General features: G+C 70.7%; 51 protein-coding genes (1 of these 51 cut by a window edge). 27 read left to right on the forward strand and 24 right to left on the reverse strand.

Annotation, left to right across the window (positions count from 1 at the left end; genetic code table 11):
• The first annotated feature begins 170 nt into the window (after positions 1-170).
• Together lspA and ACWGIC_RS28065 are read left to right on the forward strand one after the other, a co-directional pair.
• Complete coding sequence (lspA, locus tag ACWGIC_RS28060; protein ID WP_452078916.1) at positions 171-788, forward strand: signal peptidase II; 618 nt, start codon at positions 171-173, stop codon at positions 786-788.
• Positions 785-1711, forward strand: a complete 927-nt coding sequence (locus tag ACWGIC_RS28065; protein ID WP_452078917.1) for an RluA family pseudouridine synthase — start codon at positions 785-787, stop codon at positions 1709-1711. Before lspA ends, ACWGIC_RS28065 begins: the two co-directional genes overlap by 4 nt.
• A gap of 14 nt (positions 1712-1725) precedes the next feature.
• On the opposite strand, the gene ACWGIC_RS28070 is transcribed toward ACWGIC_RS28065, so the two are convergent.
• Positions 1726-2673, reverse strand: a complete 948-nt coding sequence (locus ACWGIC_RS28070) for an AsnC family protein (RefSeq protein WP_452078971.1) — start codon at positions 2671-2673, stop codon at positions 1726-1728.
• Between the two features lie 972 nt (positions 2674-3645).
• Here ACWGIC_RS28070 and ACWGIC_RS28075 point away from each other — a divergent pair.
• From ACWGIC_RS28075 to ACWGIC_RS28100, 6 genes are all read left to right on the forward strand, one after another.
• Entirely contained in the window at positions 3646-6960 is a 3315-nt protein-coding gene (locus tag ACWGIC_RS28075; RefSeq protein ID WP_452078918.1) for a DUF885 domain-containing protein, read from the forward strand.
• Positions 6957-8162, forward strand: a complete 1206-nt coding sequence (gene fahA, locus ACWGIC_RS28080; protein WP_452078919.1) for a fumarylacetoacetase — start codon at positions 6957-6959, stop codon at positions 8160-8162. Before ACWGIC_RS28075 ends, fahA begins: the two co-directional genes overlap by 4 nt.
• Before the next feature lie 84 nt (positions 8163-8246).
• Positions 8247-9287 (forward strand): LLM class F420-dependent oxidoreductase, encoded by a 1041-nt coding sequence (locus ACWGIC_RS28085; RefSeq protein WP_452078920.1) that lies wholly within the window; start codon positions 8247-8249, stop codon positions 9285-9287.
• Positions 9288-9446: 159 nt separating this feature from the next.
• Positions 9447-10409, forward strand: coding sequence for a Ppx/GppA phosphatase family protein (locus ACWGIC_RS28090; protein WP_452078921.1), 963 nt, complete (start codon positions 9447-9449; stop codon positions 10407-10409).
• Between the two features lie 41 nt (positions 10410-10450).
• A complete protein-coding gene (locus ACWGIC_RS28095; RefSeq protein ID WP_452078922.1) occupies positions 10451-10654 on the forward strand; it encodes a hypothetical protein in 204 nt (67 codons plus the stop codon).
• 74 nt (positions 10655-10728) lie between these two features.
• Positions 10729-11295: a dihydrofolate reductase family protein gene (locus tag ACWGIC_RS28100; protein WP_452078923.1), complete on the forward strand. Its 567-nt coding sequence runs from the start codon at positions 10729-10731 to the stop codon at positions 11293-11295.
• A 39-nt stretch (positions 11296-11334) separates the two neighbouring features.
• Here the strand turns inward: ACWGIC_RS28100 and ACWGIC_RS28105 are convergent, their stop codons facing one another.
• The 6 genes from ACWGIC_RS28105 to ACWGIC_RS28130 all read right to left on the reverse strand — a co-directional run bounded on the left by ACWGIC_RS28105 (position 11335) and on the right by ACWGIC_RS28130 (position 18855).
• Positions 11335-12327, reverse strand: a complete 993-nt coding sequence (locus tag ACWGIC_RS28105) for an RNA polymerase subunit sigma-70 (protein ID WP_452078924.1) — start codon at positions 12325-12327, stop codon at positions 11335-11337.
• Positions 12328-12441: 114 nt separating this feature from the next.
• A complete protein-coding gene (locus ACWGIC_RS28110) occupies positions 12442-14811 on the reverse strand; it encodes a glycoside hydrolase family 65 protein (RefSeq protein WP_452078925.1) in 2370 nt (789 codons plus the stop codon).
• Positions 14808-15539 carry an HAD family hydrolase gene (locus tag ACWGIC_RS28115; RefSeq protein ID WP_452078926.1) on the reverse strand — a complete coding sequence of 244 codons (732 nt, stop codon included), beginning with the start codon at positions 15537-15539 and terminating at the stop codon, positions 14808-14810. The genes ACWGIC_RS28110 and ACWGIC_RS28115 overlap by 4 nt, the downstream gene beginning before the upstream one ends.
• A gap of 60 nt (positions 15540-15599) precedes the next feature.
• A complete protein-coding gene (locus ACWGIC_RS28120) occupies positions 15600-16757 on the reverse strand; it encodes an ROK family protein (protein WP_452078972.1) in 1158 nt (385 codons plus the stop codon).
• Between the two features lie 228 nt (positions 16758-16985).
• Entirely contained in the window at positions 16986-18290 is a 1305-nt protein-coding gene (locus ACWGIC_RS28125) for a carotenoid oxygenase family protein (protein ID WP_452078927.1), read from the reverse strand.
• Between the two features lie 4 nt (positions 18291-18294).
• Positions 18295-18855 carry a hypothetical protein gene (locus tag ACWGIC_RS28130; RefSeq protein WP_452078928.1) on the reverse strand — a complete coding sequence of 187 codons (561 nt, stop codon included), beginning with the start codon at positions 18853-18855 and terminating at the stop codon, positions 18295-18297.
• An 85-nt stretch (positions 18856-18940) separates the two neighbouring features.
• Between ACWGIC_RS28130 and ACWGIC_RS28135 the strand changes: the two genes are divergently transcribed.
• Both ACWGIC_RS28135 and ACWGIC_RS28140 read left to right on the forward strand, forming a co-directional pair.
• Positions 18941-19465 carry a PadR family transcriptional regulator gene (locus tag ACWGIC_RS28135; protein WP_452078929.1) on the forward strand — a complete coding sequence of 175 codons (525 nt, stop codon included), beginning with the start codon at positions 18941-18943 and terminating at the stop codon, positions 19463-19465.
• A complete protein-coding gene (locus ACWGIC_RS28140; protein WP_452078973.1) occupies positions 19429-20025 on the forward strand; it encodes an NUDIX domain-containing protein in 597 nt (198 codons plus the stop codon). Before ACWGIC_RS28135 ends, ACWGIC_RS28140 begins: the two co-directional genes overlap by 37 nt.
• A 23-nt stretch (positions 20026-20048) precedes the next feature.
• Here ACWGIC_RS28140 and mgrA read toward each other — a convergent pair whose 3' ends face one another.
• Entirely contained in the window at positions 20049-21077 is a 1029-nt protein-coding gene (gene mgrA, locus ACWGIC_RS28145) for an L-glyceraldehyde 3-phosphate reductase (protein ID WP_452078930.1), read from the reverse strand.
• 197 nt (positions 21078-21274) lie between these two features.
• Between mgrA and ACWGIC_RS28150 the strand changes: the two genes are divergently transcribed.
• Together ACWGIC_RS28150 and ACWGIC_RS28155 are read left to right on the forward strand one after the other, a co-directional pair.
• Complete coding sequence (locus ACWGIC_RS28150; RefSeq protein ID WP_452078931.1) at positions 21275-22156, forward strand: AAA family ATPase; 882 nt, start codon at positions 21275-21277, stop codon at positions 22154-22156.
• Positions 22153-23526: a vWA domain-containing protein gene (locus tag ACWGIC_RS28155; protein ID WP_452078932.1), complete on the forward strand. Its 1374-nt coding sequence runs from the start codon at positions 22153-22155 to the stop codon at positions 23524-23526. The genes ACWGIC_RS28150 and ACWGIC_RS28155 overlap by 4 nt, the downstream gene beginning before the upstream one ends.
• On the opposite strand, the gene add is transcribed toward ACWGIC_RS28155, so the two are convergent.
• A complete protein-coding gene (gene add / locus ACWGIC_RS28160; RefSeq protein WP_452078933.1) occupies positions 23504-24487 on the reverse strand; it encodes an adenosine deaminase in 984 nt (327 codons plus the stop codon). The genes ACWGIC_RS28155 and add overlap by 23 nt on opposite strands.
• A 123-nt stretch (positions 24488-24610) precedes the next feature.
• Between add and ACWGIC_RS28165 the strand changes: the two genes are divergently transcribed.
• Positions 24611-24814 carry an antitoxin gene (locus tag ACWGIC_RS28165; protein WP_452078934.1) on the forward strand — a complete coding sequence of 68 codons (204 nt, stop codon included), beginning with the start codon at positions 24611-24613 and terminating at the stop codon, positions 24812-24814.
• A gap of 849 nt (positions 24815-25663) precedes the next feature.
• On the opposite strand, the gene recQ is transcribed toward ACWGIC_RS28165, so the two are convergent.
• Positions 25664-27511, reverse strand: coding sequence for a DNA helicase RecQ (gene recQ / locus ACWGIC_RS28170; RefSeq protein WP_452078935.1), 1848 nt, complete (start codon positions 27509-27511; stop codon positions 25664-25666).
• Between the two features lie 233 nt (positions 27512-27744).
• Between recQ and ACWGIC_RS28175 the strand changes: the two genes are divergently transcribed.
• Positions 27745-28188, forward strand: coding sequence for a DUF6314 family protein (locus tag ACWGIC_RS28175; protein ID WP_452078936.1), 444 nt, complete (start codon positions 27745-27747; stop codon positions 28186-28188).
• Between the two features lie 74 nt (positions 28189-28262).
• On the opposite strand, the gene ACWGIC_RS28180 is transcribed toward ACWGIC_RS28175, so the two are convergent.
• Positions 28263-28412, reverse strand: a complete 150-nt coding sequence (locus tag ACWGIC_RS28180) for a hypothetical protein (RefSeq protein WP_158691473.1) — start codon at positions 28410-28412, stop codon at positions 28263-28265.
• A 250-nt stretch (positions 28413-28662) separates the two neighbouring features.
• Here ACWGIC_RS28180 and ACWGIC_RS28185 point away from each other — a divergent pair, with 250 nt between their 5' ends.
• Positions 28663-29169 (forward strand): mycothiol transferase, encoded by a 507-nt coding sequence (locus ACWGIC_RS28185; RefSeq protein WP_452078937.1) that lies wholly within the window; start codon positions 28663-28665, stop codon positions 29167-29169.
• Between the two features lie 897 nt (positions 29170-30066).
• Here the strand turns inward: ACWGIC_RS28185 and soxR are convergent.
• Positions 30067-30534, reverse strand: coding sequence for a redox-sensitive transcriptional activator SoxR (soxR, locus tag ACWGIC_RS28190; protein WP_452078938.1), 468 nt, complete (start codon positions 30532-30534; stop codon positions 30067-30069).
• A gap of 95 nt (positions 30535-30629) precedes the next feature.
• Between soxR and ACWGIC_RS28195 the strand changes: the two genes are divergently transcribed.
• A complete protein-coding gene (locus ACWGIC_RS28195) occupies positions 30630-31190 on the forward strand; it encodes an NADPH-dependent FMN reductase (RefSeq protein WP_452078939.1) in 561 nt (186 codons plus the stop codon).
• A 435-nt stretch (positions 31191-31625) separates the two neighbouring features.
• Here ACWGIC_RS28195 and ACWGIC_RS28200 read toward each other — a convergent pair whose 3' ends face one another.
• Positions 31626-32861, reverse strand: coding sequence for an FAD-dependent oxidoreductase (locus tag ACWGIC_RS28200; RefSeq protein ID WP_452078940.1), 1236 nt, complete (start codon positions 32859-32861; stop codon positions 31626-31628).
• 56 nt (positions 32862-32917) lie between these two features.
• On the opposite strand from ACWGIC_RS28200, the gene ACWGIC_RS28205 reads away from it, so the two are divergent.
• Complete coding sequence (locus ACWGIC_RS28205; protein WP_452078941.1) at positions 32918-33517, forward strand: TetR/AcrR family transcriptional regulator; 600 nt, start codon at positions 32918-32920, stop codon at positions 33515-33517.
• On the opposite strand, the gene ACWGIC_RS28210 is transcribed toward ACWGIC_RS28205, so the two are convergent.
• Genes ACWGIC_RS28210 through ACWGIC_RS28220 form a run of 3 tightly spaced genes read right to left on the reverse strand, consistent with a single transcriptional unit; the run spans position 33514 to position 36082 of the window.
• Complete coding sequence (locus ACWGIC_RS28210; protein ID WP_452078942.1) at positions 33514-33996, reverse strand: hypothetical protein; 483 nt, start codon at positions 33994-33996, stop codon at positions 33514-33516. The genes ACWGIC_RS28205 and ACWGIC_RS28210 overlap by 4 nt on opposite strands.
• A complete protein-coding gene (locus tag ACWGIC_RS28215; RefSeq protein ID WP_452078974.1) occupies positions 33993-35342 on the reverse strand; it encodes an ATP-binding protein in 1350 nt (449 codons plus the stop codon). Before ACWGIC_RS28215 ends, ACWGIC_RS28210 begins: the two co-directional genes overlap by 4 nt.
• Before the next feature lie 59 nt (positions 35343-35401).
• A complete protein-coding gene (locus ACWGIC_RS28220) occupies positions 35402-36082 on the reverse strand; it encodes a response regulator (RefSeq protein ID WP_452078943.1) in 681 nt (226 codons plus the stop codon).
• Between the two features lie 112 nt (positions 36083-36194).
• Here ACWGIC_RS28220 and ACWGIC_RS28225 point away from each other — a divergent pair, with 112 nt between their 5' ends.
• Positions 36195-37106 (forward strand): phosphatase PAP2 family protein, encoded by a 912-nt coding sequence (locus tag ACWGIC_RS28225; protein ID WP_452078944.1) that lies wholly within the window; start codon positions 36195-36197, stop codon positions 37104-37106.
• 23 nt (positions 37107-37129) lie between these two features.
• Here ACWGIC_RS28225 and ACWGIC_RS28230 read toward each other — a convergent pair whose 3' ends face one another.
• The 3 genes from ACWGIC_RS28230 to ACWGIC_RS28240 are packed head-to-tail and all read right to left on the reverse strand — an operon-like array spanning position 37130 to position 40011.
• The gene (locus ACWGIC_RS28230; protein WP_452078945.1) at positions 37130-38104 is read right to left on the reverse strand and encodes a pirin family protein; all 975 of its coding nucleotides are present in this window, start codon (positions 38102-38104) and stop codon (positions 37130-37132) included.
• Positions 38105-38123: 19 nt separating this feature from the next.
• On the reverse strand, positions 38124-38942 hold the full coding sequence (locus ACWGIC_RS28235; RefSeq protein WP_452078946.1) for an alpha/beta fold hydrolase: 819 nt from the start codon (positions 38940-38942) through the stop codon (positions 38124-38126).
• Between the two features lie 10 nt (positions 38943-38952).
• On the reverse strand, positions 38953-40011 hold the full coding sequence (locus ACWGIC_RS28240) for a peptidase dimerization domain-containing protein (RefSeq protein WP_452078947.1): 1059 nt from the start codon (positions 40009-40011) through the stop codon (positions 38953-38955).
• A 96-nt stretch (positions 40012-40107) separates the two neighbouring features.
• On the opposite strand from ACWGIC_RS28240, the gene ACWGIC_RS28245 reads away from it, so the two are divergent.
• A complete protein-coding gene (locus ACWGIC_RS28245) occupies positions 40108-41025 on the forward strand; it encodes a hypothetical protein (protein WP_452078948.1) in 918 nt (305 codons plus the stop codon).
• A gap of 5 nt (positions 41026-41030) precedes the next feature.
• Here ACWGIC_RS28245 and ACWGIC_RS28250 read toward each other — a convergent pair whose 3' ends face one another.
• On the reverse strand, positions 41031-41498 hold the full coding sequence (locus ACWGIC_RS28250) for a MarR family winged helix-turn-helix transcriptional regulator (RefSeq protein WP_452078949.1): 468 nt from the start codon (positions 41496-41498) through the stop codon (positions 41031-41033).
• A gap of 133 nt (positions 41499-41631) precedes the next feature.
• On the opposite strand from ACWGIC_RS28250, the gene ACWGIC_RS28255 reads away from it, so the two are divergent.
• The 5 genes from ACWGIC_RS28255 (at position 41632) to ACWGIC_RS28275 (ending at position 47349) form a co-directional block, all read left to right on the forward strand.
• A complete protein-coding gene (locus ACWGIC_RS28255) occupies positions 41632-42813 on the forward strand; it encodes an FAD-dependent monooxygenase (RefSeq protein ID WP_452078950.1) in 1182 nt (393 codons plus the stop codon).
• Between the two features lie 124 nt (positions 42814-42937).
• Positions 42938-44770, forward strand: a complete 1833-nt coding sequence (locus tag ACWGIC_RS28260; protein WP_452078951.1) for an FUSC family protein — start codon at positions 42938-42940, stop codon at positions 44768-44770.
• Positions 44771-44842: 72 nt separating this feature from the next.
• On the forward strand, positions 44843-45610 hold the full coding sequence (locus ACWGIC_RS28265) for an NPP1 family protein (RefSeq protein ID WP_452078952.1): 768 nt from the start codon (positions 44843-44845) through the stop codon (positions 45608-45610).
• An 80-nt stretch (positions 45611-45690) separates the two neighbouring features.
• A complete protein-coding gene (locus ACWGIC_RS28270) occupies positions 45691-46887 on the forward strand; it encodes a CaiB/BaiF CoA transferase family protein (RefSeq protein ID WP_452078953.1) in 1197 nt (398 codons plus the stop codon).
• A gap of 33 nt (positions 46888-46920) precedes the next feature.
• Positions 46921-47349 carry a MarR family winged helix-turn-helix transcriptional regulator gene (locus tag ACWGIC_RS28275; protein ID WP_452078954.1) on the forward strand — a complete coding sequence of 143 codons (429 nt, stop codon included), beginning with the start codon at positions 46921-46923 and terminating at the stop codon, positions 47347-47349.
• A gap of 97 nt (positions 47350-47446) precedes the next feature.
• Here ACWGIC_RS28275 and ACWGIC_RS28280 read toward each other — a convergent pair whose 3' ends face one another.
• The 4 genes from ACWGIC_RS28280 to ACWGIC_RS28295 form a co-directional block, all read right to left on the reverse strand.
• Positions 47447-48373: a LysR family transcriptional regulator gene (locus ACWGIC_RS28280; RefSeq protein ID WP_452078955.1), complete on the reverse strand. Its 927-nt coding sequence runs from the start codon at positions 48371-48373 to the stop codon at positions 47447-47449.
• 272 nt (positions 48374-48645) lie between these two features.
• Positions 48646-51021 (reverse strand): CoA transferase, encoded by a 2376-nt coding sequence (locus tag ACWGIC_RS28285; RefSeq protein WP_452078956.1) that lies wholly within the window; start codon positions 51019-51021, stop codon positions 48646-48648.
• 21 nt (positions 51022-51042) lie between these two features.
• Positions 51043-52236, reverse strand: a complete 1194-nt coding sequence (locus ACWGIC_RS28290; protein WP_452078957.1) for an acyl-CoA dehydrogenase family protein — start codon at positions 52234-52236, stop codon at positions 51043-51045.
• A 2-nt stretch (positions 52237-52238) separates the two neighbouring features.
• Positions 52239-53309, reverse strand: a complete 1071-nt coding sequence (locus ACWGIC_RS28295) for an acyl-CoA dehydrogenase family protein (RefSeq protein ID WP_452078958.1) — start codon at positions 53307-53309, stop codon at positions 52239-52241.
• 217 nt (positions 53310-53526) lie between these two features.
• Between ACWGIC_RS28295 and ACWGIC_RS28300 the strand changes: the two genes are divergently transcribed.
• The 3 genes in view from ACWGIC_RS28300 to ACWGIC_RS28310 are tightly spaced (at most 14 nt apart) and all read left to right on the forward strand, a layout consistent with a single transcriptional unit that may run on beyond the window.
• A complete protein-coding gene (locus tag ACWGIC_RS28300) occupies positions 53527-54708 on the forward strand; it encodes a thiolase family protein (protein ID WP_452078959.1) in 1182 nt (393 codons plus the stop codon).
• A 14-nt stretch (positions 54709-54722) separates the two neighbouring features.
• Positions 54723-55133: a Zn-ribbon domain-containing OB-fold protein gene (locus tag ACWGIC_RS28305; RefSeq protein ID WP_452078960.1), complete on the forward strand. Its 411-nt coding sequence runs from the start codon at positions 54723-54725 to the stop codon at positions 55131-55133.
• A protein-coding gene (locus ACWGIC_RS28310; RefSeq protein ID WP_452078961.1) for a crotonase/enoyl-CoA hydratase family protein crosses the window boundary here: on the forward strand, positions 55126-55906 show its 5' portion. The gene runs 14 nt beyond the window's last position; 781 of the gene's 795 nt are visible here — the first part of the coding sequence; the start codon lies at positions 55126-55128; the stop codon falls past the right edge of the window. The genes ACWGIC_RS28305 and ACWGIC_RS28310 overlap by 8 nt, the downstream gene beginning before the upstream one ends.

A 55906-nucleotide genomic window follows, 5' to 3' on the forward strand; every position in this document is an offset into this window, starting at 1 on the left:
GAGCGGCGGGAGGGGCCTGCGGCCTGTCCCGCCGCTCAGCCCAAACGTCGGCGCGATCCCGCCGTTACGGTCGAGTTAGGGGGCCGCGGGTGGGGAGGGGCCGGGGCCTGGAGGTGGGGTCGGTGGCTGCCGCTGTGGGCTGCTGGGCGCGGGTTGTGGACAATGGGGGTGTGAGCACCGACCCTTCGCCGTCCGAATCCGAAGTCGAGCCGTCTGCTGGGCCGCCTGAACCTGAGGCCGCTGAGGAGAGCCCGGCGGAAGCTCCGCTGCCCAGGAAGCGGGTCTGGGTGGTGTTCGCGGTCGCGGCGCTGCTGTGGGCGATCGACCTCATCACGAAGAACCTCGTGGTGGCCAATCTGGAGGGCAAGGAGCCCAAGCCGATTCTTGGCGGGCTCATCTACCTGCAGGTCATCCGCAACCCGGGTGCCGCGTTCTCGATGGCGACCGGGATGACCTGGGTGCTCGCGCTGGTCGCGAGCGGCGTCGTGATCGCGATCGTGTGGATCTCGCGCAGGCTGCGCTCGGTCGGCTGGGCGATCGGCCTCGGGCTGGTGCTCGCCGGCGCGCTCGGCAACCTGACCGACCGGTTCTTCCGCGAGCCCGGACCGCTGCGCGGCCACGTCGTCGACTTCATCTCCGCGTTCGCGCCCAACGGGCAGGGCTTCGCGATCTTCAACATCGCCGACTCCGCGATCTGCGTCGGCGGAGCGCTGATCGTGCTGCTGTCCCTGCTCGGCAAGGACTACGACGGCACCTCCACCCGCGGCAAGAAAAAGGAAACCGAGTGAGCGCGCGCATGCTGCCCGTCCCGGACGGGCTCGACGGAATGCGCGTCGACGCCGGACTGGCGAAACTGCTCGGGCTGTCCCGCACCGCGGTCGCGGACCTGGCGGCGGCGGGCGACGTACTGCTCGACGGCCGCCCGGCAGGCAAATCGGACCGGCTCACCGCGGGCGGACTGCTCGAGGTGACCCTGCCCGAACCGGAGCGCGCGGCGGAAATCGTCGCTGAGCCGGTCGACGGCATGAAAATCCTGCACGATGACGACGACATCGTGGTGATTTCGAAACCGGTCGGCGTCGCCGTGCACCCCAGCCCCGGCTGGACCGGCCCGACGGTCGTCGGCGGTCTCGCCGCGGCCGGCCTGCGGATCTCGACGTCCGGCGCGGCCGAGCGGCAGGGCGTCGTGCACCGGCTCGACGCGGGCACCACCGGCGTGATGGTGGTGGCCAAGAGCGAGCACGCGTACACCGTGCTGAAGCGGGCGTTCAAGGAACGGACCGTCGACAAGGGCTACCACGCCGTCGTGCAGGGCCACCCCGACCCGACGCGCGGCACCATCGACGCCCCGATCGACCGGCACCCGCGGCACGACTACAAGTTCGCCGTCGTCGCGGGCGGACGGCCCAGCGTCACGCACTACGAGGTGGTCGAGGCGTTCCGGGCGGCTTCGCTGGCGCACGTCAAGCTGGAAACCGGGCGCACCCACCAGATCCGCGTGCACTTCTCCGCGCTGCGGCACCCGTGCGCCGGCGACCTGACCTACGGGGCGGACCCGGTGCTGGCCCGCAAACTCGGCCTGACGCGGCAGTGGCTGCACGCGCGGACGCTCGGTTTCGCGCATCCGGCGGACGGCCGGTGGGTCGAATTCGAAGCGGAGTACCCGGACGATCTGGCCGCCGCGCTGGAGATCCTGCGGGACGGCGACTAGCGAGTCGGAGTCAGCTAGTCGACGGCCCAGGTCAAGGTGCGTTCGTCCGGCTCCGGCCGCGGGCTCCAGCGCACCGAGACCACCCGGGTCGCGGCGGGAAGGACGTAGACGGTGTGCCCGCCGAGCGTCTCGCCCGGCTGCACGCCGATCTTGTGCGGCGGCCGGGACGTCAGCGAAACGGGGGCTTTCGCGACGGTCTCGCCGCTGTCGGTGACGAGTTCGAGGTAATTGTCGGGCAGCGACGCGAACGGGATCGGCCCGCGATTCGTGATCTCGGTGTGCACGACGACCGCGCGCTCGCCCTCCTCCAGCCGGTAACCAGCCGCGCCGAAGAGGAAATCGGCGGGATCCTGGACCTCCAGCAGCTGCACGGAAAGCTGCTCCCCTTCCAGCCCCTGGGACTGCATCGTCTCGCCGATCCGCCCCCGCTTCGCCGGTGCCGACGCCGGGCGGGGTTCGTCGCCGCGGGCCCAGGAAGCGGTCTGCGGGACACCCCACGTGCTGACGACGGGATCCGGGGCGGGGTACGGCCCGGATTGTCCATTGTAGACGTTCGCGGGCATTCCGGTCTGGCCGGGCGAATACGCGCCGGACATCCCCGGCGCTCCGGCGGGGATCCCGTTCTGTCCGGGCGGGAACGCGCCCGACATTCCGGCTGGGCCGGGGGCGTAGGCACCGGATACAGCGGGAAGGCCGGTTTGCCCGGGGGAGTACGCGCCGGAGGTTCCTGGGCCGGGCATGGCGTGCTGCCCGGGTGAACCTGGTCCGGTCGCGGGGATTCCGGTCTGCCCAGGCGGGTACGCGCCGGAAGTTCCGGGGCCGGGCATGGCGTGCTGCCCTGGTGAGCCGGGCCCGGTTGCGGGGATCCCGGTTTGCCCGGACGAGTACGGGCCGGAGGTTCCCGGGCCGGGCATGCCGTGTTGTCCCGGCGGGTGCGGGCCGGACGTGCCGGGGCCGGGCATGCCGTGTTGTCCCGGCGGATGCGGGCCGGAATGCCCCGGCATCCCAGCAGATTCGGGACCGGGTGGCCCGGCCTGTGCGGGCGAGTGCGGACCGGACGCACCAGGCATCCCGGGAGACCCGCCCCGGACGGGAACTCCCGACGAAGCCGGGCCATTCGACCCCGGGGCCACAGCGCCCGGCATCGAACCCTGCGCCCCGGGCATCCCGCCCGGCATCGACCCGGCGGCCGCGGGGAACGGCACCGACCCGGGTCCGCCCGGATACCCGCCTCCCGGAGCCTGCGGACGCTGCCACGACGCCGGAGCCCCGGAAATCGCCGCACGGAGACCGTTCGGGTCGCTTTCGACGCCGACCAGCAGCGGCAGCCCGCTCCCGGACAGCGCGACCAGACGGTACGCGACCTCCCGCGGATCCATCCCGACCTTCGCCGCCAGCTCGTGCACAGCCGCCTTGCCCAGCTCGGCGAGCGCGGCGAGCAGGCGGATGTCGGCGGGATCGGTCACGGCCACTCCGGCAACGCTACCGCCTCGCCCGCCGGACCCGGTCGCACCACCGCGCCCGGCGTGCCCCGCGCCACCGCGACAGCCGGTGGAACGCGGCTGCCAGGGCCGGTGGGGCTTTGCTCGCGTGGCGGAACCGGCGAGCGGCGGCTCGCGGATCGTTCGGCTGTGCGAGCGGTCGAAGGCGGTCTGACCGGGCACGCGTCGGGGAAACAGCCGCCGCGAACGGCGAATCCCGAGCCGGTCAGCCAGACCCTGCCCGCAGAGCCCAGCGACAGCCCCGACGCACCCAGAACGCACCCGGCACCCCGCGCCCGACACACCCAGCACCCAGAACACCGGCAAGTTCCGCGCCCCGGAACGCCGCTGCCCCCGGACGGAGGTCGGCCGCCCGGACACGGGCGTCGGCGCCCCTGTCTCGATTAGGGTCGGAATCGCACCTTCTCCGCCTACCCCTGGGGGTCCACGCCGATGTCCGTCGTTTCCGATCTCGCCGACGAGTTCGTCGAGGTGTCGTTCGACCACGAGCCGCTCGACGCCGCCATTCTCGGCATCCGGCCGGGTGCCGAGGGGCTCGGCGATCCGTCGGCCGCGGCGGAGGCGGCGTTCCGCGAAAAGCTCGTCGCCTTCCGGGAGCGCGCCGAGGCGATCGATCCGGCCGGGCTCGACGCCACCGATCGCGTCACTCGCGACGTGCTGCTCAGCTCCGTCGACGGCCACCTCGACCGGATCGACAGCCGGGCCGTCGACTTCACCGTCACCGACCTGTTCGTCGGGCCCGCGGCCGGGTTGCTGTCCGCGCTGCCGATGATCACGGTCACCGGGGAAACCGCGGAGGCGCATCTCGGCCGGCTCGGCGAGATCCCGGCGTACCTCCGTGCCGTCGCGCAACGCCACCGCGACGGCATCGCCGCCGGTCTCCTGCCGATCGAACGCCTGGTGAAGGGTGCGATCGCGCATCTCGACCGCTACCTCGCCGAGCCGGAGAGCGACCCGCTGCTGCGCCAGCCCGCCCCGGACGACGAGTTCGCCGCCCGCCGTGAGCAGGTCCTCAACGACGTCGTGCGCCCCGGCTTCCGCGAGTACCGCGACTTCCTCGAGGCCGAAGTCCTCCCGCACGGCCGCCCGGACGACAAGGCCGGCGTCTCCTGGCTCCCCGGCGGCGAAGAGATCTACGCCCGCCTCGCCCGTACGCACACCACCAGCGACCGCACCCCGCAGGAGCTGCACGACACCGGCCTCGCGGTGATCGCCGGCCAGGTCGAGCAGTACCAGGCGCTCGGCGAGCGCGTGTTCGGCACCCGCGAGCTGCCGGTGATCTTCGAGCGGCTGCGCACCGACCCGAAGCTCCGCTGGACGAGCGCCGAAGACCTCCTGGAAACCGCCCGCACGGCCATTTCCCGCGCCGCGGCCGAGGCGCCGAACTGGTTCGGCCACATTCCGCAGCACCCGTGGACCGTCGAGGCGGTGCCGGAGGATTCCGCGCCCGGCGCGCCCCCGGCGTACTACATGCCGCCCGCCGCGGACGGATCGCGGCCGGGCGTCTACTTCGCGAACACCTACCAGGCCGCCGAGCGGTTCCGGCACACCGCCGAGGTCATCGCGTTCCACGAGGCGATCCCGGGCCACCACTTCCAGCTCAGCACCGCGCTCGACCTCGCCGACCTGCCGTTGCTGCGCCGCATCGGCAACTTCACCGCGTACGCCGAGGGCTGGGGCCTCTACACCGAACGCCTCGCCGACGAGATGGGCCTGTACTCCGACGACGTGTCGCTGCTCGGCATGCTCACGATGGAGTCGATGCGGGCCGGGCGGCTGGTCGTCGACACCGGCCTGCACGCGCTGGGCTGGAGCCGGCAGCAGGCGGTCGACTACCTGCTGGAGCATACCCCGATGGCGCAGGTCGAGATCGAGGCCGAGGTCGACCGGTACCTCGGCTACCCGGGCCAGGCGCTCGCGTACATGGTGGGGCGGCTGGAAATCCAGCGGCTGCGCAAGCAGGCCGAACAGCGGCTCGGCAGCAGGTTCGACGTCAAAGCGTTCCACGACACCGTTCTGTCCGGCGGTTCGCTGCCGCTGCTGGTGCTGGACGCCGTGGTCACCGAGTGGGTCGCCGGGTACGGCGACACTGTCGTGGGCCTCGCCGACGAGCTGATCGAACTGGACTTCGAGCGGGAACCGCTGGAGCGCACCGTTCTCGGCCTGCCTGGCGACCACACGAAGCTCGCCGACCCGAGTCTCGCCGCCGCCGAGCGCGACCGGGCCAGGTACGCGGCGATCGCCGAGCGCGCCGAGGCGATCGATCCGGCCGGGCTGACCGCGTCCGAGGTCCTCACCCGCGAGGTGGTGCTGACCCACGCCCGCGGCGCGATCGACACGATCGACTCGCGGCTGGCCGGGTTCGCGGTCAGCGACGGATTCAGCTCGCCCGCGCTGAACCTGATGACCATTCTCCCCGCGCTGGTCCCGGACGACGCGGCCAAAGCCCGCGACTGCCTCAGCAGGCTGGCGGCGATCGGCGGTTACCTCGACGCGGTGATCGAAGCGCAGCGGACGACCGTCGCGGACGGGTTCGCGCCGCCGGACTTCCTGGTGCGCATCGGGATCGAGTACGTCGAGCGGTACCTCGGGAACGAAGAGGGCGACCCGTTCCGCGTCACTCCGGCAGTCGAGGTCGAGGGCTTCGCGGCGGAGTGCGACCGGCTGCTCGCCGAGGTCGTGCGGCCCGCGTACCGGCGCTACCGTGATTTCCTCGCCGAAGAGGTGCTGCCGGTTTCGAAGACGGACAGCGAACCGGGCATCAGCCACCTCCCCGGCGGACTGGAGAAGTACCAGGGCCTGATCCGCGCGCACACCACGACCGACCGCACCGCGCAGGAACTGCACGACACCGGTCTGCGGATGGGCGAGAAACTGGCCGAGGAGTACCGCGAACTGGGTTCCCGGGTGTTCGGCACCGGCGAACTGGCGGAGATTTTCGACCGTCTCCGCAACGACCCGGCCCTGCGCTGGCGCGACGGCGAGGAGCTGCTGGAAGGTGCCCGCACGGCCATCGCCCGGGCGGAAACGGTCGCGCCGCAATGGTTCTCCCGGGTCCCGGACGCGAAGTGCGCGGTCGAGCCGGTCCCGGAGGCGGACGCGGCGAGCGGCACCATCGCCTACTACCTGCAGGCCGCGTTCGACGGTTCCCGCCCCGGCACGTACTACGCGAACACCTACGAGGCGAGTTCCCGGCCGCGCTTCACCAGCGAGGGGATCGCCTTCCACGAAGCCGTTCCAGGCCACCACTTCCAGCTCACGTTCGCGCAGGAACTCACCGATCTGCCGCTGCTGCGCCGGATCGCGCCGTTCAACGCCTACATCGAGGGCTGGGGCCTGTACGCCGAGCGCCTCGCCGACGAGATGGGCCTGTACTCCGACGACGTCGCCCGCTTCGGCATGCTCGCCCAGGACTCGATGCGGGCCGGGCGGCTCGTGGTCGACACCGGCCTGCACGCGCTGGGCTGGACGCGCCAGCAGGCGGTCGACTACCTCGTGGAGCACACGCCGATGGCGAAAATGGAGATCGAGGCCGAGATCGACCGGTACGTGGCGAATCCGGGCCAGGCGCTGAGCTACATGGTGGGACGGCTGGAAATCCAGCGCGTTCGCGCCGAGGCCGAGCGGGCGCTCGGCGACCGGTTCGACATCCGCGCGTTCCACGACGTCGTGCTGGGCAACGGAATCCTTCCGCTGTCCTCATTGGACACTGTGGTCGGCGCGTGGATCGCGGAGGCGTCCGCGTGAGCTGGCTCGACCTTCCGGACGGCACCCTCTTCGGTCTCGACAACCTGCCCTACGGCGTCTTCTCGCACGGCGAGCGGACGCGCCGGGCGGGCGTCGCGATCGGAGACCAGGTGCTCGACCTGACGGCGGCGGCCGAGGGGGAGTCCTTCGGCCGCCTGCTCGGCGCGGGCGTGCTGAACCCGTTGCTCGCCGCCGGTCCGAACACCTGGGCCGAGGTGCGGGCCCGGGTCCGCGAATGGCTCGCCGAACCGCGCCACGCCGGCCGGATCCGGCCGCATCTGGTGCCCCGCACGGAAATTACGAGCCATCTGCCGGTGGAGGTCGCGGATTACGTCGACTTCTACTCCAGCGAACAGCACGCGCTCAACGCCAGCCGGATCTTCAGCGGCGGCGACGATCTGGTGCCGCCGAACTGGAAACACCTGCCGATCGGCTATCACGGCCGCGCCGGCACGGTCGTCGTGTCCGGCACGCCGGTGGTCCGCCCGGCCGGGCAATGGAAACCGCAGCGCGCGGAAAAGCCGTCGTTCGGAGCGTCCCGACGGCTCGACTTCGAAGCCGAGGTCGGTTTCGTCGTCGGCGTGGGATCCGAACTGGGCTCTCCGGTGGCGATCGGCGAGTTTCCCCGGCACGTGTTCGGCGTGTGCCTGGTCAACGACTGGTCGGCGCGCGACTTGCAGGGCTGGGAATTGCAGCCGCTCGGCCCGTTCCTCGGCAAATCGTTCGCCACCTCGATGTCGCCGTGGCTGGTCCCGCTCGCCGCGCTGGAACACGCCCGGGTGCCGCAGCCCGCGCAGGACCCGGAGCCGTTCGGGTATCTGCGCGCGGCCGAATCGTGGAACCTGGATCTGGCGCTGGAAATCCGGATCAACGGCCATCTCGTGTCGAGCCCGCCGTTCGCCACGCAGTACTGGACCGCCGCGCAGCAGCTCGCCCACCTCACGGTGAACGGGGCGAGCCTGCGCACCGGCGACCTGTACGCGTCCGGCACCGTCACCGGCCCGGCGAAGGACCAGCGCGGCTCGCTGCTGGAGCTGAGCTGGGGCGGTCGCGAACCGCTCGCGCTCGGGGACAGCGGCGAAACGCGGACCTTCCTGGAGGACGGCGACGAGGTGGTCATCAGCGCCTCCGCCCCAGGTCCGGGCGGTGCCCGGATCGGGTTCGGCGAGGTGCGCGGGACGGTGGCCCCCGCTGTGGTGTGACCCACGCCGTAGCGCGGTCACCCGGACGGCCGCATAATGAGCAAACGCTTAGTCACAGTCGACCGGCACGGGAATGAGGGATCGATGAGGATCGGCACCGGCGTCAGCTACTCGGGCGGGTTCGCCGAAAGCGTCGCGGACATCGTGGAGCTGGAACGGGTCGGGCTCGACATCGTGTTCGTCCCCGAGGCCTACAGCTTCGACGCGGTCAGCCAGCTCGGCTTCCTCGCCGCGAAGACCGAGCGCGTCGGCCTGATGTCGGGCATCTTCCAGATCTACACCCGCACGCCGAGCCTCACCGCGATGACCGCGGCCGGGCTGGACTTCGTGTCCGGCGGCCGCTTCACCCTCGGCCTCGGCGCGTCCGGACCGCAGGTCATCGAGGGTTTCCACGGCGTGAAGTACGACGCGCCGATCGGCCGCACCCGCGAGATCATCGAGATCTGCCGCCAGGTGTGGAAGCGCGAGCGCGTCGTGCACGACGGCAAGCACTACACGATCCCGCTGCCCGCCGACCAGGGCACCGGCCTCGGCAAGCCGCTCAAGCTGATCAACCACCCGGTGCGCGAGCGGATCCCGGTCGTGCTCGCCGCGCTCGGGCCGAAGAACGTCGCCCTCGCCGCCGAGGTCGCCGAGGGCTGGCAGCCGATCTTCTTCCACCCGGAGAAGGCCGCCGACGTCTGGGGAGCCTCGCTCGCCGAGGGCAAGGCCAAACGCGACCCGGAGCTGGGCGAACTGGACGTGTTCGCCTCTCCGCCGCTGGCCATCGGCGACGACGTCGACCACCTGCTCGACTGGGTGCGCCCGGTGTTCGCGCTGTACATCGGCGGGATGGGCGCGCGCGGCAAGAACTTCTACAACACGCTGGCCTGCAACTACGGCTACGAGGCCGAGGCCAAGAAGATCCAGGACCTCTACCTCGACGGCAAGAAGGAAGAAGCCGCCGCGGCGGTCCCGCTGGAGCTGCTGCGCGCCACCTCGCTGGTCGGCCCGGCGGGGTACGTCAAGGAGCGGCTGGCGGCGTTCGCCGAGGCCGGGGCGACGACCCTGGCGGTCAACCCGCTGCAGCCCGGACGCGAGGCGCGAGTGGCCGCCGTCGCCGAACTGAAGGAGCTGCTCGGCTGAGTCCGCTATGATGCGGACTACTGAGAGTGTGAAAAAACCGCACTTCAGGTCGATGCCGCCGTCGAAAAACCGTCAACTCCCCGCGCGGGACGCGATTGCGGGAGTAAGAACGGGTTCAACGGGGAATCCGGGCGGGGCGAAAGCGAGGTAGGCCGGGCTGTGCGCAGAATCGAAGGATCCGCCGCCGCGGTGCTGGACGTCGGATCGTTCAGTGCCCGGCTCGTCGTGCTCGAACCCGGCGGATCCCCGCTCGACCCGGCCCTGACGCATCAGACCAGGCTGCGGCTCGACCGCGAACTGGACGACGACGGACGGCTCAGCCCGTGCGGCATCGCGGCCATCTCGAAGGCGGTCGCCTGCGGCATGGAATTCGCCCGCGAACACGGCGTCGAGGACGTCTTTCCGCTGGCCACGTCCTCGATCCGGGACGCGGTCAACTCCCGTGACGTGGTCCGGCAGGTCGCCCGCGAAACCGGCGTGGAGCTGCGGTTCCTTTCCGGCCGCCGGGAGGCCGAGCTGACCTACGTCGGCGCGCGCCGCTGGTACGGCGCGGCCGGAGGCCCGCTGCTGGTGCTCGACATCGGCGGCGGCACGGTCGAGCTGTCCGCCGGAGCCGGCGAACAAGCCACCTTCGCGCGGTCGCTGCCGCTGGGCGCCCGGTCGGTCACGCGCGATTGGCTGCCCGCGGAACCGCCGGTGCGCAGCAAGCACGTGCGTGCGCTGCGCGACCACGTGCTGGAGGAAGTCGCCGGCACCCTGGGCGACGTGAAGGACGAACTGGCCGAACACCGGGTGGTCGGCTGTTCCAAGGTGCTGCGGCAGCTGGCCCGGCTGGCGGGCGATCGGCCGGGCAAGGCCCGCGAGCTGCACCTGGACGACGTGCGGGCGTGGATTCCGCGGCTGTCGGCGATGCCGTTCGCGCGACGGGCGCAGCTGCCGGGGATTTCGCGGCAGCGGGCCCAGCAGGCGCTCGGCGGCGCGGTCGTCGCGGAGGCGCTGCTGACGGTCGCGGGCGGGAAGATGACGATCTGCCCGTGGTCGACCCGTGACGGGCTGCTGCTGACGCTGCTGGACCAGCTCACCGACGCGACCGGAAAGCAGCGCTCGCGTCCGGCCGCGTGAACTCCCTGGTGCGGGCGCGATAAACCGGGTATCCCGGAAACATGACCCCGCGCAGCGAGTTCCGTTCCCGTGACCGGTCCGAGGACGACGAAGAGGAATCGCCGTTCCCCGCGCGCCGGAAACGCGAGCTGCCGGACCCGGACGAGCTGCCCGGCGAGGTGGCCAACGCGCCGGGACCGGATTTGAGCCCTTCCCGGACGGACGAGGTGCCGCGTGTGCCGGGGACGGACGAGACGCCGTCGTGAGTGCTCGCACCGATTAGGTTTCCGCGCCGCGCCCGTCTGTATGTGAGAGATCGACTCACAGGAGGCTGGGCACGATGCGGAAGCTGATTTTCGGCATGAACGCGACTTTGGACGGCTACATCGCCGCGGCCGGCGACGACATCGGCTGGAGCGGGCCGCCGAGCGACGAGCTGTTCCAGTGGTGGCTCGACCAGGAGCTGGCGGGCGAGCTGTCGCTGTACGGGCGCAAGCTGTGGGAGGAGATGAGCTCCTACTGGCCGACCGGCGACCAGCAGCCCGGCGCGACCCCGGCGGAGGCCGAGTTCGCGCGGAACTGGCGGGACACGCCGAAGGTGGTGTTCTCCTCGAAAGTCCGCGAGGTCGATTGGAACACCCGCGTGGTCACCGGCGACGCGGTCGCCGAGATCGCCCGGCTCAAGGCGGAGGACGGCGGCCCGATGCGCATCGGCGGCGCGACGCTCGCCGGGGCGGCCATGCGGGCCGGGCTGATCGACGAGTACGCCGTGGTCGCCCACCCGGTTCTGGTGGGCGGCGGCACGCCGTTCTTCGCGGCGCTGGACAGCTGGATGAACCTGAATCTCGTGGAGACGCGGACGTTTCCCGGCGGGGTGGTGCTGACCCGCTACGAGACGAGGCGGTGAGCACGGGGCCCGCTGCGGTGACGACTGTGACGGGCGTGCTCACAGCGTCGGGGCCACGCCCAGCCATGGCTTGCCGCTGACCTCGAATCCGGTGAGTTCGGCGATCTTCCCTTCGGCGATGTGCAGGACCGCGAGGTTCAGCAGCCGGTACACCGGGTCGTCGGGGGTGCGGAGGTACAGCGCGGCGGCTGGCATGCGGTTGACCGTCGTGGCGATACCGCGCCAGTCGTCGTAGCCGCGCTGGAAAAGCCCGCTCGAAACCCAGCCGTCCACCGCGTCTTTGGCTCCCGTGGTCACGGTGCCCGGATCGGGCAGCATTGCGAAACGTAGATCGTTGCGCAGCAAGGACGTCAGCCGGTCGACGTCGTTGCGCTCGTGGGCGTCGATGTACGACTTCAGCACGCCGCGCTCGTCGGCCGACAGCTCGCGGGTGCCGGGACTGCGCCAGTCGAGGCGGCGTTCGGGCAGCTGTTCGCGCATCGTCGCGCGAGCCCGCTGCAGCGCGCTGGTCACCGAGGCGACGGTCAGTTCGAGGGAACCGGCGGCCGTCGACGCCGGCCAGCCGAGGACGTCGCGCAGGATGAACACCGCCCGCTGGCGCGGCGGCAGGTGCTGGACGGCGACGACGAACGCCAGCTCGATCGTTTCCCGCGCCACCACCGATTCCTGCGGGTCCGCGGGCAGCATCCGGTCGGGATAGGGCTGCAGGTACGGCAATTCGGACCCGGCCGGGACGGAGGCACGGTCATCGTGTTTGCGCAGAAAGTCGAGGCAGGCGTTGGTCGCGATCCGGTACAGCCAGGTCCGCAGCGCGGCATGGCCTTGGAACGACGCCCGCTTGTGCCACGCTCGCAGGAACGTTTCCTGCGTCAGGTCCTGGGCGTCCTCGTAGTTCGCGAGCATCCGGTAGCAGTGCACCTGAAGCTCACGCCGGTGGCACTCGGTGAGGAGCGCGAATCGCGCCGCATCGCCGGTGCGGGCGGCCGCGAGGAACGCGGCTTCGTCGGCGCCGAGCGGTCTGGCGTCGGTCATGGTCGTCAATCCTTCCAGCGGTGGGAGGGGCTGCAAGAACTGACGACGCGGCGGAGGATTTCTGATCGGTGAAGCCGCTGACTTCGGGTCAGCGGCTTCACCGGCGATCCCGAGTCAGGCCCGGTCGAACTGCCGCACCTTCGACGCGTCCCGCCGCGCCGGGGCCCGCCCGATCGGCTGCACCGGCGCGGGGCCCGGGTCCAGCTTCGGAATCGGCAGCTCCACCGGTTCCTCGGTCACGGTGAACCGTTCGCCGTGGTGGACCAAGTCCAGCGGCGGCCCGTTGAGCACCCGGTACGTCGCCGCGCCGGGCCGGATCGACACCTGGAACCGGGTTTCGCGGAAGGCGAGGCGGAAGGTGAGGCCGCCGAGTTCGTCCGGCAGCCGCGGTGCGAACGACAGCTGGCCGCCGTAGTCGCGCAGGCCGCCGAACCCGGCCACGGCGGCTTGCCAGGCGCCGGCCAGCGAAGCCATGTGCAGGCCGTTGCGGACGTTGTTGTGCACGTCGTGCAGGTCGGTCAGCGCGGCTTCGGCGAGGTAGTCGTACGCCAGCTGCAGGTGTCCGACCTCGGCCGCGATGACGGCTTGCGTGCCCGCGGACAGCGAGGAGTCGCGGACCGTCCGCGCTTCGTAGTAGGCGAAGTCGCGGGCTTTTTCCTCCGGGCTGAACGAATCCCCGCACAGGTGCAGTGCCAGCACGAGGTCGGCCTGCTTGACGACCTGCTTGCGGTACAGGTCGAAGTACGGGTAGTTCAGCAGCAGCGGGTAGAAATCGTCGTCGGTGGCGGCGAAATCCCACTCGTCGTGCTGCAGGAAGCCTTCCGACTGCGGGTGCACGCCGAGTTCCTGGTCGTACGGCAGGGCCATCGCTTCCGCCGCGGCGCGCCAGGAATCGATCTCGACACTGTCCACTTCGAACTGTTCGGCGACGTCCGGATGCCGCTGGCACACGTCGGCCGCGGCGAGCAGGTTCTTGCGCGCCATCAGGTTCGTGTAGACGTTGTTGTCCGCCACCGCGGAGTACTCGTCCGGCCCGGTGACCCCGTCGATGCGGAAGTGCCCGTGGTGGTCGTAATGCCCGAGAGACGCCCACAGCCGAGCGGTTTCCAGCAGCAGTTCCGCGCCGCAGGTGCGCTCGAACTGCATGTCCTGGGTGGCGTTCACGTACCGCACGACAGCGTCGGCGATGTCCGCGCTCACGTGGAACGCCGCGGTGCCCGCCGGCCAGTACGCCGAACATTCCGCGCCGTTGATGGACCGCCACGGGAAAGCCGCGCCGCGCAAGCCGAGCTGCATCGCGCGTTCTTTCGCTTTGTCTATTGTGGAGTGTCGCCAGCCGAGGGCGTCGCGGGCGGCGTCCGGCATCGTGTACGTCAGCACCGGCAGGACGAACGTCTCGCTGTCCCAGAACGCGTGCCCGTCGTACCCCGGCCCGGTCAGGCCTTTTCCGGCGATAGCACGGGTTTCGCCGCGGGCCCCGGCCTGCAGCAGGTGGAACAGCGCGAACCGGACGGCCTGCTGGAGTTCCGGGTCGCCGTCGATCTCGATGTCCGAAGTGGCCCAGAAATCGTCGAGGAACTGGCGCTGCTCGGCGGCCAGGCCCTTCCAGCCGGTCTGCCGGGCACCCGCCAGCGCGGCCTCGACCTGCGCGCGCAGCGCCGGTGCCGAGCGTTGCGCGGACCAGCCGTAGGCGAGGAATTTGGTGACCCGCAATCGTCCGCCCTTGGGCACGTCGACGGCGGCGGTGAGCCGGGCGAGGTCCTCTTCGGCGTGGATGCGAGTGCGCAGGCCGTCGTCGACCTCGATTTTGTGGTCCATCGCGGCGGCGACCCGCAGCCCGGACATCCGGGTCTGGTGCACTAGCACCGCCTGGTAGCCCGCGGCGTGGCAGAACTCGCCGACCAGCGGCGCGTCGAGCGCGGCGGCCACCCGCGGATCGTGCGTGTCCGACTCGACCGGTTCGTTGGCCAGCAGATCGGACTGCACGACGAGCTGCAGGTCCTCGTCGAGCGGTTCGACCTCGTACCGGATCGCGGCCACCGCGCGCTGGGTGAAGGAAACCAGCCGTTCGGTGGTCACCCGCACGCGCCGCCCGGTGGGGGAGGACCATTCGGTGACCCGGCGCAGCGTGCCGCGCCGGAAGTCGAGCACGCGGTCGTGCGCGGTCGCGATGCCGTAGCGCATGTCCAGCGGCTCGTCCTCGACCAGCAGCCGGATGATCTTCCCGTCGGTCACGTTGACGACGGTCTGGCCTTCCTCCGGGTAGCCGTAACCGCCTTCGGCGTAGGGGAGTTCGTGCTGTTCGTAGAACCCGTTGAGATAGGTGCCGGGCAGCCCGCGCGGTTCGCCCTCCTCAAGGGTGCCGCGCAGTCCGATGTGCCCGTTCGACACCGCGAAGGCGGATTCGGTGCGCTGCAACGCATCCACGTCGAGGCCGCGCCAGCGCAGCTCCCACGGGGAGCATTCGTAACCGGATTCCGTCACTTGTCCTCCAGCAGGTCGGCGAGGTCGTCCACCACGACGTCGGCGCCGTGCGCGCGCAACGCGTCGGCCTGGTCTTCCCGGTTCACGCCGACGACGTAACCGAAACCGCCGGCTTTGCCTGCTTGGACGCCGGATTGTGCGTCCTCGAACACCGCCGCCTGCTTCGGGTCGACGCCGAGTTCCTTGGCCCCGGCCAGGAACGAATCGGGCGCAGGCTTGCCTTTCAGTCCGTCGCGGCGGATGACCACGCCGTCCACGCGGGCTTCCACGAACCGGGAAAGGCCGGCCGCGTCGAGGACTTTGGCGCCGTTCGCCGACGAGGTCACCACGGCGATCCGCAGCCCGGCTTGTTTCGCTTCTTCCAGGTAGCGCACGGAACCCGGGTACGGGTTCACCCCGCGCTCGTCGATGATCTTCAGCACGAGTTCGTTCTTGCGGTTGCCGATGCCGTTCACGGTCGGCGCGTCGACGGCGTCGTCTGGGCTGCCTTCGGGGAGTTCGATTCCGCGTGAGCGAAGGAATTCCCGCACGCCGTCGGCCCGGGGGCGGCCGTCCACGTAGGTCGCGTAGTCGGCGTCGGTGAATTCCCGGAAGCTGGCGGGGTCCTGTGCGCGCAGATATTCGTCGAACGTCCGTTTCCACGCCTCGCGGTGGAGCACGGCCGTCCCGGTCAGTACGCCGTCCAGGTCGAAGAGGCAGGCGGTGATGGTGTCGGGCAGTCCGATCATTCCTGCAACGTACCGGTCTCCGGCGTGGTTCGCGGGGCGCGGCACGACGTTCACTGAGCGTCAGGCGGCGCCTACGCGGCGGTCGAAGACGAGACGTTCGGCGGCGCGCAGGCCGACGCTGATCGCACCGGTGAGGACGCCGTCGTCGCCGAGTTCGCCTTGCACCACAGTCGTAGTGAGCGGGGTGAACGCGCGAAGCGCCCGGTCGATCGGCTCCAGCAGCAGGTCTGCCGCCGTCCCGACCCCGCCGCCGAGAACGATCAGCTCGGGGTCGATGACCGCGGCCACCGAAGCGACTGTGTACGCGAGCCGGTCTGCCTCCGCGGACACCGCGCGCTGAGCCAGTTCGTCACCCTCGCGGGCGAGGCGGAAGACTTCGCGGGCGGATCGCGCTGTGCCCAGGCCGAGTTCTCGCGCACCGCGAACCACGGACTGCGCGGCGGTGGCTTCTTCCAGATGCCCGCGCGCGGGCGGTTCGCCAGGTTCGTCGGTGACGCGCGTGCGGCCGTACGGCAGGTAGCCGATTTCGCCCGCCGCGCCGGTCGCGCCGCGGAAGACCCGGCCGTCGACCATCAGGCCCATGCCGACGCCGGTGCCGATAGTGATGCAGCCGACCACCGAAGCTCCCCGCGCGGCGCCGCTTTCCCATTCGCCGACCGCGGTGAGGTTCGCGTCGTTCTCCACCAGCAGGTCCGGCCCGAGCACCTGCTCCAGGTCGTCGAGCAGGCCCGGACGGCCCCAGCCGGGCAGGTTGGGCGCGTGCCGGAAGCAGCGCTTCACCGGGTCCGCGACGCCGGGGGAGCCCAGCACGCGGACCACGATGTCGTCGTTCGTCAGGCCCGCTTCGGCCACGATGTCCGCGGCCAGTTTGCCCAGCGCGGAGATCAGCGCGTTGCCGGAGCGGGCCGTGTTGCGCACGTCGCGCCGGGCGACCGTGGTGCGGCCGAGATCGGCGACCGCGACCCGGATGTGCTCGCGGCCGATGTCGAGGCCCAGCACGTAACCCGCGGTCGGGTCCGCCTCGTAGAGCACCGCCGAGCGGCCGGTGCCGGTGGACGTGTGCCCCGTCGCGCGGGCGAGCCCGGCCGCCTCCAGCGCCAGCAGCGCCTGGCTCACCGTCGGCTTCGACAGCCCGGTGTCCTTCGCCACCTGCGGCCGCGTCGCGGGCCCGCCGCGGCGCAGCAGGTCGAGCACCGCCCGCTGGTTGATCATGCGCATCCCGGCCGGGGTGCCGACCGGAGGTGTACCCGACCCTGCCACCTGCTGAGTTTCCTTCCCGTTCGGACTTCCGTCCTGCCACGGTAACCGGATTCGCCCCGCTTTGGCAGGAAAGTTTCTTTTCTTCCGGCTCGGGAGGACAGGCGGACGTCGTGGTCCCGACGATACGGGCTCGGCGGGCGGAACCCCGGGAAGGCACGCAGAGTTCGCCCTCCGCTGGTTGACGGGTCAGGCGTCCGGCAGCCAGTTGCCGTGGAAGCCGGCCGGCACGCGGCCCGGCAGATGGACCGTCGCGACCGGGTCCGCTTCGATGTCCTGCGCGTCGAGCACCACCAAGTCGCTGCGGTCGTCCGGTCCGTCGTAGACATACGCGAGCAGCCAGCCCGCGCCGTCCGGACGGTCGTCGGCCGGAACGAACACCGCTTCGCCCGGGATGTGTCCTTCCGGGAACAGATGCTCGCGCGCGGCGTTGGTGTGCAGGTCGTACCGGCGCAGCACGAGCGGACCTTCCGGGCTGTGCCATCCGGTGACGTGGCCGAAGCGGGCGTCGAGCCCGGCTAGCCGGTCGTCGATGCGGGGGAGCTCGCCGTTGCGGTCGTCGACCAGCTCCTCGGCGACCGTGCCCGCGGCCGGGTCGATCGTCCACCGCCAGAGCGCGCCCTTCGGATCCGGGACGCCCGGCCGGTACAGGTGCTCGTACCGCACGACGTGCACCACGATCCGGTCGTCGGCGGTGTCGTGCGCGTTGAGGGTGTGGAAGACGTAGCACGGGTTGATCTCGAACCAGCGCACGCCGTTTTCCGGGCGGTCGCGGCTGAGCAGGCCGAGCCGCGCGCCGTACGTGTCGCTCCAGCGGAACGGCACGCCGCCGTCGGTCGCGTGGTCGAACACCACCGGCAGGTCGAAGAACACGATGTGCGCCCGGGTGAGCGCGAAGTCGTGCATCATCGTCAGCCCCGGCACGTCGATCGGCTGGCGCAGCACGAGTTTCCCGGCGGCGTCGGCGCGGTAGTAGCTCACGTGCGGTGCGGTGATGCTGCCGTAGCCGAAGAAATGCAGTTCGCCGGTTTCCGGGCAGATCTTGGGATGCGCGGTCATCGCGTCGGCGAGCTCGCCGTCGAAATCGTAGACGCCGACGGTGTCGAGATCGGTGGTGATTTCGTACGGCAGCGAGGATTCCACGAGCGCGAGGGTGCGTCCCGCGTGATTGACGACGTGGGTGTTGGCGACGCTCGAACGCAGGTTTCGCGTGCCGTCGGCGTTGTACAGCACCGGATTCGGGATGTCGAAGCTCTCGGTGCGCACCCAGCGGTTGCGATACCAGGCGGCGCGGCCGTTTTCGAGCCGCACGCCGTGCACCATTCCGTCTCCGGTGAACCAATGCGCGCTGTCCTGGCGCGGGTTGGGCCCGTTGCGCAGGTACCAGCCGGTGAGTTCGGGCGGCAGGGCTCCGGTGACCGGCAGGTCGTAGGCGGTGAGTTCGTCGTGGACGGGGGCGTAGTGGCCTTTGAGATGGAAATCAGAGGTGGTCATCGATTCACGCGGCTTTCTGGGCACGAGCCCGGACGATGCGCGGATAGCGAACGGTGAACGAAATCGGAACCGCGAAGCCGAGCACCTTGAGCACGATCAACGCGACGGTGTCGTGAGGCGCGTAATGCAGCAGCACGGCTTCGGCGATGCCGGCGACCGTGAAACTGGCCGCCCAAACAGCGGTGATGACGACGTTGACCCGGCGAAACACCGCTGTCGCGGCGATTTCCGGCGGGACCATGGTTTTCGCGATCCCGAGCGTGAACGGCCGCTTCGCGGCGAGCGAGCCCCAGGCGGTCAGCGCCAGCCAGACATCGGTCAGCGCGCCGACGTAATCCCTGAGCGGCGAGGCCGGATCGCTGAACGACCAGAGCACGAGGACCGCGAAGAAAACGACCGCGGAGACCTCGATGAACAACGTGTCCCAGCCCTTGCCGCGCCGGCGTTCGAGCAGGAGCAGCCCGCCCGCGAGCACCAGCCCGGTCAGCCCGGACCAGCGCCAGTCGGCCTGCGTGGACACGACCGCGAAGGCGATCCACGGAAGGAAGCTCTTCAGGTAGTTCACCGGATCCCCCAACGTTCCTGTAGTGACATGTCAAAGCTAGAACGTGCGGACTGGACATGTCAATAGTGGAAGGTAGGGTGGGCGCATGACTTTGCGACACGCGGTGCTCGGACTGCTCGCCACCGCCCCGGGAAGCGGCTACGACCTGCTGAAACGCTTCGAAACGGCGATCTCGAGCGTCTGGACGGCCACGCAGAGCCAGCTGTACGGCGAACTGGGCAAACTGGAAAGCGCCGACTTGATCAAGGTGTCCGCGGAGGGCCCGCGCGGCCGCAAGGAGTACGCGATCACCGACGCCGGGCGTTCGGAATTGCGCAAGTGGCTGCTCGAGGAGAGGCCGCCGGCGCCGCGGCGGAACGAGATGCTGTTGCGGGTGTACTTCCTGGGCGAGGTCACGCCGGAGGAAGCGCGCGGATTCCTGAGCCGGCACGGCGCTTTCGCCGAAGGACTGGTCGAGGAACTGGCGGCGATCGACGCGTCGGTCGACTGGGACGACAGCGATCCGTCGCTCTACGGCCGGATGGCCCTGGAGTGGGGCAAGCGATACGCGGCGATGGAACGGGATTGGGCGGAGTGGGCGGCGGAAACGATCCGCACGGCCCGCGGCTGAGCATGACCGGCGACCAGACCCGACACTGCGGCGACGATGCGGTTTTCGCGCGCGATCTCCGGGACGAGGGCGAGCCCGAGGCCGAATTCAACCCGGGCATCGCCGAACGGTTTCCGCGGAAGAACGCGGCCGCGGGAGCGCTCGTCCGCGACGAACACGGCCGGATGCTGTTCGTCTGCCCGACCTACAAGCCGTTCCTGGAAATCCCGGGCGGCTTGGTCGAAAACGGCGAATCACCGCTGGCGGCGTGCCGGCGAGAGGTCCGCGAAGAACTCGGCATCGATGTGCCGGTGGGGCGGCTTCTCGTGGTCGATTGGCTGCCCGCGCACGGCGTCTGGCGGGACAGCCTGCAATTCGTCTTCGACGGCGGCGTGCTGAGCCCCGAACGGATCGGTGTCATCCGCCTGGCCGCGGACGAACTGAGCCGGTTCGAGTTCCTCGGCCTCGAGGCCGCTCAATCGCAGCTGCGGCCCTCGAAGGCGCGGCGAATCGCTCTGGCGCACCAAGCGTTTCTGGACGGGGAGACGTTTTACGGCGAGTTCGGCCGGAGGCTCGGGTAGCCCTCGCCTCCGGCCGGGCCGGGTCATCCGTCGGAAGACCGCTTCCAGATGTTGATGCCCTCCTCGGTGGCGTGCTGGTCGATCTCCGCCAGTTCCTCCTCGGCGAACGACAGATTGTCCAGCGCCGCGACGTTGTCCTCCAGCTGCTTCACGCTGCTGGCCCCGATCACCAGCGACGTCATCCGCGGATCGCGCAACGCCCACGCCAAGGCCAGCTGCGCCAACGTCTGCCCCCGCCGCCCGGCGACCTCGCCCAGCGCCCGGATCTTGCCGAGCTTCTCCTCGGTGATCGTGTCCGGGTTCAGCGATTTCCCTTGCGCCGCCCGGGAATCCGCGGGGACGCCGGAAAGGTACTTGTCCGTCAGCAACCCCTGCGCCAGCGGCGAAAACGCGATGCACCCGGCCCCGGCCTGCTCCAGGGTGCCGAGCAAATCGTCCGCCTCGGTCCAGCGGTTGAACATCGAATAGGACGGCTGGTGGATCAGCAGCGGCGTCCCCAGTTCCCGCAGCAACTGAGCGGCCTCCGCGGTCCGCGCGGAGTTGTAGGACGAGATCCCGACATACAGCGCCTTGCCCGACCGGACCGCCCGGTCGAGTGCTCCGACGGTCTCCTCCAGCGGCGTCTCCGGGTCGAACCGGTGCGAGTAGAAGATGTCGACGTAGTCCAGCCCCATCCGCCCCAGCGACTGGTCGAGGCTGGCCAGCAGGTACTTCCGCGAACCCCACTCGCCGTACGGGCCGGGCCACATGTCGTAGCCCGCCTTGGTCGAAACGATCAGCTCGTCGCGGTAGGGCTTCAGGTCGCTCGCCAGCAACCGGCCGAAGTTCTCCTCGGCGCTGCCGTAGGGCGGGCCGTAGTTGTTCGCGAGGTCGAAATGCGTGATGCCCAGGTCGAACGCGCGCCGGACGATGTCGCGCTGGACAGTGAGCGGGCGGTCGTTCCCGAAGTTGTGCCACAGGCCGAGCGAGATCGCGGGCAGCTTCAGGCCGCTGCGCCCGCAGCGGCGGTAGGGCATCGAGTCGTAACGGGCGTCAGCGGCAACGTAGGTCACCGGGCGATGCTAGCTGCTGGGTTGCTGGCGTCGTTGGCGACTTCCCGAGGGCATACATCGGATGACCCGCGGATGCTTCGGGTGCATCGCGGCTAGTGGGGAAAATTCTGGGCCAGAGGTCTGATGACTGGTCGGCGGGACGCTGCTTGTCGTTCCCGCCCAGTACAGTGCAGGTGAGCGATTGCTTAGGAGGCCACGTGGGCACCGGGTTTTTCTCGTCCGTCGACGACGTGTCGGCGCAGCTGGCCAAGGCCGGGTACCTCGCGTCGACCGCGGTCGCGACCACGGTGTTCCTCGCCGACCGGCTGGGCAAGCCGCTGCTGGTCGAGGGTCCGGCCGGGGTCGGCAAGACCGCGCTGGCGACGGCGGTCGCCGAGGTCACCGGCTCGCGGCTGGTGCGGTTGCAGTGCTACGAGGGCATCGACGAGGCCCGCGCGCTGTACGAGTGGAACCACGCGAAGCAGCTGCTGCGGATCACCGCGGGCCGCGACGAGACGTGGGACGAGGCGCGCACCGACATTTTCGGCGAGGAGTTCCTGCTGCGCCGCCCGTTGCTCACCGCGATTTCCGGCACCGAACCGACCGTGCTGCTGATCGACGAGACGGACAAGGCTGACGTCGAGATCGAGGGCCTGCTGTTGGAGGTGCTCGGCGATTTCCAGGTGACCGTGCCCGAACTCGGCACGATCACCGCGACGCAGCAACCATTCGTGGTGCTGACGTCGAACGCGACGCGCGAGCTGTCGGAGGCGCTGCGGCGGCGGTGCCTGTTCCTGCACATCGATTTCCCGGACGAGGACCTCGAACGCGAGATCGTCCGGCTGAAGGTGCCCGGCATCGAGGCCGCGCTGGCGGATTCGGTAGTGCGGGTGATCGCCGCGCTGCGGGCGATGGACCTGCGGAAACTGCCGTCGGTGGCGGAGACCGTCGACTGGGCGCGCACGCTGCTGGAGCTGGGCGCGGGCACGCTGGACGAGCGGGTGGTGCGCGAAAGCCTCGGCGTCGTGCTGAAGCACCAGGACGACATCGCGAAGGCCGGGGCCGGGCTGAGTCTCGACCAGGTGCTGGACGCGTCATGACCGCCGCGCCGGGCCTCACCGGACGGCTCGCCGAGTTCGTGCGGGCCTTGCGGGCGCAAGGCATCCCGGCCGGTCCGGGCGAGACGGCCGACGCGGCGGCCGCGCTGGAGGTGCTCGGCCTGGACGATCGCGAACTGGTTCGCGAAGGACTCGCCGCCGCACTGGTCCGCCGGGGCGGGCAGCGGACGGTGTTCGACGCTGCGTTCGACCTGTACTTCCCGGCTGGCGTCGGTGCCCCGGAGCTGGCGCGCGAAAATCCGCCGCAGGACCGGGAGGAACTGCGGGAAGCGCTCGCCGCCGCCTTGGCCGAAGGCGACGACCAGGCGTTGGACCAGCTCGCCGGAATCGCCGTGGACCTGCTGGGCCAGTACGGCGTCGGAACCGGCCCGGGCGGCGGGTACTCCGCGCATCAGACTCTCGACCGTCTGCAGCCGCAGACACTCATCGCCCGGGTGCTGGCCGCGATGCGCGCTTCCGGTGCCCCGGACGAGTTCACCGACCGGCTCACCCGCGACGAAATCCGCCGCCGCGTCGAGGGTTTCCGAGGCCGGGTGCGGACCGAAGCGCGCCGCCGTGCCGCCGAACTCCGGGGCCGCGAACGGATCGCCAAACACGCGATTGCTCCCGCAGCCGATCGCGTCGACTTCCTCATCGCCAGCCGTACGCAATTGGCCGAGCTGCGGCGCACCATTCAGCCGCTGTCCCGCAAACTCGCCACCAGACTTGCCGCGCGCCGCAAACGCACCACTCGCGGCCAGATCGACCTGCGCCGAACCCTGCGTCGTTCACTCTCCACCGGTGGCGTGCCCTTGCGCCCAGCCTACCGGCACCGGCGTCCTGGTCGCCCGGAAATCATCCTGCTGTGCGATCTTTCCGGTTCGGTGGCGGGTTTCGCGAACTTCACGATGCTGCTGGTGCAAGCGTTGCGGGACCAGTTCAGCAAGATCCGGGTCTTCGGTTTCGTGGACAGCGCCGACGAGGTGACGCACCTCGTGGACACCGGTGCCGCCGACCCGGAACAACTGGGCGCGCGAATGCTCAGCGAAGCCGCGATTGTCCGCTGGGACGGTCACAGCGATTACGGCCGCGCCCTGGGCCAGTTCACCGAGCACTGGCTGGACGCGGTCGGCCCGCGAACGTCTGTCCTGATCCTGGGCGACGCCCGCACGAACGGCGGCGACCCGAACCTCGGCGCCGTCCGCGTGATCCGCTCCCGCGCGCGGCACGTCCACTGGCTGAACCCCGAACGCCGATCCCTGTGGGGGACCGGCGATTCCGCCGCGCCGGACTACGCGGAGCTGGTGGAAATGCACGAATGCCGGAACGCGCAGCAGCTGGGCGTACTCGTCACGCGCCTTCTCCCGACCTGAGCCAGCTGTCAATCTCCTTGTGCAGCAACGCTTTGGTCTCCTCGGGCGCGAACGACGCGGCGACTGCGTTGCTCGCCAGCTCGGCCAGAGTCGTGTCGTCGTAACCGAAAACCTCACGCGCACGGGTGAATTCGTCGGTGATCGTGGTGCCGGTGACGTCCGGAACGTCAGTGTTGAGCGTGACCGCGAGCCCCGCCGCGATCAACTGGGGAAGCGGGTGCCGGGGGAGCGTCGGGACCAACCCGAGCACGACGTTCGACGAGGGGCACACCTCAAGGGCGATCCCGCTTTCCGCTACCTGAGCCATGAGCGCCGGGTCCTCCACAATGCGGATTCCGTGCCCAATACGCTCCGCACCGCCGATTTCGATGGCCTCGCGGATGCTGTCCGGCCCAGCGTCCTCGCCAGCGTGGTGAATGAGGTGCAACCCCGCTTCGCGCGCCCGGACGAACACCTCCTCGAACGGAGCCAGCGAGTGCCTCTCCTCGCCGGCCATCCCGATCCCGATGACCTCCTCGTGCTGCTTGGCCAGCTCCAACGTCTTCTCGGCCCGTTCGACCGACCGCCGCCGTGAGTGGTCGAGGATCAGCCGCCATTGCAGCCCATGGGATTTCCCGCCCTCTGACAGTCCTTTGAGGACCGCGTTGAGAGGCAGCTCAAGATCCCCGAGCCGTTCCCCGTGCGAGGCGGCGGTGAACGTGACCTCGACGTACCGAGTCCCCTGAGCGGCTTCGTCCGCGCAGAACTCGCGAGCGATCCGCTCGAAGTCTTCGGCGGTGCGCAGACACGACCGGGTGAGACTGTTGCGATCGGCGAACGCCCGAAACCCGTCGAACGCCGCTGGCTTGTCCGGCAGCTCGACTCCGTGGACGGCCGCGAGTTCCTTGAGCGTAGCGGGACGGATAGTGCTCTCGAGGTGGACGTGGAGGTGCACCTTGGGGAGGTTCGAAAGATCGCGCACGCGTTGGATGATGCCTGCCCCGTGCGTCTTCTGTCATCCAGGTTTCGCCCCCGGGAACCCGCGGCGATCGGGCGGCGTTGGGGTAGGTGACGGAGATTTCCGCAGGGGAAGGGATTTCGGGCGATGGCTTTGATGAAGAAACTCACCGTGCTGGCCGGTGCCGCGAGCGCGGTGTCGTATGTGCGGAAGAACCCGGAGAAGGTCAACGAAGCCGTGGGCAAGGCGGCGCGTTTCGTGGACGAGAAGACCAACGGGCGGTACCACTCGCAGATCGCGGGAGCGGTCCGGAAGGTCTCAGACACGACCCGGCCCCGGACGGCTGAGTGAGGCTCGGCTCTGCCTGATTCTGGCGGGGACGGTGGGCGGGGCCGGAGTGCGTGAGCGGTCTGCGTCAGCGGGCAGGCTTGCGGGACTGGCGCGCGTGAGCGGTGCCGGTTTGCAGGACCGGGGTGCGTGAGCGAGCACGTTTGCGTGACTGGTGTGAGTGAGCGGGCAAGGTCTGCAGGGCCGGGGGACCTCAGCGGGTTGGGTTGCGTGACCGGCCTGGGTGAGAGGGCAGGTCGTCAGGACCGAATGCCTCAGCGAGTTGGGCTGGCGGGCCCGGGCGTGTGAGCGGCACGGTTTGCGGGACTAGGGCTGGTCTGCGGGACCGGAGTGCGTGAGCAGATTTGCGGGGCGGGGGTTGCGTCAGCGGGGCAGGTTGGTGGGAGTGAGCCGCGTGAGCAGGGCGGCTCCTACGGGACTGGACTGGGTGAGCGGGCAGGATTTCAACCCTGAGGTGCGCGGCTGCTGCCGGATTCCTGGGTCTGGAGTGCGTGAGCTGGACCGGTTCGTTCTGCGGGAGTGAGGCGCGTGGCCGGGCCGGGTTCGCGGGACTGGGGTGCGTGGCTGAGGCAGGCTTCCCGGATTGGCGTGCGTGAGCGATGCCGGGTTGCAGGTCTGGGCGTGTAAGTGGGCGGGGCTGTGGGACTGGGCACGTGCGCGCGGGGCGGACCTGCAGGCTTGGGGCGCGTGGCCGGAGTCGGGCCGCGGCCCGTCCGCAGGTCTGACGCGGGCCTTTGGGTCCTAGCTGCCCGGCCGAGGGCGCGTTCGCCCGCCTCGGCACGCGAACGCCGGACCCGCACCGTTGCCCGGCAGACCCTAGGCACCCCGGCAACAGTCAGCTCCGCCCCTACCTCACTCCTCAGCCAGCGTTGCCAGCACTCCCTCCCCGTACTTGGCCAGCTTGCTCTCGCCCACCCCGCTCACCGTGCCCAGTGCGTCGAGCGTCGTCGGCATGAGCGTGGCGATCTGGCGCAGCGTGGCGTCGTGGAAGATCACGTAGGCCGGGACGCCCTGTTCCTTCGCCGTCGCTCCGCGCCAGGCGCGCAGGCGCTCGAACACCGGCGCCGCTTCCGCGGGCATGTCGACTGGCGCGGCAGCGGCTGTACGGCGGGAGGTTCGCGGAGCGCGCGCCGGGCGTTCAGGTTCGCGGCGCAGCTGTACTTCCAGAGAACCGTTCAGCACCGCGGCCGAACCTTCGGTCAGCACCAGCGACCCGTAATCCCCTTCGACCGCGAGCAGGTTTCGCGCCAGCAGTTGCCGCACCACCGCGCGCCACTCCTGTTCGCGCAGCTCCGTTCCGATGCCGAAGACCTTCAACGTGTCGTGCTGGAACTGGGTGACCTTCGGGGTCGTTTTGCCCAGCAGGATGTCGATGATCTGACCGGCGCCGAACTTCTGCCGCCGTTCGTTGCGCAGCCGGACCACTGTGGACAGCAGTTTCTGCGCGGCGATGGTGCCGTCCCAGCGTTCCGGCGGCGTCAGGCAGGTGTCACAGTTCCCGCACGGCTGACCGGACTGCCCGAAGTACGCGAGGATCTGCGTGCGCCGGCATTCGACCGTCTCGCACAGCGCCAGCATCGCGCTCAGATGCTGGGCCTGCAGACGACGGTGCATCTCGTCGCCCTCGGAGTTGTCGATCATTTTGCGTTGCTGCACCACGTCTTGCAGCCCGTACGCGAGCCAGGCGGTGGACGGCTGCCCGTCGCGGCCCGCGCGGCCGGTTTCCTGGTAATAGCCTTCCACCGACTTCGGCAGGTCCAGGTGCGCGACAAACCGGACGTCCGGTTTGTCGATGCCCATGCCGAACGCGATCGTGGCGACCACGACGAGCCCGTCCTCGCGCAGGAACCTCGCCTGGTTCTTCGCGCGGGTCGTCTTGTCGAGCCCGGCGTGGTAGGGCAGTGCCGGGATTCCGTTCTGCACCAGGAAATCCGCGGTCTTCTCCACCGAAGCGCGGGACAGGCAGTAGACGATTCCGGCGTCGCCCTGGTGCTCGGTGCGCAGGAGGTCGAGCAGTTGCTTCTGCGGCGAGTTCTTCGGCACGATCCGGTACTGGATGTTCGGCCGGTCGAAGCTCGCGACGAAATGTTTCGCGCTGTCCAGGCCGAGCCGTTGCGAGATTTCCTTGTGCGTGGCCTCGGTCGCGGTGGCGGTGAGCGCGATCCGGGGCACGTCCGGCCAGCGTTCGTGCAGCGACGAGAGCATCAGGTAGTCGGGCCGGAAATCGTGGCCCCACTGGGAAACGCAGTGCGCCTCGTCGATCGCGAACAGCGCGATTTTGCCGCGGTCGAGCAGCCGCACGGTGGATTCGACCGACAGCCGTTCGGGCGCGAGGTAGAGCAGGTCCAGTTCGCCCGAGACGAACGCGTCCTCCACCTCCTGCCGCTGCGCGAAATCCTGGGTGGAGTTGAGGAATCCGGCGCGGACGCCGACGTTGCGCAGCGCGTCGACCTGGTCCTGCATCAGCGCGATGAGCGGCGAGATCACCACGCCGACGCCCGGCCGCACCAGCGCCGGGATCTGGTAGCACAGCGATTTCCCGCCGCCGGTGGGCATGAGCACCAGCGCGTCGCCGCCGGAGATCACGTGCTCGACGATCTCCGCCTGGTCGCCGCGGAACGCGTCGTAGCCGAAGACGCGCTGCAGGGTCTCGAGAGCGGGGGAACGGGTGGCCTGCTCGGCCAGATCGGGGTGCGCCACTCGGCCGATTCTAGGGCGGCGGGCCGACCGGGCGAGCCTGCCCCGCCGGGTTCGGCGCGAGAGTCCCCCTCGCACCGGCCGTTTTCGGCGGTGGCGGCGGGTCTGGTCGCACAGGGTGAACAGCATGGCGACTGGTGACAGCCGGGATGACGGGACCCTTCACGCCGCCCTCGTGACAGACGGTGCCGAATCGGCCGCCCCAGCGCCGTTCGTGTGCGGTCCGGAGGCGCACAATGGGAGCCGTGGCTTTTCCGATCAACGACCTGACCGGGTACTTTTCCGGCGAATGGCAGCTCGTGCGCGAAATCGTCGACGTCGACGGAGCGGCGATGGGCGAGGCGAGCGGACGCGCGACCTTCACGTCTGACGACGGGGTGCTCGTCTACCACGAGTCGGGAGAGCTGCAGCTCGGAGCGCATCGCGGGCCGTTCGTCCGGACGTTGCACTACCGGCCGTCGGGAGGCCCCCGCGCCGCGGTGCACTTCGACCACGGCGGGTTCTTCCACGACCTGGACCTGGCGACCGGGGAGTGGACAGCCGAGCACCCGTGCGCCGCGGACTGGTACCGAGGGGCGTACCGCGTGCTCGACGATCGCCGGTGGGAGCAGGAATGGGTGGTGACCGGACCGGCGAAGGACCACGTGATCACGAGCCGGTTCACCCGCGCGGACAAGTGATCCTCGGCGCTTCGACCGCTGATTCCTCGCTGTCCCACGTGGAAACCAGCGGATATCGAAGCGTCCGGTGTGGACTACTTGCGCCGGTTGCGCAGAATCACCAGCAGAACCGTGATCGCTGAAATCGCGCAGGCGGCGGTGATCACCATGCCCGCCCAGGCGGGAATCGCGATACCGGCGATGTTGTCGAAACCGGGCAGGGCGCGGGGCGCGGTGATCGCCACTGGGCCCTCCGTTCGCGTCGTCGGCGTGCAGGTCGCTTTCGCGCCGGATTTTACCCGACGCCGGACGCCGCTGTCGGATCCGAAGTGGACGGTCGTGGTCACCGCTGGTAATCGACGGATTTTCCCGTGCCGCAACGGTTCGGCGGGCGCGAGTGGACCCCTCGCGCCCGCTGGAGTCACGATGCTGGGCAGCGGCCGTTCTTCGAGGCATGATCGAGGCAAGCGCACGACGACGGAGGAGGAGCGCGAAATGGATGTGGCCGATCTGCTCGTGGACGGATTCGGCCGGGTGCGGGAAGTGGTGCACCAGGCAGTCGACGGGCTGACCGCGGAGCAGCTGGCGGCGCGACCCGGCCCGGACGCCAACTCGATCGGCTGGCTGGTCTGGCATTTGGCGAGGGTGCAAGACGACCATGTCGCGGATGTCGCGGGAACCGGCCAGCTCTGGACGGCGCAGGACTGGCGCGAGAAGTTCGGCTTGCCGTTCCCGGCAGGCGACATCGGCTACGGGCACAGCAGCGACGACGTGGCCCAGGTGCGGCCGGAGTCGCCGGAACTGCTCACCGGCTACTACGACGCCGTGCACGAGCACACGGTGGCCTGGGTGGCGGGGCTCGACGCGGCGGCGCTGGACCGCGTGGTCGACGAAGGATGGAACCCGCCGGTGACGCTCGGGGTCCGGCTGGTCAGCGTGCTGTCCGACGACCTCCAGCACGCCGGACAGGCCGCCTACGTGAGGGGGTTGCTGCTGGGGTGATCGGAGCGGGGCGGCTGACGCGGCGGGCGGGCGACCGGTCTTGCCCGCGCGGCGACGGTTGGCTTCGGGCGACGGTTGGCTTCTGGCGGGCGCTGGTGGCGGGCGGTGGTCCGCGGGCGAGAGGCTGGGGCCTGTGGCTGGTGGTGGCCGGTGGCCGGCAGGCGAGAGGCTGGGTTCTGGGCCTGGTGGCGGCTGGTGGTCCGCAGGTGCGATGCCGTGGCTTGGGGCCGGTGGCCGGTAGCGGGTGGTGGTCGGTAGACGAGAGGCGGTCGCTGGTAGGCGAGAGGCGGTGGCTGGTAGCGGGGCAGCGGTCGGTGGGCGAGATGCCGTGGCGGTGGCTGGTAGCCGGGTGATGGTCGGCAGGCGCGATGCCCTGGCTTGGGCCGGTGGCCGGGCGCAGCGGCTTGCGGCCAGCGGGAGGTTGGGGCCTGAGCGGGTCTTGCTGGTAGTGGGCGGTGCCTTCCGGTGGTGTCTGGCGGGTGTTGGGCGGGTAAGCCACGACGGCGAGCCGCGAGTTGGCAGCCCGGGCACGGTGAGCCGGGCACGGCGCGGCGTCAAGCCACACAGCCATGGCCTGGGCCCACGCGGCGAGAGCCGGGCTGCCATGTTCGCTGGCCGTGCGGTATCGCTGGGTGCCGTTCCGTCTAGCTCCGCGGGCCTCAGCCGCCGGGGAAACTGAGCCCCCAAGGGGAAACTCAGCCCCCGGGGAAACTCGGCCAGCGGGGAAACTTCAGCCCCGGAGGAACTCGGCCCCCGGGGGAAAACTCACCCCGCGAACCTCAGCCCCCGAGAAACGTCACTTGCCGCCAATCCTCAGCCTCCGCCAAAACTCACTCGCCGCCAAACTTCAGCCTCCGCCAAACCCGCCTGCCGCCAAACCTCGGCCGCCGCAAGGCCTCACTCGTATCCCGTTCCCCGGTGGTCCGGCAACCGCCGCGGGCCGGGGCCGTCTTGGCCGAGCTGGTCCTGCGGGTTGGCGAGGCGGCATTTGGCCAGCGACATGCAGCCGCAGCCGATGCAGTCGTTCAGCTGGTCCCGGAGCTGTTCCAGCTGGCGGATGCGATGGTCCAGGTCGGAGCGCCAGCAGGACGAGATGCGGGACCAGTCGGCGCGGGTGGGGGTCCGGTCGTCCGGGAGGAGGGCCAGCACCTCGCGGATCTGCGCCAGCGGCATGCCCACCCGCTGCGACATGCGGATGAAGGTGACCCGCCGCAGGGTGTCGCGGCGGTAGCGGCGCTGGTTGCCCGCGGTGCGCCTGCTGCGGATGAGGTTCTCGTCCTCGTAGAACCGCAGGGCCGACGCCGGTACGCCGCTGCGGTGGGAGAGTTCGCCCACGGTCAGTTCGGGCAGCTCCGTCTTCGCCATGCGCTCAGCATAGCTTGACTTAAAGGGAGGTTGAAGTTCGAGACTCGTTTCCGGAGGCGGGAAACCTGTTCCGCCCCGGGAAAAAGGAGAAAAACGTGTCCGAAGCTCCTGTCCGGCTCGCTGTGCTCGTCGGCAGCGCCAGGGAAGGGCGGTTCGCCCCCACGGTCGTGCGCTGGTTCGCTCGCGAGGCCGAGCGGCACGGCGGGTTCGAGATCGACGTCCTCGACGTCGCCGAGATCTCGTTGCCGCTCGCGATGACCGGTGAAGGGGCCGCGCCCGTCGCTGCCCGGCTCGAAGCGGCGGACGCGTTCGTCGTGGTCACGCCGGAGTACAACCACAGTTACCCGGCCGCGCTCAAGAACGTCCTCGACTCGTTCCACGGCGAATGGCACGCCAAACCGGTCGGTTTCGTGTCCTACGGCGGGATTTCCGGCGGGCTGCGCGCGGTCGAGCACCTCCGTCCGGTCTTCGCCGAACTGCACGCGGTCACCGTCCGCGAAACCGTGAGCTTCCACTGGGCGCACGGCCAGTTCGGGGAGGACGGCGAACCGGTCGACCCGGCTGCGGGGACCGCGGCGAAGGCGTTGCTCGACCAGCTCGAATGGTGGGCTCGCGCGTTGCAGGACGCTCGGCTGGTGCGGGCTTATCCGGCATAACTGGAGCAGTGCGGGGTGGCGAAGGCCGGTGCGAGATCGGGCCTTGCCGAGGCGGGCCGGAAGCTGGTGGCGTGCCAGCGAGTGATGCTGCTCGATGGGTGCGCTGGAAGCTGGGGCGGCGCTGGCGAGCGACGCGATGTCCTGGGGGCGCCCGCCCCGCCTCCGCAGAGCCAGAGTGCCAGGTGATCGATCCCAGTCAGCCGGGGACTGGAAGCCCGTGGAGCACTGGCAAGCGATGCAGTGCCCTCGGCGAGCGGGGAAGCGATGCCGCTAAGCAGGGCAGTGCCCAGGCGGTAAAGGCTTATCCCGCTTAGCCATCCACCACGGAGCGGCGAAGGCCGGAGCAGGTTCCGGCCTTCGCCGTCCAGGCCGCAGATGCGCCCGGGCAAAGCCGCATGCCCACCAGTCAACGGCGCAGGCGCCTAGAGCACTGCCTCAGCCTGCATAACTGTCCACAGTAGACCGTCGAGCGAAAGCAGGCGCGTGCTCCGGACGCAAGCCGACCCCGCCCAGATAAGCCGTCAGCCCGGAAAGTGCCGGAAACCGTTGCAGCACCCGCATCGGCGCTGGCAAGCGGTCCAGGGTTCCGTCGAGCGCGGGGCGCAGCAGCATTTCGTGCTCACCCCGCTGGCTGGACTGCACCGCGACCGTCGGCAGCAACCGGCGGCGGCGGACAGCGGCCAGACGGGACGCCGGGATTTCCCCGCGCCGCAACGGTTCCGCGAGCAGTCGTGCGGTGGCGACGGCGTCCTGCACCGCGAGGTTCACCCCGACACCGCCCACCGGCGACATCGGGTGTGCCGCGTCGCCGATGCACAACGCGCCGGGTGCGTGCCAGCGCGGCAGCAGGCCCATGGTCACCTCCAGCAGTTTCACGTCGTCCCACGAACGGACGGCGGACAGCTGCTCGGGCGTCCAGCCGAAAAGTTCGCCCAGTCGTGCGCGGAAAACTTCGATCGGGCCCGAACGCAGCTGGGCGTCCTGGCCGCGGGGGATGAGGTACGACGTCTGGTAGTAGTCGCCGCGATCCATGGTGACTGAGGCGTATCCGGGGCCGAACCGGGCGAACACTCCCTTCTCGCCTGGTCCTGCCTTCGGCACGCGCACCTGCCAGACGTCCATCGGGACCTCCGACTCCTGCAGGGCGAGGCCGAGTTCACGGCGCACTGTCGACCAGCGTCCGTCGCAGCCGACCGTCAGCGGGGTGGCGAGTTCGTGGACCGCGCCGGCGTCGTCACGGTAGCGGACTCCGGTGACGCGTCCGCCTTCTCGCCGCAGCGAAACGACGGAAGCGCCCATGCGCAGCGAGAATTTCGGTTCAGCTGCGCCCGCTTCGGCGAGCAGGCCGAGGAATTCGGCCTGCGGGACCATCGCGATGTGCCGGTGCGAGCCGCGCAGCTTGCTGAAATCGGCGGCTATCACGGTCTCCCCGCCGATCTCCATTTTCATCCGTTCCAGGACCGAGCGCGACAACGCTGCGAACTGAGCGCCGAGGCCAAGTTCGTCCAGCAGCCGCAGCGTCGACGGGTGCACGGTGTCGCCGCGGAAATCGCGCAGGAAGTCGCGGTGCTTCTCCAGCACCACCACCTCGACCCCGGCCCGCGCCAGCAGCAGGCCCAGCATCACGCCGGCCGGCCCGCCCCCGGCGACCACGCATCCGGTCCGCTCCATCGGGACCTCCAATCTTAGAGACACTCTAAGTTTAGAGTAACGCTAAGATTCACGCCATGACCGGGTTGCGGGAAGAAAAGAAGCGGCGGACCCGCCAGGCGCTGATCGAGGCCGCGCTCACGCTGTTCGACGAGCAGGGCTACGACGGCACGACCGTCGCCGAGATCTCCGCGCGGGCGAAGGTCTCCCCGGCGACGTTTTTCAACTACTTCGCCACCAAAGAGGACGTCGTCTTCGCTGACCAGCACCTTTACGACGAGGTGGTGGACGGGGTCTTCGCCGCGGCGGAGCCGGGCAGCCCGGTCGCCGAGCTGGTGACCAGGACCGTCCACGCGCTGGCGACGGCGGACGCGTGGAGTTTCCCGCTGGACCATCCGCTCACCGAGGTGCGGACCCGGCTTCTGGCCGGGGTGCCCGCGTTGCGAGCCGGGTATTTGCTGCGCAACGCCGCGGTGGGCGATCGGTGGGCGGACAAGCTCTACGAGGCGTGCGCGCCGCGGCTGGACCGGGTGGAGGCCGCCGCGTTGACCGGCGCGGTGCTCGGCGCGTTGGAAGCGGCGTTGCGGCAGGTGCCGCCTGGCCACAGCGCGACGGAGGTGGTGCTGGCGATCGTCGACCGGGTGGTCTTCGGGTTCCTGCCCGCGCAGAAGGGCTAGTTGCAGTACAGGGATTCGAGTTTGGTGTCCGACGCGACCACGGTGATCCCCTTGCCGACCGGCTGCCCGGACGAGGCCAGCGACGCGGACACGGTGCAGACCACCTGCTGCAGACCGATCGGGTACAGCTGTTTCATCGATTCGGCGACGGTCACGGTCACCGGCTGGGCCGAGGTGTCGACGGTGACGTGCCGTCCGGGCGAGAGCATCGAGTAGTAGCCCTGTTTCTCCTCGACGGAGGTCGGGCCGCCGAACAGTTCCGTCAGGACCGTCGTGGGGGTCGCGTCCCTGGCCCAGGCCCGCTGCACGGGGCTGAGCTGTCCCGCGTAGACGAAGTAGAGCGTGATTTGCGGACGCGGGGCGCCTCGCTGGAAGCCGCCGGGGGCCTCGCCTGCCGGGATCACTCCGGTCGGCTGGACGCCGCACCCGGCGAGGACCGAGACCGAAACCAGGGCACACAAGAACCGGGCCAGTTTCATCGCTCCTCCTGCGCGGTGCGGGGCAGCCGGAGCGTGAACCGCGCCCCGTCGCCGGTGTTCGCCGCTTCGATGTCGCCGCCGTGCAGCCGGGCGTTTTCCAGCGCGATCGACAGCCCCAGGCCGCTGCCGTCGGATCGGGCCCGCGAGGTGTCCGCCTTGGCGAAGCGGTCGAACACCTTCGGCAGCACCTCCTCGGGGATCCCCGGGCCGTGATCGGTGACGGTCAGGAAAACGGCCGCGTCGTCGGCGCTCAGCCCGATTTCGACCGGCGGCGCGCCATGGCGCAGGGCGTTGCCGACGAGGTTCGCGACGACCAGGTCGAGCCGCCGCGGGTCGGCGGGCACAGTGACCCCGGGCGGCAGTTCGGCCTCGACGGAGCCGGTCCAGCCGCGGGCAGCGAGGCTGTTCCCGACCGCCTCGGCCAGGTCCACCTCCTCGACCCGCAGCTCGGCCCGTCCGGCGTCGAACCGGGAGATCTCGACCAGGTCCTGCACGAGCCTGGTCAGCCGGCGCGTTTCGGCCGACACCAGCCGCGCCGCCACCGCGGTGTCCGAGGGCAGCTGGTCGGCGTCCTCGTCGAGGACGTCGGTGACCACGTTCATCGCGGCCAGCGGGGTGCGCAGCTCGTGCGAAACGTCCGCGACGAACCGGCGCGCGTCGGCCTCCATCTCGCGCAGCGAGCCGACGGTGCGCTCCAGTTCCGCCGCGGTGTGGTTGAACGTCGTGACCAGCTGGGCCAGTTCGTCGGAACCCTTGGCGGGCAGGCGCACGTCGAGCTGTCCGTCGCCGAGTTTGCGGGCCGCCGAGTTGAGCGCGCGCACCGGCTGCAGCACCTGCCGCGCGGCCAGCAGCGCGAGCGCGACCGCGATCGGCAGGGCCAGCGCGGTCATCTGCCACGCGCGCGTCGCCAGCTGCTCGATCGCGGCCTCCTGGGCGGTCAGCGGGACCGTTTTGTAGACCTCGATGCCGGTGTGTTCCGCGCCTCCCGCCCCGTACCGCAGCAGCGGCATCCCGATGTAGAGCACCGGACGCCCGCCCTCGACGACCCGCTGGAACTGGATGCTGGTCCCGCCTGCGACCGCGCTGCGCAGGCTGGCGGGCAGGTGCGCCGGATCCAGCCCGACCCGCGAACGCAGCGAGCCGAACACCACGGTGGTGACGCCTTTGAGCGAACTCGCCATGTTGTCGAGCTGGCGCTGGTCGGGCGGGAGAGTCAGCTGCGGCAGGTACGTCGCGACCTCGTCGCGCAACTGCACCATCGCCGGGTCCTGCACGCCGGCCAGGATCGTGTTGCGCGCGGACACGTAGCTCGCGCCCGCCGCCGCGCCCGCGCCGACCAGGGTCATCGCCGCGAACGCCAGCACCAGCCGCAGGCGCAGCCCGGACGCCCACGACCGGAGCCGGTTCACGAGCGCCCGAACCGGTAGCCGAATCCGCGCACCGTCTGCACGTGGTCCGGCCGCGCCGGGACGTCTTCGATTTTCGCGCGCAGCCGCTGCACGCAGGCGTCGACCAGGCGGGAATCGCCGAGATAGTCGTGCCCCCACACGGCGGCGAGCAGCTGGCTGCGGCTGTACACCTGGCCGGGGGTGCGCGAGATCTCCAGCAGCAGCTTCAGCTCGGTCGGCGTGAGCGCGACCTGCTCGCCGTGCTTCCGCACCAGCATTCCGGCCCGGTCGATCACCAGGTCGCCGTGCTGTTCGGGGGCGGCGGCGCCGGGTTCGGCGGCGGTCCGGCGCAGCACCGCGCGGATGCGGGCGTCGAGCACGCGCGGCTGGATCGGCTTCACGACGTAATCGTCCGCGCCCGCTTCGAGACCGGCGACGACGTCGAAATCGTCGCTGCGCGCGGTGAGCATGATGATCGGAACCTGGCCGAGCGCGCGGATCCGGCGGCAGGTCTCGAACCCGTCGATGCCGGGCAGCATCAGGTCGAGCACCACGAGTTCCGGGGCGCGTTCGCGCAGCTGCGCGACGCCGTCCTCGCCGGTCGCGGCGGTGTGCACCGTGTGCCCCTGACGGCGCAGCGCCAGCTCCATGCCCTCGCGGACGGACGCGTCGTCCTCGATCACCAACACCACAGCCACAGGGGTCATTATTCGGGCTGCTCGCGGATTCGCGCGAACCGGGCGGATCTTGTAGCGAAACCATGACACGGCACTGACGAGATCCCGAAATCCCGGGTCCAGGCTCGAAGGCATGGCAGTACTGACTCCTGAACCGCCGACCGTGCCCCTGTCCGTGCCCCGGCACGCGCTCGCCCCCCGGCGGCGTTCGCGGACCGCCGTGCTGATCGCGGCCGCGATCGGGTTCGCGGGCGCGTTCGTCGTCGCCTACCTGCTGTTCGTGCGGACCGAGGCCGGGCAGCGCGCGGAGGACGGGGTCGTCCGTTTCGCGCAGAACCTTCCGCGGTCCACTGTGGACTGGGCGCGGCCGCTGGCCGGGATCGACGGGGTCGAGGTGTTCGGCGCGGCGGGGATCGTCGTCGTGGCGCTCGCCGTGCTGCGCAAGCGGTTCGCGCTCGGCGTGACCGCGCTGGTGCTGTACTTGCTGCCGCTGGCCGCCGCGCAGCTGCTCAAGATCTACCTGCTCGACCGGCCGGACGTCGGCTCGTCCGGAGCCCCGCACCACAACAGCTTCCCGAGCGGGCACGTGAGCGCGGCCACCGCCGTGCTGCTGGCGCTGGCCGTGGTGCTGCCCGCGCGGTTCCGGACCTGGGTGCTCGCCGTGGGTGCGCCCGGCGTCGCCTGGGTGGCCGCGGCGACCGTCGCGCTCAGCTGGCACCGGCTGTCGGACACCGTGGGCGCCTGCCTGCTCGTGGCCGCGGTGGTGTCGGCGGGGGCGGCGGTCGTCTCGGCACGGCGCCCGGACGGCGGCCGGATCCCGCCGGTGCTGACGGCGGTCGCGCTGCTCGGGCCGGTCGCGGTGGTGCTGGGCGGGTACGCGGTGCTGGCGTCGGCGACGTCGGTCCCGGCCCGGTTCGTGGCGGCGCTGGTGCTGGCGGCGTTGAGCGCGGTGGCGGTGGTGCTGCTGGCGGCTGGACCGCTCCGGCGGGTGAACTTCGACCCGTCCGGGGCGCGGAACCGGCTCAGCGGGACGGAAGGCGCGTGAGCGGTGCTAACCGCGATCGCCGCTCACGAGGGATTCCGGCGCGGTTTGATCCGCACGGCGGGCAGCGGGGGAGCGGGCAGCCGCGCCGGGCCGCCGGGGTACGGCTCGATCGCGCCGAACTGGTCGGAGTTCGCCTCCCACGCCTCGCGGTACCCGGCGATCTCGTCGTGGCTGCGGCCGACGAAGTTCCACCACATCAGGATTTCCTCGCCGAACGGCGGTCCGCCGAGCACGATCGCGCGCGCCGGAGAGGATCCGGGGTTGTGCAGGTCGAGCGTGGTCGCGCCGATGCCGAGGTAGCCGAGCTGGGCCCGCTGCAGCGAGGTGCCCGCGAAGGCGACTTCTCCGGTGTCGAGCAGAACGCCGTGCTCGAAGGACGGGTCCGCGTCGAGGCTGAGCGTGGCACCCGGGGCGAGGACGATTTCCGCGCCCAGCAAGGGAGTGAAGGTCTTCACCGGCGAGGTTTCCCCGGCGAGCGTGCCGAGGAAGACGCGCGCGGTGGCACCGTCGAGTTCGGTGGCGGGCGGGACGTAATGCTGGAAGTCGCGGGCGGTGTGCCGGTGCTCGTCCGGCAGCGCGACCCAGAGCTGGACCCCGTGCAGCGTCGTGGTTTCCGGCGTCGACACCTCTTCGTGGCAGATGCCGTGCCCGCCGGTCATCAGGTTCAGCTCGCCCGGCCGGACCATCGCGTGCGAACCAAGGCTGTCGCGGTGCTCGATCTCGCCGGTGAACAGCCAGCTCACCGTCTGCAATCCGGTGTGCGGATGCGGGCCGACAGACATGCCGCCGCTGACTGAGGTGTCGTCGGGACCGTAGTGGTCGGCGAAGCACCACGCGCCGATGAGCGAACGCTGGCGCTGCGGCAGGGTGCGGCGGACCGGCATGGCGCGCGGACCGCCGAGCGGGACGGAACGGGCGTCGAGGACCTCGACCCTGCCGGGGGCGGCGGGGTCGCCGCCGCAGGCCAGTTCGGCCGGTTCGGTCTCGATGTTGCTCATGCAGACACGATAACCGGCGTCAGCGGCCGAGGAGGTTGCGCAGCCAGTCGAGCGCGGTCGGGAGCGCGTTCAGCACCGAGATGTGCCCGTCGTGCGGGCGGAGCCACAGTTCGGCGTCCGGGAGGTTCCGCAGGAGCCATTCGCTGTGGCTGACCGGGATGACCCGGTCGGCGCTCCCGTGCACCAGCAGCACCGGAACCCGGACGTCGGCGACGTCGAACCCCCACGGCGTCACATACGCCAGGTCGTCGTCGGCTTCCGCGGCCACATCCGCCGCGGCGCCGGCGTCCTCGCCCAGCGGTCCCCAGCCGCCGCGCAACGCCGCCCAGTCCGCGTCGGTGAAGCTCGCCGGGTCGAATTCTTGCGTTTCCCCTTGCCGCAGCCGGGTTTCACGGCCCTCGCGGGCGGCCCGCAACGAGCTGTCGTCGGCCATCCCGCCGTACCAGTCGTACTCCTCGGAGTACGGAGCCAACCCGGCGAGAGACACCGCGGCCGCCACTCGATCCGGCAGGCCCGCGGCGCAAGCCAGTGCGTGCGACCCGCCGCCGGACGCTCCCATGACCGCGAACCGCGGCAGGTCCAGCTCCTCCGCCAGGTGCCGCACGTGTTCGGCTGCCGACCCCACTGTCCGTCCGGCCTCCGGAGCGGACCCGTCGTATCCAGGCCGCGCATAGGAAAGAACCCGGAAACCGCGGGCGGCCGCGGCCTCGACCACCGGCGGCAGCAGGCGGCCGGACTGCGGAGTCCCGTGATGCCACACCACCGGGAAACCGTCGCCCCCGCTGTCGTGGACCCGAAGATTCCGGCCGTCCGGCAGTGTCACCTGAGTCGTCCCCATGGCGGGAACTCTAGCCGCCCCATCGCGCTCGGCTGGCGAAATTGTCCCAAGCCTGGCGCACCAGAGCCGGATGCGCGAGCAGGTCCGACGCGGTCCGGGCCAGCGCCGACGCCGTGGCGAGCAGCACCGTCCGAGCCCTCGGCGACCCGGCCGCCTCGGCGAACGCCCGGCTGCCGACCGCACGCACCGGGTCGTGGAGCGCGACGGAGGGATGGATCGTCGGCATCCGCACGCTCAGATCGCCCACCTCGGCCCGGCCGGGGACCGCCGCGGCTCCCGACGGTGAGGCGTGGATCCCGCACGCCGCGAGATGCCGGGCGAAGTGCCCGGACAGCACCGGATTGTCCTGGAACCGCGCGTGAATCGGGCCGAACCGTTCGACGTTCGCCTTGGTTCCGGTGGCCATCGCGGCGCCCTCGGCGGCTGTGGTCACTTCGGTGACCACCCGGCTGAGCGCCTCCGAGTCCGGCGCGCGCAACCCGAAGCGCGCTTCGGCGAAATCGGGGACCACGTCGGTGGATTCCCCGCCGTGCGTCACGATTCCCTGCACCGCCGCACCGGACGGCAACCGGGCCCGCAGCGCGGCGATCGCGGTGAAAACCTGCACCAGCCCGGCGACCGCGTCGGTGCTGTCTTCCGGTGCCGGACCGGAATTCCCGTGCACGGTCACCCGCAGTTCGGTCCGCGCGGCGAGCGGAGCGGCGGCCCAGGTGTGCACGCCGGGCTGGAAAGTCAGCACCGCGTCGATGCCGTCGGCGGGGCGGTCGGTGACGACGACGGAACCGGATTCCAGCGTCCGGGCGGTGGCGAGCGCGGCGCCGGCGATCGCCGCGGCGACGAGGTTGTGCCCGAATTCCCGGTGCCGGTCGGACGGGAGCAGCAGGGCGACGCACGGACGCCCGGTGCCGTACCGCGCGGTGGCGCCGGTGATCTCGAAACCGGCCTCGGCGAGCGGCCCGAGGTCCGGAACCTGGTCGCCGTCCGGTTCGCGGGACCAGGCCCAGAGCCGCTCGGCGAGCAGTTCGATCTCGTGGTCGGTCCGGTCGTGCCGGTCCTCGTCGGACTCCATGCCGCCCAGGTACCCACCGGGCGTCCGTTCGATCCCTGCCGAAAGTGGGTAATTCGGCCGTGTGCGCGACGGCGCCGGTGCGCGATTGTCACTGGTATGACAGCGGGAAGCTACCGGGTGCTGCCGGCCGAGGTGTCGGCGATCGTGAAGAACGTGGAGGGCCTCGGCGCCGCGGCGTTCTCGGCCGTCCGCGACCTCGAGACGCTCGTGATCGACGCCTTGTCGTTCGCGGGCATCGGCAGCGGGGTCGCCGCCGCGAACACCTTGCTGCAGTCGAAACTCGTGTCGTCGCTCGGCGATTTCGTGAAGCTGATCGACCAGGTCAACGGCAAGGTTCAGCACGCGGCGCAGAACTACGCCGACGCGGACACCGCCGTGGCGCAGGGCTACGGCGGCGGCACGGGCGGCGGGGGAGCCGGGTCCGGCGGCGGTGCGGCTGCTGGGGGTGCCGCACCGCAGCAGCTGGACGACCGGGTCGTCGATTCGATCATGCGGTCCGAGGGCGCGACCGGCGAACAGGGCGGGGTCCGCGAGGCGTACGGCTTCCGGGAGAGCATGCACAACGGCTACGACCAGATCATGGCCGCCCGCCAGCAGTACGGGATCGGCAGCGCCGAGGAACGCGCGGTGGTCGCGCAGCTGATGACCGCGAACGCGCGCCGCGCCGGGGCGTTGGAGTTCACCGACGCGGGCACGCAGGCCGCGATCATGTCCGGCGCGCACATGCGCGGCGCGGGCGGCGTCCGGGCGATCCTGAACCACATGGGCGGCGCGGACATCGTGCAGAGCGCGCGCACCCTCGACCCGGCCGCGGTGCAGCAGTTGCAGGGCTTGTCGCCGGAGGAATTCCAGCAGCAGTTCCACGACGCGCGGATCGAATACGACCGGCAGGTCTACGGCGACACGACCACCCGCCAGAACGGGCACACGCAGAACTGGTGGGACCGCTACGGAAACGGCCTGACCCAGCGCTACGACCGCGAGCAGCGGGAGTTCCTGCGGCTGTCGCGGTAGCCGTTTCAGTCCAATTCGGACAATCGGGCCGTCAGGTCCTCGACGAGCCGGGCGAGCAGCCGGTCGAGGAGCTGGCGGTCTTCGGCCGTCCAGCCGCTCATCGCGTCGGCGAACCAGCCCTCGATGACCGCGACGTAGCGTCCGGCCGCGGTTTTTCCTTCCGGGGTCAGCTCGATCAGCCGCGCCCGCTGGTCGTCCGGATCGGCCACGCGCCGCACCAGCCCCCGGCTCTCCAGCCCCTGCACCTGCCGCGTCACGTGCGGGCCGACGACGTTCATCCGGTTCGCGATCTCGCCGACCCGCAGCGGCGCGTCCTCGATGTGCAGGATGCCGAGCACGCTCATCGCCGGCCGTTCCAGCGGCAGCCCGGTCGCTTCGACCGCGCGCTCGAACAGCTTCCCCCGGCGCAGCGACTCGCTCAGCTCGTTCAGCCGGGGCAGCAGGTCCCGGAACAGGGAAGGGACGGCGGACATCGCGGGCTCCTTGAATAGATACCTAAGTTAGGTATACAGTTGGGCCACCGGGATCGCGCGAGGCGGTTCCGGCCGGTCTCGAAAAGGATACCTAAGGTAGGCATCTATTGCCTGCCGGGGGAAGGGGAGAACCATGAGCAGGAGTGTGCTGATCTCGGGGGCGAGCATCGCGGGCCCGGCGCTGGCGTACTGGCTGAACCGGTACGGCTTCACGGTCACCGTGGTCGAGAAGGCGGCGGCGGTGCGCGGCGGCGGCTACCCGATCGACATGCGCGGCCCGGCGGTCGAGGTGCTGCGGCGGATGGGGCTGGAGGAGCGGGTCCGCGAGCGGCACGTCGGCACCCGGCGGCTGTCGTTCCTCGACGCCGACGGCGGCGTCCTGAACAGCGTCGCGCCGACCGTGATCAGCGGGGACCAGGCCGGGTACGACATCGAACTGGCCCGCGGCGACCTCACCAGCGTGCTGTACGACGCGGTCCGCGACGACGCCGAGTTCCGCTTCTCGGAGTCGATCGCCGCGCTGGACGACCGCGGCGACGAGGTCGGCGTGACCTTCTCCAGCGGCCGGAGGCAGACGTTCGACCTGGTCATCGGCGCGGACGGGCTGCACTCGAAGACCCGTGCGCTGGCCTTCGGGCCGGAGGAGCCGTTCCACCGCTACCTCGGCTACTGCTTCGCCGGATTCACCATGCCGAACCACCTCGGCTTGTCGCGCGAGGCCGTTTCCTGGGCGGTCGCGGGCCGGATGGCGGCGCTCTACGCCCCGAGCGACAGCGACCAGGTGCACGGGTTCCTGGTGTTCACCCGCGCCGACGCGCCGTTCTACGCCTTCGCCGACCCGGACGCGCAGCGCGATCTGGTCGCGAGCCGCTTCGAGGGCTACGGCTGGGAGGTGCCGCGGATGGTCGAGGCGATGCGCTCGGCGGACGATCTGTTCTTCGACGTGGTCAGCCAGATCCACCTGCCGGTGTGGTCGAAGGGCCGCGTCGCGCTGGCCGGGGACGCCGCGCACGCGACGTCGTTCCTGTCCGGGCAGGGGTCGAGCCTCGCGATGATCGGGGCGTATCTGCTGGCGTACGAGCTGGCCGACGCCCCGCACGACGTCGCCTTCGCGGCGTACGAGAAGCGGTCGCGGGAGTTCGTGGAGGCCAACCAGGCGCTGGCCACGGCCGGGTCGGCGGTGATGTCGCCGCGGACCGACGCGGAGGTGGCGGCGCGGAACGCGGCGTTGCGGGCGTTGGAGGGGCTGCCGGGGGAGTCGAGCTCCGAGGTGCACAACATGCTCACGCTGCCGCCGGAGCGCACGACCGTCTGAGGTCGTGCGCGGCGATCCCGGTGAGAACCGCGATTGCCGCGCACGAGCTTTCCCCGCCGCGCAGGAGCCGGTCGCGGCGTGCGAGGCTTCCCGGCGGCAGTGCGCGGTGACGGAACGGAGCAGGATGAACGCGATTGCGCGCGGCGGCGGGATGGTCGTGGCGATTCTGGTGGTCGTCGGCGGCACGGCCGGGCTCGGGGTGGCGCTCGGCCTCGGCGCGACCGCCATGCTGGCCGGGCTGACCGCGCTGTTCTGCTTCATCGCGGCCACCGGCGGGCCGTTGCGGCCGGATCTGTGGCTGCTCGCGGCTTTCGTGCCCGCGGTGGTCCTCGGCGGGGCCGGGCCGCGCCTGCTGGGCGAGGTGTCGACGGCGGCGTCGATCGCGCTGCTCGTGCTGGTGGTGTTCGCGGCGGCGGTGATTCCCGCGCTCGGGCCGCGGTATGTGACGGTCGGGCTCGGGCTCGGCATGGCTTCGGTGTTCGGCTACGGCTTTCAGCTGAGCGGTGCGGCCAGCCCGGTGCAGATCATCTGCGCGCCGGTGCTGGCCGTCGGGGTCGTCTTCGTGCTGCGGCTGGCGATGGGGCTGAGCGATCCGGGCAAGCCGACCCGCACCGCGCTCGCCGACGCGCTCGCCGGGCCGGACCGGGAGAGCGCGGAGCGGGCGGTGCGGTTGTGGGTGGCCGACCGGCCGCGGGCCTGGCAAGCGCGAGTGCTCGCGGGCGGTGCCCGGTACCACGGGACGGCCTCGTTGCTGCGGGACCGGCTGCGCGCGTTCGACGAGGAACAGGCGGCGGCGGTTTCCCGCGTGCTCGACGCCGCGGACGAACAGGTTGCGGCGCTTGCGGAAGCTGTGCGGGCCAAGACTGTTTCGGACCCGCCGGAGATCGAACGGATCGATCCGGATGTCGCGCTTCCCGGGGACACCGGTGCGCTGCTCGACGAAGCCTGGGCCGGGCTGTCCGCGATCCGGGAAGCAGTGCTGGCGCGCGACGAGTCCATTGTGGAATTCCCGAGGCATCTCGTCCGCGAGGCCTTGCGGCGCGAGGCGACCGGGGTGTTCTCGTGGCGGTCCGCGCAGTTTCGGCACGCGGTGCGGTGCGCGCTGGGGATGCTGGTCGCGGCGGTGATCGCGACGTTCCGGCCCGGTGATCCGCTGACGGTGTCGTTCCTGATGACGACCTTCGCGCTCATGCAGCCGGAGTGGCGGGACACGCTGGCGAAAGCGTGGCAGCGCGCCGCCGGTGCGGTGGCCGGTGCGGTGGTGCTGGCGGTCGCGCTGTGGCTGTTGCCGCAGGGGGCGCTGCTGCCGCTCGGGATCGTCGCGCTGCTCGCCGGATTCCCGTTCATGCGGGTGAAACCGATGGTGTTCAACGGCTGCATGGTGCTGATGAGCGTCGGGATGAACGCGACGACGCGGCATCTGGACGCGGTGTCGGTGCTCGTGGAGTACCTGCTGCTGGTGGTGCTGGCGGTGGCGATCGGGCTGCTGTTCGGCTTCGCGGCGGTGCCGGGGGTGCCGAAACCGTCTGCGGCGCAACGGTTCTCCGACGCTGTCGCGGAGACCGGCGAACTGCTCGCGTCGGTGGCGGAGCGGCTGCGCGGCGGGGGAGGACGACGCGAGGTCGGACTGCGGTTCCGTGCCGCGGCCCGGACGCATCAGGACTTGCTGAGCCCGGAGCCGGGCAGCCGGGAGCCGTCGCAGGGCGAGCGGGAGGCGCTGGAAGAAGCCGGACAGGGATTGCGCGGGCTCGCGGCGTCGGCGGGTGCGCTGCTGCAACGGGACGGGCAGTCGCCGGCGATGGCGTCCTTCGCCGAGGAGGCCGCGGCTGCGCTGGCGGGCAGCGGGGAACTGCCCGCGCGTCCGGCGGAGGCGGACGAGGAGGAGCGGCTGCTGGCCGACCTCGTGCGGGCTGACCTGCTGCGCGTGCATCGGGGCGCGGAGGTGCTCGCGAGCTGAAGGGACGTCCGGGCGCCGGATGCTTCCCTTGTTTCCCTTCACCTTCCGCGTTCGCGATGTCACCATCCGGACATGAGGAAACTCCCGATCGCCCGCGTCGCGACGGTGGCCGTGTGCACGGCGTTGCTGTTCCCGGTGTCCGCGGCGTACGCCGATCCGCCGCACAACCTGCCGCAGAACGCCAGCGGGTACGAGCAGTCCTTCTCGCCCGCTTACGACTACGACGGCGACGGCTGCTACGCCACCCCGGCGATCGGCCCGGACGGCACGCTCGCGCCGGGCCTCAAGACCACCGGAGCGGTCAACGGCAACTGCCGCGACAAGTCCGACCTGGACAACTCCCAGACCTACTCGCGCTCGACCTGCAACCACGGCTGGTGCGCAGTCGTCTACGCGAGCTACTTCGAGAAGGACCAGGCGGTCGACGGCAGCGGCCTCGGCGGGCACCGGCACGACTGGGAGCACGTGATCTCCTGGATCGACCAGGCGTCGAACCAGGTCGAGTACGTGACCACCACACAGCATTCCTCGCAGGTGACCTACCCGCGGTCGAAGGTGAGCTTCGACGGCACGCATCCGAAGACCGTCTACCACAAGGACGGGCCGGGCACGCATTTCTTCCGCCTCGCCGACGCCCACGACGAGCCGCCGGAAAACCATTACCACGATTGGCGGTACCCGCCGCTGGTCGGCTGGGACGGCTGGCCGTCGACCGCCCTGCGCGACCGCCTGATGGGCGCGGACTTCGGGGCCGCGACGATCAAGATCAGCGAGGGCCGGTACCAGGACCTGCTGGAGAAGTCGAAGCCGTCCGGGATCCCGTTCGACCCGCGCGGCTGACTGCGGGTCGGCACGGTCGGGCTTCGGGGGTGCCCCACGCAACACAGCGTTTCGGCGAAATCCGGGTAATAGTAAGCGGTATGCACCCAGTCCCCGTCGCGCTTCCGCTGGACGGAATCACCGTCGTCGCCATCGAACAAGCCGTCGCCGCCCCGCTGGCCACCCGGACCCTCGCCGACCTGGGCGCCCGCGTGATCAAGGTCGAGCGGGTCGACGGCGGAGACTTCGCCCGCGAGTACGACCACGTCGTGCACGGCACCGGCGCGCATTTCGTCTGGCTCAACCGGGGGAAGGAATCCCTGGCGGTAGACCTCAAGACCGCGGAAGGCCGCGACGTGGTGCGGCGGCTGATCGCGCGCGCCGACGTGTTCGTCCAGAACCTCGCCCCCGGCGCGGCCGCCCGGCTGGGGTTCGGCGCCGCTGAACTGCGCGCCGGCCACCCGGAACTGGTCGCGGTCGACCTGTCCGGCTACGGCACCGGCGGCCCGAGGGAGCAGCGCAAGGCCTACGACATGCTGGTCCAGGCCGAAGCCGGGCTGATCGGCATCACCGGCACCCCGGACACTCCGGTCAAGACCGGCATCCCGACCTCCGACATCGCCTCCGGGATGTACTGCGCGCAGGCGGTGCTCGCCGCGCTCCTGCGCCGGTGGCGAACCGGCCAGGGCGCGACGGTCGAGGTGTCGATGCTCGAAGCGACCGTCGAGTGGATGGGCTACGCGATGTACAGCCAGATGTACTCCGGACGCCAGCCCGCGCGGATGGGGTTGAGCCACGCCTCGATCGCGCCGTACGACGCCTACCCGACGAAAGACGGTCAGATGCTGATCGGGGTCCAGAACGACAGCGGCTGGCGGACGCTGGTCACCTCGGTCCTCGAAGCGCCGCACCTGGCCGAAGACCCGCGCTTCACCACGAATGTGCTGCGCGTGAAGCACCGCGCGGAATGCGACGCGGCAGTCGCCGCCGAGACCGCCCGATGGTCCACAGTGGAATTGGACGAGCGGCTGGCGAACGCGGGAATCCCGGCGGCGCAAGTGAAACAGGTCGCCGACGTCGTGGCCGATCCGCAGCTGCGCGCCCGCGACCGCTGGCGAAAGATCGGCACCGAGAACGCCGCGGTCGACGCGCTGCTGCCGCCGGTGACGTTCGCGGACGTCGAGGCGCGGATGGGCGACGTCCCGGCGTTCGGCGCGCATACCCGTGCGCTGCTTGAAGAAGCCGGGGCCGACGCGGACGATCTGCTGAGCCGGGGGATCGCCGCCGAGCCGCGTTGACAGTTGTATGGTGCATCTCTAGCATGCGGGGACATGCCGGGAGAAGACCGCGACGGCGACGCCCTGGACGCTATCCACCGCGCGATGATCCTGTTTTCCCGCGGGTCCCGGGTGCGCTCGAACGAACTGTACGAGGGGCTCGGGTTCGTGCAGTACACCATGCTGTCCTCGATCGACCTCGCGGACTGCGCGCACGCGGCGGATCTCGCTCAGGAGTACGGGCTCGACCCCTCGACCGTGAGCAGGCAGCTGGCGGAACTGGAGACCGCCGGGCTGCTGGTGCGCGGTCCGGACCCGCGGCATTCGCGCAGGCAGCGGCTGGAGCTGACCGAGGCCGGGCATCGCGCGCTGGCGGTGACCCGTGCGGCGCAACGGAAACGGCTCGAGGACCGGTTGCGGAGCTGGCCGAGCAGCGACGTTGCGGAGTTCGGGCGGCTGCTGTCCAGGTTCGTCGAGTCCTAGGGCCTGTTTCAGAACTGCTGTGGTTGGCATCGACGGAAGTGACTGGCCAGCCAGAGGTCCCCTTCCGGAACAGTCCTGGCGGTCCACAGTGGACGCGTCAGCCGCGGCGGACCGGGCCCAGTTTCGCGGAGAGGTCCTCGGCGAGATCGGCCGGGCGGGGCGGTCCGGCGGCGCGGTCGGCTGCCCACGCCAGGGCGAGCCGGCTCGGTTCCCAGCCGTCCTCGTCGATCCGGACCAGCTTGAACTCCGGCGGCGAGAACATCCGGCCGATGAACGAGGCCGGCGCGTAGGACACGAGCGCGACGAGGCGCCGGTTGAACACCTGCGCGGCCATTTCGAGTTCGCCGCCGCGCCCGCTCACCGCGCGCACGATGGTGCGCACGCCGCGCTTGGCGAGCCGCCGGGTCAGCGCGGCCAGGATGACCGGGTTCGGGCGGGCGAAGTCGATGACCACCTCGCGGTCGCGCAGTTCCTCGATGCGGACCAGGTCGCGGCAGGCGAGCGGATCGTCCGCGCGGACCGCGATCGCGCCCTGGTACTCGGCGACGGTGCGGGTGCGCAGCCGCTGGTCCTCGACGGAGAGGTGGATCAGCCCGAGTTCCAGATGCCCGGACACGAGTTTCGCGGTGACCTCGGCGGCCGAACCGGCGACCTCGAACGTCGCCGGCGCGGCCAGCCCGCCGACCGCGGTCTCCAGGTCTTCGAGCAGATCCGACGGCGCGTAGGCGGTGGCCCCGATCCGGATCGGCGCGCCGTCCTCGAGCAGTCCCGCCGCGATGTCCTTCAGACCCTCGACCTGCCGCAGGATCGCCCGCGCCGGGCCGAGGAGCGCCGCGCCGAGCGGGGTGAGCCGGACCTCGTGGTAGTGCCGTTCGAACAGCGGGCCGCCGAGTTCGCGCTCCAGCAGCTTGATCTGCTTGCTCAGCGGCGGCGGGGTGATCCGCAGCCGGTCCGCCGCGCGCTTGAAGTGCAGTTCGTCGGCGACCGCGACGAAGTACTTCAGCCGGGTGAAATCGATCTCCATCGTCCAATGTCCAGCGAGGCGGGCGGTTTCCGGCGATCATACGGCGGGAGCGGGGTGTCCGGCCGGTTGCCGGAGAGGGTGCGGTGCGGCAGGTTCGCGGAAACCGGCGGGGCGCCGAGCCCGAGCGGCTTCGCGAACCGGCGAGCACCGGCCCTCGCTCCTGCTGAGGTCTTCGTCCAGCGCCAGCGGCCTGCTAGCCCGGTGCCTCGGAAGCCAGCGGACCTCCCAGGACATCGATGCCGTGCGCCGGACCCCGCCGCGTGCCCGGACGTTCATCCGGCGCGAGCGGCCCGCCCGTTCTGCTCGTCCGGTGCCTCCAGCACCCCGCGCGCGACAAGGCCGGCTGTCTCCGCGACATCGAGCCCGAGCAGTTCCGCCGCGATCTCGAAGGTCTGCTCGCCGAGCAACGGCGCCTGCCCCACCGGCGGATCCGCGACGTGCGCGGCGTGGATCTGCACGTTCTCCAGCACATACGGTTCCTCCGCGTGCGGATGCAGCTCCTCGCGGAACGCGCGCCGCTCGCGGTACTGCTCCCATTCCGGCAGGTCCGCCGCCCGCAGCATCGCCCCGGCCGGAACTCCGGCCGCCTGCAGCAGCTCCATCGCCTCGAACGGGGAGTGCCGGGCAGTCCACTCGGTCACCGCCGCGTCGATCCGGGCCCGGGAAGCCGCCCGGCCGGAGCGGGTGGCCAAACCGGGATCGGCGGCCAGGTCGGGACGGTCCAGCACCGAGCACAACGCACCCCAATCCGCGTCGTCCCGGACGGTCACGGCCAGCCAGTCGTCGTCGCCGGCGGCGGGGAACACGCCCCAAGGCGCGTCGTGGGCGGGTCCGGCCAGGCAGTGTCCCCGCCGGGCCAGGTCTTCGGCGGCGATCCGGTCCGCGAAATGGCTCAGCATCACCTCGGACTGCGCGACGCTCACCGCCCCGCCCTCCCCGGTCCGTTCGCGGCGGACGAGCAGCGCCAGCGCGGCCAGCGCGCCGATCCGGGCGCACACGTGGTCCGGGTAGACCGTGACGGCGTCGCTGAACGTGCCCGGTTCGCCCGGATAGATCCACTCGCTGGTGAGTCCGGTCGCGGCGCGCACGAGCGGGCCGTAGCCGAGCCGTTTCGCCCACGGGCCGGTCGGGCCGAACGCCGAGCTGTCCACGACGACGATGCCCGGGTTCACCTCGGACAAGGCGGCCCGGTCCAAGCCGAGCGAGGCGATGACGCCGGGCTTGAAGTTGGTGAGCACGACGTCCGACTGCGCGACGAGCCGCCGCACGAGGGCTTGGCCTTCGGGGTCGCGCAGGTTGACGCCGATGGCGCGTTTGTTGCGGTGCCCCGCGGCGAATCCGTGCGACATCAGGCCCGGCAGCGCGGCCCGCGAACCGTCCGGGAAGGCGGAGTTCTCGATCTTGATGACGTCCGCGCCGAGGTCGCCGAAGAGCCTTCCGGTGTCGCCGCCGACCACGATCACCCCGAGGTCCAGCACCCGGATTCCCTCCAGCGGACGGCCTTCGCCGCGACGGCCGCGACCAGCGAGGACCGGCGCGGCGGTGACTCGCGCGCCGGAGTCTGGGCCGGCGACAGCGCGGTGTCCGTCGATCTCGGCGATCCCGGCCGGGACCGGTGCGACGAGACCGGGCGACAGTTCGGTGTCGCGGAAGAATCCTCGCGCGGCGAGCTGGTCGGTGTGCAGTGCTTCGGCCAGGGTGAGCACCGCGGCCGTCGGCACGCCGTGGCGCTGGCCCTCGCACTCCAGGTCGGCGCGGGTGCGATCGGCGAAGAACCGGCCGATCGCGGGCAGCAGATCCGGCGAGGCGTAGCGTTCCCGGACCTGGTCGTACTTCGGGTCGGCGAACTCTGCCGGGCTGCCCATCCACTCGAACATCCCGCGCCACTGCCGCCGCGACAGCAGGCAGATCCGGATATACCCGTCCTGGCACGGGAAAATCGGGTACCGGTGGCGTTCTTCGGTGCGTCCGCGCGGAAGGTCGCTCAACGGAACCCCGGCGGCGGCGCTGCCGACCATGCCGAAGGCCGGGTCGAGCGCCTGCATCGCGCCGTCGAGGACGGAGAAGTCGATGCGGTCGCCGCGTCCGGTGCGCAGCCGGTCCAGGTACAGGCTCACCGCCTGGAACGCGGCTTGCGCGGCGGCGACGTGGAAGGGCAGTTCGCCGGGCGGCAGCAGCGGCGCCCGGCCGGGGATGCCGGACCGGGACAGTTCGCCGGTCAGCGCATGAAAAACCGGGGTGGTGGCCTGCCAGCGCCGCCGGGTCGTGGCGCGGCCGAAGCCGCTGATCGACAGGACGACCAGCGCGGGGTGCCGGGTGTGCAGGCCGGGGACGTCGAGGAGTTCTTCGGCGGGCGAACCCGGCGGCGTGGTCTCGATCAGCAGATCGGCGTCCGCGAGCAGCTGTTCCCAGCCGTGCGAACCGGGGTCGGCGGCGGCGTGGGCGAAGCCGTGCCGGTCGAGGGCGGTGCCGATCGCGACGCCGTCGACGACCGGGCCGGTGGTGCGTTCGGCGGTGACGCCGGGCAGCACGACCCGGGTGACGTGCGCGCCGAGGTCGGCCAGCAGCCGTCCGGTCGCGGTCATCGGGCCGGACGACAGATCGAGCACGCGGAGCCCGGACAGCGGCGGGTCGTAGGTGTCGGACAAGGGAACCAGCCTCCTCGATGCTCAGCTGCGGCGGACAGCGCGGAAGGGAAGGTCGCGGTCGATCTCGGGTTCTTTGGGAAGGCCGAGGACGCGTTCGGCGACGATCGTGCGCTGGATCTGGTCGGTGCCGCCGCCGATGGAGGTGAAGAAAGCGTTGAGTGCCAGGAAGTTCACGTCGTCGGCGACCGGGTTCTCGTTCCCGGCGAGCAATGTTTCCGGGCCGGCGATGTCAGTGCGCAGGCGGCCTTCGGCGTGCAGGATCCCGGACATCGCGAGCTTTCCGAGCGACATCACCGAACTGGACGTGCCCTGTTCGGCAGCGGCCTTCGCCCGGGCGTTGTTCAACGCGTTCAGCTCGCGCAACGCGAGCACGGTGGCCAGGTTGTCGCGGACGACCGGGTCGGCGAGGCGGCCGCGTTCCCGGGCGAGCCCGACCAGGTCGTCGGCGATCGACCCGTGCCGCGACGCTCGCGCGCCGTCGCCCATGATCGAGCGCTCGTACGCCAGCGCGGTCTGGAGCACGCGCCAGCCCTTGCCCTCGTCGCCGACCAGGTAGTCCGCCGGGATTTCGACGTCGGTCAGGAAGACCTCGTTGAAGTGCGCTTCGCCGGTGATCTGCACCAGCGGCCGGATGTCGACGCCGGACTGGTGCATCGGCACGACGAAGTAGCTGAGGCCCTTGTGCTTCGGGACGTCCCAGTCGGTGCGCGCGATCAGCAGGGCGTAGTCCGCGGTTTTCGCGCCGGACGTCCAGACTTTCTGGCCGTTGACGATCCAGCGGCCGCCGTCGCGGACCGCGGTGGTGCGGACGGCGGCGAGGTCTGAGCCCGCGCCGGGTTCGCTGTAGAACAGGCAGGTCCGGGAGCGTTCGGTGAGGACGTCGTGCAGCAGGTCGTTCTTGAGCTTTTCGCTGCCGAACGCGAGGACGGTGTTGGCCGGGATGCTGTATTTGTCCTGACGAGCGCCGGGCGCGTCGGCCGCCTCGAACTCCGCGGCGATCACGTCGGCCAGCTCGGCCGGGTAAGCGCGGCCGGACCGTTCGACCGGCCAGGTCGGCACGGCGTATCCGGCGGCGACGACTTTTTCCAGCCAGGCCACGCGTTCCGGGGTGGTGCTCCAGCGGTCTGCGGCCGGGGGAAGCCCGGGCCATTCCGCGGCGAGCCAGGCTCGGACTTCTTCGCGGAGCTGGTCCGCGCTGGGCAGGGCGGTGGTCATGATCAGGCCCCCTTCGAGACGAGGTAGCGCTCCCGGTGCAGCCGCGAGCCGCCGAACAGCTGTGCGCCGGAGCGGGCGCGGCGCAGGTACAGATGCGCCGGGTGCTCCCAGGTGAATCCGATCCCGCCGTGCATCTGGATCGCGGACAGGGCAACGGTTTCGTACGCTTCCGCACAGGCGAACCCGGCGAGCGCGATCGCTCCGGGGCTGCCGTCCGCGGCGGCGTGCCGGGCGGCCGAGGCGGCGGATTCGACGTCCAGCAGCCGGTCGGCGGCGAGGTGCTTCATCGCCTGGAAACTGCCGATCGCGCGGCCGAACTGGACGCGGGTCTTGAGATATTCGACGGTCGTCTCGAAGATCTTGCGTGCGCCGCCTGCCTGCTCACCGGCCAGCGCGACGATGCTGAGGTCCAAGGCCTTCTGCACAGCCTCCCAACCTGCCGTGCCAATCCGCCGCGCTGGTGTGTCAGCGAAGGTGAATTGGGATAGGCGCACTGTCGGGTCGAATACCTCCGCCGCAGTACGGAGGAACCCGGCCGCGTCAGGTGCGACCTCGAAGACGCCAAGGTCGTCGCCGGTGCGAGCCACCACGAGAATGATGTCGGCGAGCTGGCCGAAGGTTACGTAAGAAGCGGTGCCGGTGAGAGTTCCGTTTGCTTGTACCGCAACGCCTTCGGGAGTCCAGCTGCCGGAAGGGCCAGTAATGGCGACGGTTCCGATGGAAGACCCGTCGGCGAGTGCGGGCAGCAGACGGCGTTTGTCCTCTTTGGACCCGGCCGCGTCGATGAGCGTCGAAGTAAGCACCGCGCTGGACAGGAACGGCGACGGCAGCAACACCGCCCCAATTTCCTCCGAAACCGCTTCGAGTTCTTCCGCGCCCAAGCCGACTCCGCCGTACTCGGTCGCGACCACCAGGCCGGGCAAGCCCAGTTCAGCGAGTTGTTTCCACAGCTCGGGGTCGTAGCCGGATTCGGTCGCCAGCACGCGGCGCACATCCGCTTCCGCGCAGCGGTCCGCGAGCAGGTCGCGCACCGCCTCCCTCAGCTGTTCGGTTTCCGCGGCGCTGATCGCCATCGCCGGACCGCCTTCCCGTCGCTGTGTCCCGAATCCCATGCTGGGCGCGGAAAACCGCGATGTACATCACGGATTCCGACACCCGCAGGTTTCCGGGAGCGACATCGGCGCACGTGTCGCGGGCGCTCATCTGCCGGTGTCCCGACCGGTCGTTTACGCGGCGTCAGCGGGATGCGAACGTGGAGGTGCGACCACCGGTCGGGAACGGAGTGCGAAGATGACGAGCAGGCGGGAGACACCGGCGCGCCGGAGGGCGGCCATTGCCGGTCTCGGGCTCACTGAGCTGGGCAAAGTCTACGGTCCGAGCGCACGGCAGTTCGCCGCGCAGGCGGTGCGGCGGGCAGCCGCGGACGCCGGGATCGGGCTGTCGGACATCGACGGGCTGCTGGTGTCCGCCGGAACGACGCCCGGAGTGGACCTGAGCCTGCAAGTCGACTTAGGACTGCGGGACCTGCGCCTTTTCACCCAGATGCAGGCTTTCGGCTCGACTGCGGGTGCGATGGTGCAGTACGCGGCGATGGCCGTCGAAGCGGGCATGGCCGACACCGTGGCCTGCGTGTTCGCGGACGCGCCGCTGCAGCGGGGCAAAGCGACCGGCGCGGCTTACGGCGGCCGGCGCGTGACCCCGGCCGGGTGGGGGAGTCTGCTGGGTTCCAGCGGTTTCGCGGGGCCGAACTCGTTTTACGCGCTCGCCGCGCGACGGCACATGAAGACCTACGGCACCACGAGCGAACAACTCGGCGCGATCGCGGTCGCGCAACGCGCGTGGGCGGCGAAGAATCCGCTGGCGCAGCTGCGTGATCCGATCACGCTGGCCGATCACCAAGCGTCGCGGTTCATCGCGGAGCCGTTCCACCTGCTGGACTGCTGCCTGGTGTCGAACGGCGGCGCGGCGGTGATCGTGACCTCCGCGGAACGGGCGGCCTCGCTGGCCCAGCCCGCCGTTCGGGTGCTCGGCTGGGGGCAGGCGCACCCCGGGAACTCCTTCCGCCGCAACGACAATCTCGGCCTCGTGAGCGGTGCGGCGCAGTCCGGCCCGGCGGCGATGGACATGGCCGGAGTGACCGTCGAGGACATCGACATCGCCGAGATCTACGACTGCTACACCTTCACCGCGCTGCTCACCCTGGAGGACTACGGGTTCTGCGGCAAGGGCGAAGGCGGCGAGTTCGTCGCGACGCCGGGCATGCTCGGCCCGGACGGCAAGCTCGCGATGAACACCGGCGGCGGCCAGCTGTCGTCCTACTACCTGTGGGGGATGACTCCGCTGTCCGAGGCCGTCATCCAGGCCCGCGGCCAGGGCGGGGAACGCCAGGTGCCGAAGCACGACACCGTGCTGGTTTCCGGCAACGGGGGCATTCTGGACCACCACAGCACGCTCGTGCTCGGCGCGGCGTGAGCGGAGGGAGGACAATGCGGATCAACCCAGTCGCCCGCGACGAAGAGTCGGCGGCGTTCTTCGACGGCGCCGCCATCGGCGAGTTCCGGCTGTTGCGACGGCGCGGCACCGGCGAATACCTGGACCCGCGCACAGTTCCGGACCCCGGCGACGATCTGGAGTGGACGGCCGCGGCGGGAACCGGCACGGTGGTGTCGTGGTCGGTGGTGCACAAGCGGGCGCGCGACGGCGGAGAGCCGGAACGCGTCGTGGTCGGCATCGTGGAGCTGGCCGAGGGACCGTGGTGGTGGTGCCGGCTCGACGCCGACCCGGACGCGGACCTCTGGCAGCTGCCGGTGCGGGCAGTCTTCGTGCCTTCCGGCCCTGGTCCTGACCACGAGAAGGTGCCGGTCTTCGCGCCGGCGGAGGAGGACGGCCATGCCTGAGGACACCCCGGCCGCGCTCGTCGAACAGCGCGGACACGTCCTGCTGATCACGCTCAACCGGCCGCACGCGATGAACGCCGTCAACGCGGAGCTGAGCGAACTCGTCGGCACCGCGCTCGAACGCGCCGAACAGGACCCGGAAACGCGCGCCGTCGTGCTGACCGGGGCGGGGGAACGGGCGTTCTGCGCCGGAGCCGACCTGAAAGCCGTGTCGCGCGGCGAATCGCTCGCCGCTCCGGGCCACGAGGAATGGGGATTCGCCGGGTACGTGCGGCATCCGGTCTCGAAACCGACCATCGCCGCGGTGAACGGCTTCGCCCTCGGCGGCGGCACCGAACTCGCCCTGGCCAGCGACCTGGTGGTGGCGGCCGAATCAGCAAAATTCGGGCTGCCCGAGGTGAAACGCGGCCTGTTCGCCGCGGCCGGCGGGGTGTTCCGGCTGCCGCGGCAGATCCCGCAGAAAATCGCGATGGAGATGATGTTCACCGGCGAACCCCTGACCGCCGCCCGCGCGGCGACGCTGGGACTGGTGAACCACGTGGTCCCGGACGCCGACGTGCTGGCCGAGGCGATGGCGCTGGCGGAGAAGATCGCGGCGAACGCGCCATTGGCGGTGCAGGCCAGCAAACGCGTCGCACTGGGCATTGTGGACGGTTCGATCCCGGCCGAGGACGGCGCGTGGGACAGCACCCGGGAGAACGCTGCCGGGGTGATGACGAGCGAGGACGTGCGCGAGGGGACGATGGCGTTCGTCGAGAAGCGTGCGCCGGTTT

It is taken from the genome of Amycolatopsis sp. NPDC054798, from assembly GCF_053611505.1.

Bases quoted from the DNA above. Each gene is read 5' to 3' on its own strand.
- ACWGIC_RS28240 (WP_452078947.1), bottom strand. From the start codon at position 40,011: ATGGAGTCCGACGAGGACCGGCACGACCGGACCGACCACGAGATCGAA.
- ACWGIC_RS28295 (WP_452078958.1), bottom strand. From the start codon at position 53,309: ATGGCGATCAGCGCCGCGGAAACCGAACAGCTGAGGGAGGCGGTGCGC.
- ACWGIC_RS28085 (WP_452078920.1), top strand. From the start codon at position 8,247: ATGAGGATCGGCACCGGCGTCAGCTACTCGGGCGGGTTCGCCGAAAGC.
- ACWGIC_RS28115 (WP_452078926.1), bottom strand. From the start codon at position 15,539: ATGATCGGACTGCCCGACACCATCACCGCCTGCCTCTTCGACCTGGAC.
- ACWGIC_RS28290 (WP_452078957.1), bottom strand. From the start codon at position 52,236: ATGACCACCGCCCTGCCCAGCGCGGACCAGCTCCGCGAAGAAGTCCGA.
- ACWGIC_RS28200 (WP_452078940.1), bottom strand. From the start codon at position 32,861: ATGGAGCGGACCGGATGCGTGGTCGCCGGGGGCGGGCCGGCCGGCGTG.
- ACWGIC_RS28175 (WP_452078936.1), top strand. From the start codon at position 27,745: ATGGGAGCCGTGGCTTTTCCGATCAACGACCTGACCGGGTACTTTTCC.
- ACWGIC_RS28125 (WP_452078927.1), bottom strand. From the start codon at position 18,290: ATGACCACCTCTGATTTCCATCTCAAAGGCCACTACGCCCCCGTCCAC.
- ACWGIC_RS28215 (WP_452078974.1), bottom strand. From the start codon at position 35,342: ATGACCCTGGTCGGCGCGGGCGCGGCGGCGGGCGCGAGCTACGTGTCC.
- ACWGIC_RS28225 (WP_452078944.1), top strand. From the start codon at position 36,195: ATGGCAGTACTGACTCCTGAACCGCCGACCGTGCCCCTGTCCGTGCCC.
- ACWGIC_RS28275 (WP_452078954.1), top strand. From the start codon at position 46,921: ATGCCGGGAGAAGACCGCGACGGCGACGCCCTGGACGCTATCCACCGC.
- ACWGIC_RS28070 (WP_452078971.1), bottom strand. From the start codon at position 2,673: ATGCCCGGCCCCGGCACGTCCGGCCCGCACCCGCCGGGACAACACGGC.
- ACWGIC_RS28300 (WP_452078959.1), top strand. From the start codon at position 53,527: ATGACGAGCAGGCGGGAGACACCGGCGCGCCGGAGGGCGGCCATTGCC.
- ACWGIC_RS28245 (WP_452078948.1), top strand. From the start codon at position 40,108: ATGACAGCGGGAAGCTACCGGGTGCTGCCGGCCGAGGTGTCGGCGATC.
- ACWGIC_RS28155 (WP_452078932.1), top strand. From the start codon at position 22,153: ATGACCGCCGCGCCGGGCCTCACCGGACGGCTCGCCGAGTTCGTGCGG.
- ACWGIC_RS28265 (WP_452078952.1), top strand. From the start codon at position 44,843: ATGAGGAAACTCCCGATCGCCCGCGTCGCGACGGTGGCCGTGTGCACG.
- ACWGIC_RS28165 (WP_452078934.1), top strand. From the start codon at position 24,611: ATGGCTTTGATGAAGAAACTCACCGTGCTGGCCGGTGCCGCGAGCGCG.
- ACWGIC_RS28135 (WP_452078929.1), top strand. From the start codon at position 18,941: ATGACTTTGCGACACGCGGTGCTCGGACTGCTCGCCACCGCCCCGGGA.
- ACWGIC_RS28230 (WP_452078945.1), bottom strand. From the start codon at position 38,104: ATGAGCAACATCGAGACCGAACCGGCCGAACTGGCCTGCGGCGGCGAC.
- ACWGIC_RS28260 (WP_452078951.1), top strand. From the start codon at position 42,938: ATGAACGCGATTGCGCGCGGCGGCGGGATGGTCGTGGCGATTCTGGTG.
- ACWGIC_RS28235 (WP_452078946.1), bottom strand. From the start codon at position 38,942: ATGGGGACGACTCAGGTGACACTGCCGGACGGCCGGAATCTTCGGGTC.
- ACWGIC_RS28205 (WP_452078941.1), top strand. From the start codon at position 32,918: ATGACCGGGTTGCGGGAAGAAAAGAAGCGGCGGACCCGCCAGGCGCTG.
- ACWGIC_RS28100 (WP_452078923.1), top strand. From the start codon at position 10,729: ATGCGGAAGCTGATTTTCGGCATGAACGCGACTTTGGACGGCTACATC.
- ACWGIC_RS28210 (WP_452078942.1), bottom strand. From the start codon at position 33,996: ATGAAACTGGCCCGGTTCTTGTGTGCCCTGGTTTCGGTCTCGGTCCTC.
- ACWGIC_RS28250 (WP_452078949.1), bottom strand. From the start codon at position 41,498: ATGTCCGCCGTCCCTTCCCTGTTCCGGGACCTGCTGCCCCGGCTGAAC.
- ACWGIC_RS28105 (WP_452078924.1), bottom strand. From the start codon at position 12,327: ATGACCGACGCCAGACCGCTCGGCGCCGACGAAGCCGCGTTCCTCGCG.
- ACWGIC_RS28095 (WP_452078922.1), top strand. From the start codon at position 10,451: ATGACCCCGCGCAGCGAGTTCCGTTCCCGTGACCGGTCCGAGGACGAC.
- ACWGIC_RS28075 (WP_452078918.1), top strand. From the start codon at position 3,646: ATGTCCGTCGTTTCCGATCTCGCCGACGAGTTCGTCGAGGTGTCGTTC.
- ACWGIC_RS28120 (WP_452078972.1), bottom strand. From the start codon at position 16,757: ATGCGCATGATCAACCAGCGGGCGGTGCTCGACCTGCTGCGCCGCGGC.
- ACWGIC_RS28305 (WP_452078960.1), top strand. From the start codon at position 54,723: ATGCGGATCAACCCAGTCGCCCGCGACGAAGAGTCGGCGGCGTTCTTC.
- ACWGIC_RS28255 (WP_452078950.1), top strand. From the start codon at position 41,632: ATGAGCAGGAGTGTGCTGATCTCGGGGGCGAGCATCGCGGGCCCGGCG.
- soxR (WP_452078938.1), bottom strand. From the start codon at position 30,534: ATGGCGAAGACGGAGCTGCCCGAACTGACCGTGGGCGAACTCTCCCAC.
- ACWGIC_RS28270 (WP_452078953.1), top strand. From the start codon at position 45,691: ATGCACCCAGTCCCCGTCGCGCTTCCGCTGGACGGAATCACCGTCGTC.
- ACWGIC_RS28280 (WP_452078955.1), bottom strand. From the start codon at position 48,373: ATGGAGATCGATTTCACCCGGCTGAAGTACTTCGTCGCGGTCGCCGAC.
- ACWGIC_RS28185 (WP_452078937.1), top strand. From the start codon at position 28,663: ATGGATGTGGCCGATCTGCTCGTGGACGGATTCGGCCGGGTGCGGGAA.